This window comes from Alphaproteobacteria bacterium (assembly GCA_019746225.1).
In the GTDB taxonomy this organism is placed as follows: domain Bacteria; phylum Pseudomonadota; class Alphaproteobacteria; order Paracaedibacterales; family VGCI01; genus VGCI01.
Genome location: JAIESE010000013.1, coordinates 57,672 through 115,342 on the forward strand (window position 1 = coordinate 57,672; position 57,671 = coordinate 115,342).

Consider the following 57,671-nt stretch of genomic DNA (forward strand, 5'->3'; position numbering starts at 1 on the left):
AAAATACTGAACAACAGATGCAACGGCAAGAAAGTACATCAAGAGGTGCTAATTTCAACGTTTTTGAAAGAATAGGAGTGAAGGCATTAAATAGTATTTCTGTAAAAAATATAAAATGCCAAGCTCAAGAGACCATTCTAGATTCTCCAGAAGTTAAAATTTTGTTGGGGCGTAACGAAATGCAATCCGCATCAACAGAAAAGAGCTCCAATGTTTTATGGGTGCGAACCACACAATCCTCCGATGAAAAATTAGATCATCAGGCTTCTGAGTTTAAGGGAGCCGTTAAAATCAATGCTAAAAACGCAATGATAGAAAGAGTTGCAGGCCAAACTCTGGGTTTTATGAAGACCTTGTCGGGAGATATACAAAATCTATCCGAATCAGAAGTCGTTGATTACTATAATAGAAAATCGAAAACAGTCGAGGGGCCATCTCAAGCCTTCGCCATGGTAATTGCTCTAGCTGTCTCAATGACAGGTGTTGGCAGTGCTTTGGGTGCAGCGCTCGTTGGCACAACATTGTCAACTACTCTCGCGGGAACAATGGTATCCGCTGCTGTGACAACTCTATGTAGTCAAGCAGCGGTACAGCTTATAGCTGCCAAAGGCAATATCATACAAGCAGCAGAAGCCATGGCAAATACTAAGGTTCTTGAATCTATGGCGCTGAGTGCGATAACTGCAGGGATTACAAGTCAACTTTGTGACGTATTGCATCTTCAGTTAGACCCCATAAAAAAGAATTTATTTGACAATATAAAACAGAAAGGTGTTGAGAATGTAGTAAATCTAGGGGCTAATATTGTTCAAGGGGGAGATGCCGATATAGCCCTTCGCAATGCTGCAGTTTCGACAGTAGTTGGGGCTTTGAGTGCATCAGCCGCGTATGAAATTGGAAATGGGTATTCGCATAACCATGTTGATCCAGTAACTCATAAATTATTGCATGCTGCTTTGGGTGCAGCTTCAGGAGCTCTACAAGGAGATGACCCCGCTAAAGGAGCCCTAACTGGAGCCATAAGCGCTACGGTAGCTGTGACTGTTACAGATATTATTCAAAAGGACTCAAAATCAGTTGCCAAAAGGGCTCTAGATAGAGCTGAAAGAGAAAATATAGAAACAACGCCTGAGAATATGCGCGCTCTTATTCGTCAAGAAATACAAATGACCGGGGCTGGTGGAAAAATTACAAGCGCTATTACGGCAATGCTTTTAAAACAGGATATGAATATAGCGATCGGAGCCTCTACGAATGCAATAGAAAATAATTGTCTGGAATCAATGGCTGCGCTTGCACTCCACGAGGCCAATGTCATGGCTGAAGCTAGACAAAGTGAAGGTACTGGGAAAACGACTCTATTTGAGAAAGACCGAGAGGATACTGAATGGAGTGGAGAAATTCCTTCTAAAGCACATGTTGGCATTGAGGGGGAAAAGTCTTATGTCGCTCATTATATAGCGGGCAAAAAAGCGCAATATGAGCATGATGGAAAATCGTGGGGTGAAAAAGAAATAGCACAAGCCCGTAAGGAGGCAGAAACTGAATTAAAAGGCATTGAGCAAGTTACATGGCATGAAGATGTTTTGTTAGGAGGGGCAAATATTGCGCGCAAAGCCGGTGCACATGGTTTAAAAGCAGCGGGAACCTACACTGCAGAAAAAATTCGAGAATTTGCCAAAGGGAAAGTTCAAGAGAAGGTTCAGGAGATATTAGTAGGTGAAAGTTGCTTAGATGCTGGCCAGTTTGTTGAAAGGGAAGCCCACAACCTTGGTGCAAGTGATAAAATGGCTAAAGGGCTCGGGGCAGCGACAGAACAGGGTTGTGAGCTATTCGTTTCCAATGCAATAAGCAAAGCAGCTTCGGGAGCCCGCTCATCCTCATCAGATATCCCTCATATAGAGGCGATTTCATCAGATCATGATCAAGTTGCGCATAAAGGTTATTACGGACGAAAAGCAGATAGGGCTGAAAAACATAAATGGGATAAGGCGGTAAATGAGGCTCAACCAGCAGTATACAGCAAACATCAAAAAGCGACAACGCGAGAAGAAGCTGAAAGATTGGCACGTCCTGGAAAACCATCACAATATTTTCCAGGTCAAAATGTAGAAGATTTGGAAAGGGAAGCTTTAAAAAGGGGAGCAAAACTTCCTGATCTTAAAGACAAAGGAAGCACTTATGTTGAATATGCTTTTCCTTATGAGATTGGAGTTGCTAATGGAAAACCTACTAAGAGCATACGGGTTGAAATGACAAATTCTAGTGTTCCCGAGTTTCATGGACATCCCAGACCTGAAAAAAAATAAGGTTGCTATTCTAATTCATCCTAATGATAGAGATGATGAAACATAATGGATTAAGGCCATACATACTCTTCTTATTTCAACGGCTGAAAAGCTTCAGGCGCTCAATGCTCATGCTTTCTTTACCTCATCAAGCCAACACCTTATTATTTTGATAAACTTTATTAAGAGGACGCTCTACCTGCTTTATTACTTCTGGAACTGATTGCTTGCGCCTTATTTCCAAAAAACTCCGCAGCCTGTCTCAACGGTGCATCCGCTAGATGTGCATATCTTTGTGTCGTTGAGGCTTGGGTATGTCCTAGTAGTTTCCCAACAATACTCAAACTTAACCCACTGGAAACCAGGTGCGAAGCATGGGTGTGTCGTAAATCATGAAGACGAACGTTTTGTAGGCCGGCCTTTGTTTGAATAGTCTTCCAGGCTTTTTTAATATCTTGGAGGGACTTTCCATGAACTCTTCCAGGGAACAAATGGTCATCCCTGCTTATTTCTTTCATGCCCTTTAAGAGTGTAATAACTTGAGAAGAAAGGGGGAGATGTTCCATACGATTTTGTTTGGTTGTATGGGCCGGCTTCGTCCAAATGCCTTTCTCCAAATCGAATTGATCCCATGTAGCACTTAAGACTTCTCCGCGCCTGGAGCCTGTGAGCACAAGCAACCAAATGGCGTTAGCAACATTTTGATTGTGATAGGATTCAAGTGAGCCCCATAATTTTTCGAGCTCAACTTCATCAAGCCAGCGATTGCGTTTTTGTTCCTGGTATTTTTGAACACCATTCACAGGATTATCCGTGCGCCATTTCCATTGGATAGCGATATTGAGCATTTTGCTTAATAATGCCCGAACACGATTAGCCATGTAGGGGGTGTCCTTTAGCTCATGATGTAAATGTTGAATATCTTGTGCTGTGAGTTCCTCAACTTTTTTGTCAGCCCAACGTTTAAGAATAATTCCTTCAAGCATCTTTTCGTCTTCCCGATAGCTCTTTGGTCTTTTGTTGGTTTTGGCATAGAACTCTAAATATTCCTTGGCAAGATCCGCGAATGATGGTTTGATTCTCCTCGCCTGTACCTCTTGTGATGGATCGCCCCCTTTGGCTACATCACCTAAAAGTCCTTTGGCAATTTCACGAGCTTGCTCTGCGGTAACCGCTCCATGAACGCCGATCTTTTTGCGACGTGTCCGGAAAAATTCATTACGATATTGCACAAAATATGTCTTGCGACCTGTTGGGTAAACCCTTACACCAAACCCCCTGATCTCAGAATCCCAAACAAGCAGTTCCTCACTCTTATCTGGCTTAATGCTTTCAACAACCCACTTGGTTAGCTTCCTGCCGTCTTTCATGTCTGTCTCCTTCTCATTGGTAATAGAAATTATAAATCCGGAAGCAATCCGGAAGCAATTGAAATCGATTCAATGATATTTTGATGTATGATGCAAGATGTCAGTTTCGGCAAAAATCGTTTATTTATAGTTAGTTATAGACGCAGGGAGAACGTATGATATGATCAGTCCCACTGACTCTTAATCAGCGGGTCGCAGGTTCGATCCCTGCAGCGCCCACCATAGAAATCAAGGGTTTCAGGTCAAAGAAATCATAAAGATAGGCAACCAAGTTTTTCCAGGTCTAGATAAATGGTGTAAGCAAGTTCTAGACGTTAATTGGGGTGAAAATTTTATAAAAATGTACAAAGAGGGAAATCTTGATTATTATATGATTAACTTACAGAAAGTAGAATCAAGAGCTTACATAACGCCCAACCATATTCACTTTAATACCTGAAGCTATTCAGCTCCACTCTTGAATAAACCTTTCGTCTAAAATTTTAGTACTTTATTATATTTATGGGCAATTTTTGTTTATAATTTGCAAATACTTAAAAATATCATTATACAAGCTAATTAGAATTTAAATTACATGTAAATCATGTATTGAAATTGTATTTAAATTTTTGGAGATATTTTATGATACCTTGTTGTTTTCACCCAACCACAGTGTTGGTTATTGATGATCATTGTGAATTCCTAGAGGGACTCAACCTTGTCCTGTCGCCTGATCAAGCTATATATAAGTTTTTTACCAATCCTAAAAAAGCATTAGACGTTCTTGAATCTCACATCCCTAATCCCTTCTCCAACCGCTATATCCAAAATGTAGATGAGGAGCAATGGGAACATCGTCGGTTAGACGTCAATATATTCGATATCTATCAGGAAATTTACAGACCTCATCGTTTTGATGAGATCTCAACAATTGTTGTTGATTACTCAATGCCAGAAATGACCGGTCTTGAATTATGTAAGAAGATTGCCCATTTGCCCATACAGAAAATCCTTTTAACAGGAGAAGCAGATGAGCAAATTGCTATTCAAGCTTTTAACGAGGGGTTGATACAGCATTATATTCGTAAACATGATCGAAGCATGGCTGACCAATTAAACCAAGCCATTATGAAAGCGCAATGGCGGTATTTTCTGAACTTATCCGAGGTTGCTCTTCAAGCAATTGCTGGCGTTGATGTTGTCGATCATGCCGTTCTCGATTCAAACTTCCACATTTTTTTCAATAATTTGCTTAAAGAACATAAGCTTAAAGAAGCATATATATGTGAATCAATGGGAAGCTATTTGTTTTTAACAGAAGAGGCTAAAGCGTATGGACTTGTCGTGAGTATTGCTGAGGAATTAGATATTTGTGCTGATATAGGAGAAGCTCATAACATTTCCCCATCACTTGTAAGACAGCTCAGGGATCGTAAAATGATGATGTGTTATCATGATCGACAACGTTTATCGGAGCTTAATGCTGTGGATTGGGTTAAATATGCTTATCCAGTCAAAACTTTGGAAGGTGTCAATCGTACCTACTACCATGCATTTGCGCCCAATATATTTCAGATTGATCAATCCAAAGTTATCTCTGTAGAGAATATCCAAGATGGAAAGAACTTTGAAGTTCAATCGTAAAAATTACAATTATGCGCTAAGAAGAGATATATAAATTCAGATCATGGAATAAGTAAATAACTAGCGATTAAGCGCCTGCGACAATTTGGCAGTATAAAGGTAGGTTTATTACCGATAATTTTACAATATGTGATAAAAATAAAATGGAAAGCATATTGTGCATTATCAAAAGTGCCAAGAGGCAAATGTAACGTTTGCACCTATTTCTTTTAAATCTAGGAATGAAATAAATGAGAATAGATTAAACTGGCTTGAGAAGTATTCGAAAAAACTACCTGTGCCAAATTCATTTGGTAATTTCATATCAGAGCAACACCATTTAGATACCCTTGAGTTGTTTATTCAATCAACCCTGGAAACGCGCCATAGGGGGTTATTTTTTCTTCAAAAGATAATTCCTCAATTAACTAACAAGTCTGCCTTTTTAGACATAGGTCCTGGCAAAGGAAAATTAACCAAATGGATAGGTAGAAAGTTTAAGGCTATTACCGTAGTAGACCCATGTTCATTAGCATTAGATAATATTAGGTTACAGCATTTCAAAACGGGTACTTCTTTGGCTAAAATCCAAGATAATTTTATGAACACTGAATTTAACACCCAGAGTTTTGATCTCATCAATATGTCACATGTCATTTATTATATTGAGAAAGATCATTTAATTGAAAATATGAAAAGGGCCTATGATCTTCTAAGACCGAATGGAGTCCTTGTGATTGTTTTCAATGAAGGGTTGCACAGGGAGCAGCTAGCACAGGATTTTGGAGCACGACCAAATTCTTTTGAATTATTTTTAAGAGAATTTTCAATCTTCTATGATGTAAATATTCATTTATACTTATCAAAAGAAAGTTTTCTGGTAAGTAATTTAGCATCAATGCTGCATATATGCGGGTTACATCTGCATGATTATGGGCAAAAAGTTGACAATAATTCTTTAAAAGCATATATTAAGCACCATTATTTACTTCCTGAAGGCAAGTACAGCATGAGCATGTACCAGAAGTTTGCTATCATCAGGAAAAACTAGGATAGCTTGGTGCTAAATTTTTTAGGTCGAATTCATAATAAAATTGTTCATAAATCTCAAGAAGAAGATTATCCATACTTCACGTATGGTTTGTTTCAACTGATCAGCAATCCTATTTACTACATCCTCTGGTTTTTTGTTGATGAACAAAGTTATGAGAATATCTGGGTAAGAACGCTCATATCTCTTTCGTGCATACCACTGGTTTTTTTTAAACGTTGGCATCCAAACTATAAGAGGTTCTTACCACTATATTGGTATATTGTTTGTCTTTATACCCTCCCCTTCTTTTTTACCTTTATGCTCTTAAAGAATGACCTTTCTTATGGGTGGTCGCTCAACAGTCTCACTGGTGTTGTTTTATGTATTTTATTTCTTGATATAGAATCTTTAATGATTCTTGTGCCGATAGGTACTTTTCTAGGATGGCTTGCACATCATATAACAACACCGCTTCCATATTATGATTTTGCTACTATCAAAACCCTGATGATAACATACGGCTCGGCGTTTATCTTTGGAGGGTTGTTTGCTCAGCGGGCACGAAAGACTAATAGAGAAAAAATTCAAACAATGAAAATGTTAGCTGGCTCCATAGCACATGAGCTACGGACGCCTCTATCTGCCATAATGATGAACTCAGAAGCTTTATTACGTTATATGCCCTATTACCAAGATGCCTATCTCAAGGCTACAGATGCAAATTTGCTAACTAAGAAACTTCATCACAGTGAACATACCAATTTCAATAAAATACCTAGCAGTCTTCAGAAGCTCAGTGGTAATGCACAAACGATGATCAACATGCTTCTGACCAATTTAAGTGAAGGAAATGATGACAATAAAGAAGAGTTATGTTCGATGAATCAATGCATAAAAGAGGCCTTAACCGAATATCCGTTTGCTGCACCTGAAAAAACGATGGTTCATTGGGATGATAAAGATGATTTCTTGTTCCTTGGCCAAAAACAAATAATGAAGCACGTAATATTTAATTTATTGAAAAATTCTTTGTATGCCATTGCTGCTGTTGGAAAAGGGAAAATATTTATCAATCTGGTACCATCAAATTCTTTTGAAACGAAAAATATTTTAGTTTTTACAGATACGGGCTCTGGAATTGCTGCACAGCATCTTCCTCATATTTTTGAACGTTTTTATACCAAGACCCGACATGGTACAGGAATTGGCCTTGCGTTTTGCCAAACAGCTATTCAGGGATTTGGAGGAAAAATTTCTTGTTCATCTAAGTTTGGTGAAAATACAACTTTCACCATTACATTGCCTATTTTGAAGGATGGGAAACTGCGGGAAGTCGCCTTCTGAAAATAATCTCAGCAATGCTCGTAAGAGAGTCAAAAGAAAGCACAGGAAGCTCTTTATTTGCTGCAAGCAGGATGAATTTACTTCCTTCAATAATCATGTTACGAACCAGAAAATGGTGAGGTTTCGTCTCATCAAAAAGCTACTCCGTTTCATTGTGGACCCCCTAAGGCAAACGTAAGGATAGATTCTTGGGACCTATAACTCTTAAAGAGTTATTGAGAGGCTTCCAATTTAAGAGGGAAATTTTGCAAGTGGCCCCAAATCCCTCGAATCCTCACACTTGGACCTTAGCTAGCTTTTCTTTAATTTTTTTTATATGGGCAGAATCTTCTGGGAAATGAGCTTTTACAATATCATAGGCTTGTTTTAGGTAGTTATAGGCTTGATCTCTAAAGAGACCTTGAGTGTTTACAGTCAATGAAGCCTTTTTGAAATAGAGGTCGCCTAGGCTTTCAAGAGCTGCATATTTTTCAGGATGGTTGTTATTTTGATAAATCCCTAAAGCTTTAGATAGGAAATTATTAGCGTTATCCAATTCTCCTTCCATAAGATAGACTCGACCAAGATCCAATATAATATGCGCTAAGAATATATTGGATTCACCATGGAGACTTTGATATACAACTAAAGCTTCTTTAAGAAGGGTTTTTGCTGTTATATAATTCCCTATTTCTCCCTCAAAGATACCTAAATTCACCTTGGCATTCGCAATTCTCATCGTATTTTCAGGGCAATATGCCTTATACATTTCTAGGGCGTTTTTAAGCAGGGGTTTAGCTTTTTCAAACTTTCCCATTTTTCGGTAAATGTTTCCTAGATTTGTTAAAGCAAAAGCTACCGCCGAATTATTCTCATATTTATCCTTTTTATAGATTACAAGTGACTCTTCGAGTAATTTTGCAGCTTCCTCATAGTTGCCGAGGTCACCATGAGTTATCCCCAAAAGAACTAGAATATGAGCAACCTTGAAATGAACTTCAGAAAAATTTCGTTTGGAAATCTCAAGGCTTTGTTCTAACAGATCTCGTGCTTTCTTATGGTTTCCAAGATAAGAATGCACAATCGCTAAATGTGATAATGGTGTTAATGGTTCAGATAATAAGAAATCTTCTTTGGGAGATTGATGCTTGTTTATATCAATACACATTTCAAGTAGATTTTTGGCCTGACCATAATCGCCTAAATCTCTATAAACATTCCCCAAATAAAAGAGGGACCGACTATATTCTAATTGATTGTTGGGGAGATGGTGTTTATAAAGTGAAATGCTTTTCTCGAGGCTATCTTTAGCCGCTACATAATTACCTAAGGTCCGGTATGTATTTCCTAAAAAAGACAAGGTTCTGGCAAGAAGCATATCATCTTTATTTTTGAGAGAATTCAACGTAGCGATATTTTTTTCTAAATATATTCTAGAGTTTATATAATCGTTTAAAATAAAGTACATATATCCTAAATTTGTGGCCAACGTCGCCTTATTAGATTCATTTAATAAGTGATTATGGGTTAGAAATTTTTCTAAATGTTCTTTAAAGCGTCTTATCTTTATCGTATTTCCCTTTTCGATTATATCATTTGTATGTACTTCTAAAACATGAGAAATATTTTTCAAAATTTCATTGTTGCTATCCAGTCTAACTCTTCTTGAAATATAGGCTAAAATGATCTCTTGTATCGAACGGTGAAACGATAATGTGGCTTCACTAGAATCAGAAGATGTATCTGTAACAAGAGAGTACTTTTTTAAATTATAAATGAAATTATCAACAATCGTATGGTCTTTGTATTTTACTAACAAGTCTCTAGGTATATTTTGGGAATCAATAAGACTGACCAACAAGAGGAGATCTCTAAAATCGTTGTTTGTATCTATAAGTTTGTTAAGAGACAACGCAACGATCCCATATCGCGTCTTGGTGTAATCCCCTGCTTCCTTTAAAAGGGATTCTTGGACTATTGTGAAATCTTGATTATCGTGAGTTAGGTTATCAAGATATTCTGAGTAGGTAATATTTGTGGTTTTTAAATAATAAGCCGCAATGGATACATCAAGAGGAAATGGGGGAAGCTTTTCAAGGAATATCTTTGCTTCTTCTGTCTGTGCGTGTGAAAAAACGTTTTCCTTTCCCCCACTCATAATCTTAGAAAAAAGAGCCAGTTTTTGCTGAGGGGTAAGTTCTTCGATTTGGAGTGTGCTACCAATATGCTTATTGTTTTGAATGTTGCTGTCCCGTGTTGCAAGAATAACTTTCCCCTGGCCCCACGTGGCAGAATCTTGAGGAAAGTGTGTTTGAATATCTGAAAACTTTTCCACGTTGTCAAAGATAAGAACCCAATCTGAATGTGACCTCAAGCGCTCTTTTACGAATTGGGTGATCCTGTCTTCTCTTTTATTCATAGGCTTTATATTTTGAATCTCTTTTAGGAGTTTTTGATCTTCATCAGTCTGAGCGAGAGCTTGGGATAAGGCTTCAAATGATGAATTAAGCATCTCATGAGTTTCTGCATTGATTTCCCAAATAACATTAGCTTTTTGTGCATGGGCAAATTGCCTTGCTAGGGTCGTCTTTCCTGCTCCTCCCGGTGCTATGAGGGCGATGGTTTGTATGCCCTTTTGTTCCGTAAGCTTCTTCTCTATCTTGGCAAGAAGCTCTGGTCGTGAAAGAAAAGATGACTCTGATGGAATAGCTAAATCTGAACGAATAACCGTTTGTCTTTGAGCTGTATAATAGTAGCCCCATTTATAGATCAGTAAGCCAGTACATGATAACATTATCAGAACAAGCAACCCAAAGAGAGCAAGCCAACTTCTCCGTTTCGACAAACTCTTGATACTCTTCTCTTCTTTTGTAGGAGTTTGAAGAAAGGAAGTTTTACCTTTCTGATCAAGCTTTGTGATGAGATCATCGAAATTAAAACCTGGAAAGAGGACCTTTAAAATCTCAATCAATGAGGCTAAATATGTCTTTTGGTCCAAGGAGAGAAGAACTCTTTTCTTTTTATCAATCACAAACAAAAGGGCATTGGTTGAACTTTCATTTTGGTCTTGTGACTCCTGAGATGCCTTTATACCCTCATTTTTTTCAAGTTCTTCTCTAAGGATGTTTGGAATAACATAAAGAGCATACCTTGAAGTGAGAGATTGTATCTCTTTCATAAGAGAAGACATTGTACATGGAATACAACGAGTCTCAAGTGTAACAATCACCCCAGCAGCTTTGAGAGGCTGTTCCAGTTGAGAAATGTCAGAGCTTTCTGTCCAAAGAATTAGAGAACACGATGGTCCAACGTCACCAACTTTTTTAGAGACTTCTTTTAGCTTCTGCTCAAAGGCAAATTGACAAACAAGTTCTGAATAATGCTGTTTCAAAAGATGAACTTTATCTGAGGCTTCAAGAAAGTCAATGATGCTCTCACGAGAATTGCACTCAAGCTTTATAGAGATGTTATGAATATAGTTTTCAACGGTTTTGGGAGAAAGTGACAAAAAAGAGGCTATTTTTTTAGCCGTCCTACCACTCAAGATACAGGCAAGAATGTCAATTTCACGGGGTGTAAATTTAATTCCATTTATTGAGCCTGCTTCAAGGATAGTTTTATGATTCATGTCTGTCATATATAAATGATCTACTCAATATAATATAAATTAAAAGTTCCATTATGTTCCAAAGTGCCTTTATCCTGAATTATTAGCCAAAACCTTAGATAATATGTAAGAACATAGCCGGTTATTTTTAAGGGTATTTTATACCCTGAGGCCTCCTCAGAGGAGATATTCCGGATAAACTTCAGACAACTCCTCACATAGGTTTGTAATGCTTCTTGTGCTTCATTGCAACTCACTTGCTACCTTTGCATGAAAAACAAGTAGCTAAACTGACTTAACTTACATAGGAAAGGAAATGCTATGAAACGCTATTATTTATTATTATCAGCCCTTCTCACACAAACAACCCCCGTATTATCTTATGATTGGGAGAATGACGAAGCCCCACCTCAGCAAAATAGAAGAGTTGTTGAACAAAGACAACCTCGTCAGCCCGAGATTGCCGGTGGTCTTGATCTACCCAATCATCAAGGAAATGAAGTTGTTTACATAGAACCTTTTGCTATAGGAAATAACCCTCATCAACAAAGAGATGCCCATATAAGTTCATATCAATTTGAACGCCTCCTTGAGTCAACCGAATGTCTGCAAGGCAGAGACGGCGGTGGCCTAATCTACTGTAAGGGTGAACGTGTATATCTTCCTCATATCACTCAAGAAAGTTGGAAGAAAGAAGGTGTTAGTATAGGCTTCTATATAGCCTCTTATAAAGAAACCAGACGTCTTGATTTTATTCACCAAGCTCGCCTTAACAATCGTTTTGAAGAGGGCCTTTACCAATTAAGCTCTGTTCAAGAAACCGGAAATGGCCGTTTGGAAAAATGGACGAGACTCGGAGAAAATCCTCACATTGTAGAAGTTACTACTCCTATAGGTGTGTCCAGCATTCCAGGTATGGTTACCCATGCTCCCTATATTGTTCCAAATGAAAAAGCTGTTCCTGAATTCGCTCTTTTTCAGAACAGAATCGCAGAGACACTTCTATTAACACAAGGAGATGGAAGTTTATATAATGATATGGAACGACCACGAGTCATAGTTCTTGGTCGGACCGGGAGTGGGAAGAGTACATTAATGCATGCTCTTGCTGGGAAGGAACTTCGCGCCAAGAAAAAAGAAAGAGGGGGAATAGGTCTTGTTGCGGTTGATCCCCTTGCTAATATTCATATTGGTCAAGGCCTGAAGCGAGGAACTGATATAGCCACTCCTTGGCTTGATGAGAAAAATAATGTAGTGTATTGGGATTGCCTTGGATTTGGAGACCCTGGAGGGCCTGGAGAAGACCTTATCAATGGCGAAGTTCTTAAAGATCTCTTTAATCATCCACAAGTCAAAGTCATATTAGTTGAAGAATACTCTTCTCTCGAAGGGAATAGGAGTACGGAATTTATAAACCGTCTTAAACAATTAACAGATTTAGTTCCGGAAGAACAAATCCATAAACTCAATGAAAGCTTAGCAGTCGTTTTTACAAAACAATTCTTAGATCATCCCCTTGAGCTAATTGAAGGATTGTCCTCTGAAGAAGGTCAAGCTGAAACTAAAAATATAATATCTCCAAAGGTAAGTAATCTTATTCAAGATCTAGCCCGCCATGGAAATCGAGTATCTTTTCTTCCTAGAGCAACGCATGAAGGAGACTATCAATTTGATAGAGATGCCCTATTGAAGTGTGTTCACATCGAGGAAAATGCAACTTTAAATCGTCCTCATATCAACGTAGCGACTTCTCCTGCCACAAGAGAGTTAGCCGCTCAGTATGGAGAAGACTTAAATAGCTATATTTCAAGCTATCTTAGAACCGAGGGAACACGCCTCGTTCAAAACTTCTGCAGAACGATGATTGATAATCATAGCAACAGTTCTGTTGAATTACGCAAGAGATTTTCAGATATTGTAAGAAGTCTGAGTCAACTTCGAGATGCTTCAAATCCTCAAGATCCTGAACATTTTCTAACCACTTATAAAGAATGCTTTAGTCAATCCTTTGATACACAAGATCTAAGAACGGCTATTGATAGCCTCAACTTTTTAAAACGTATTCGAAAAGACATTCCTTTTCACGTTGGAGAATGGGCACAGGCACTCGGAGAAATGATTAATAAGGTTCAGGTCTTAACAAGGCCTCCCGAATTTATCGTTGAAGAAGGTGTTATGAGAGTTCAAGGACTATATGTGGGAATGACGGACGTTAACACTAAATTAGAGGAATTAAAAAAATCTTTCTCTCATATTTACGTGCACTCCCTAAATACATTTTTTGGGGACGCGAATCTCACAAGTCACGGAACATCCCTCAATATTATTGCACCAAAGTGGAACATCGTAAAAGGCATAACCTTCGATCTCAGTGGGCTTCCGGGAGCTCCTGGTGCAGATGGATCCAGTCCGGGAGCAGATGGACAACCCGGAAAGCCTGGGTTACCTGGAGGACATTTCTATGGAAAAATCTTCGGTGATGATCCTAACAACGCTGTTGGACTAAAACTTCTCTCTGTCAATTCGGATGGTGGACAAGGAGGGATTGGTGGAAATGGAGCTGATGGAGCTGATGGTACACCTGGCAAAGATGGAGATATAAAAAAAGTAACAGAAACAATTCATGCCGCGGAAGATAGAGGAAGAGCTAACTTTGAGTGGTGGCAGGATACACACTATGACTATAATGACGAAGGAAAGCCTGCAACGCCTGGACTAGATGGTGGTTATGCCGGAAAGGGAGGTGAAGGCGGACTTCGCGGAAGTGCTGTTTTAGTGGGAACGACTTGTAATTTTCCATCTCAAGATGGTGCAGTGGGGAGAAATGGAGAATCTGGTGAGGGCGGCAAAGAAGGGGGAGCTCATGGCCGGGATTGTCAAGGTAAACATGTTGTTTCGACACTAGTACATGAATGGCGAAGAGATGGTGGAGGTCCCGTCAAATACTCTTCAGTAGGAAAGAAGAATATCTCTACTCCTATTGAAAAAAAGCATAAGAACTCTACAGGAAGAGCAGGACCTGGACTGAAACCTCCTCCTCATCATTTAAACACAGTTGGTCACCAGAAACCTGCTGCTCAGATCCCTCTAAACACGGATCCACTCGTTCAGGACCATAACGCTCGTATTCAACAAAGAGCAGTCGATCCTGAGGAGGCACCCATTTTAAGGGTCTTTCCAGGACTACCACAGGGTCAATAAGGATTGAAAAATTCCGGCGCTCTTTTGTCAAGAGCGTCGGAGTTCGCTAGCACCTTAACCAACACTTTGATATTTGAAGAAAGGACACAACATGAAACGTCATTATATTTTATTACTTACGGCTCTTCTCACACAAACCTCACCCGTATGGGCATGGGGGGGAGATGACGATGGAGACAGAGATCAAAAGCCAGTTCAACATAAACAAATGCACATAAGAGTGGAACTTCGACCTGATTCTGGACGAGAGGATAAGTCATTTAAAGCAGAAGTGCCAAGATTACAATTACCAATTGTTACGCTTGTGCTTCATCCAAATCCTAACCCACATTCTGTAACCCAAGTAAATACACCAACACCACCTGCCCCTGTTAAACAGTTAGCCCCGTATTCCAATCCCCTTATTATGGATTATTGCGCCTACTATCAACAAGCAGCTGCCGACGCTGATCTCGCTCCTTTCATGCGGGCCTTTCCGAGCCTTCCTATAGATACAGCTGATAAAGCCACTACAAATTTTGGGACGCGCTTATTGCCACAAGCTAATGATGACAAAGGAAACGAGGAACCAAATGAACATCAAGTTCAAAAACCTGCCTTACGTTATTTCGTCTTCAAACAGGAGAAAATAAATCAGGACGGCTTAGAAAAAGGAGAGGAAGAGCAATATACACGCCTTGTATTAGAAGAAGTTGAAGAAGCTGACGCCATCCAAACCGCTATCCGTGAAACAGCCAAAGAGAAGGGAATACCTTTAGAAGTGATAACAAAGATCAACTCACTGGAACCTCAATAAGGAGACCTTCCAAAACAGTGTGGTCGGGTGCAAAACCAAGGCATAAATATTTTACTCCTGAAATATTTATGCCACCTGTTCATTAGCTGCTCTGTAAAACTCTCGAAAGTTCTCAACTAATATCTGGATCAGATCCGCATCAAAGACGATAACTTGAATTGGGGTCTCAATACCTACTGCATTATATGCAGGGCCTCCGTCTTGACCCAAAGGTGAGATAAGAAGTTTATTTGCGTTCATTGGTCGACCCCTTCAAGGGCAAAATCTTCGTTTTAGATATACCTCTAAGATCAATCTGGTTTAAAATACTCAAAATCCTAATGATAAGAGTCTTCTTTCATATCTTGCAGGTATCGTTGCTTTTTTCTGGCCAAGAGGAATTCACTTTCCCTTTTGCTAACCTCGAGATACAGTATTAGAAGGGCAACTTTTTCTTGAAACTCGCCTAATTCCTCATACAACTTCATACACGTCGCAGCAAAAATTAAGTATCTGCCACCCGTGATCTTTGTAGTTATTTTCTCGAAACTCTCTTCAAAAGCAGTTGATTTGCCATAAATCCTTTTGCAGATATTTGTTTGTTGCGTCTCATCAATCTGTCTTAAGAAGGCAAGCTGTCCTTTAATTTCCTCGGAAGAGAGTGGAATAGCCTCTTTACGCATAGATTCATACAATCTATCAGCAATTGGCTTTAAGGCAGTGGTATCACAGAGCCACTGGCATTTTATGGGAACGGAAGCAGCCTTCTCAGAGTGAGGTTTGGTGTCAGCTTTCAATCCAAAGAATGCATTCAATGATCCATCAGAAGAAATCCCACGCTCGTGAGTCTCCCAAAACTCATTATGATAGGCCCTTTCCCATTCAAAGTCATATTCATGAATTTTGTGTTCTTTACGCCTTTGTAATCGGCCATACATCTCCCAAAACTGTTGACTAACATGCTTAAGAATCTCAAAGACCTTAACTCTGTCATTTTCATCACTACTATCGTAAATAGACTTACAAAGATTGGCAAAATACAAAAAGGATCCGTGATGTATCTTAATGCATTGTGTATCAAATAGCTTCTTGAAGGATTCAGGAGCAAAAGAGGCTTTGATGCTATCAAAATCTTTTCTCAAATATAAATCGCCCATAATCTCCTTTATTCTGGATTCGGGAACTATTTTTTTTTGCCATATTGTATTTACAATGCCACAGGTATGATGATCGACAAGTTTTCCATCACACCCTAATGAGGGGTACATAATCAAATGAGATATAAAGAGAATGGATATGGTTGCTTTTAACATACTTTTTGCTCCTAATAAAATCATGCCATATTTGGAACTGAATCTGGTAACCACGAAAATATATTTTCCTTTATAAATTTACATTGTTTACCACTAAATATTTTAATGTTTAAGCTACAACTCAACTCTCTCAAACCTTTGAAGGTATCTACGTAAGTATATAAGCCGTTTAATGCATTATAAACTCATTTCGTAGAAGTTATATCATCTTTTTGTACTCTCATAAATTCCCTCGCTTTTTCCAACCATTTGGGAGTAGACTTAGGTGCTTCTATGTATCCGTACTCTGGTATATTAATCTAATACCAAGGAGAGAAAAATGAAGAAAAGACTCTTAATTCTATTGAGTGTTCTATTGTCACTCGGTGCCAGTCTAGCAATAGAAACTTTGCCAGAAGTTATTCAAAAGGATGTCAACCTTAGACCATATGTAAAAGGTCTCCTTACGAGTGCAACTTTTGTAAAGAGCCCAAGCCTCTATAGTCAGATCGAATCACCTAGTGACTACAAACTTCTTGATTTTGAAATGTTGAGAAAGGGAATTTTTGGAGAAGCAGCATGGGTGCCACAAACCCATGAATTTAAAAGTGCAGTAGTAAATGAATTATTTCGCCCCTATTTTCCTAAATCTGCAACCTTGGATTCACAAATGGTCTTTCTCGCCAATGTTCTTTATTCAGCAGGTAAATCCATATTTCAAAAATTCCAAGATTTCACGCATATAGAACATGCAGCATCTATTGGCCATGCTGGTGCTCAACTTGAAATGTATTTAATTTCCACAAGGGCACGTAAACAACAAGATGCAAGAGATTATCTCTATAGTTCAGCCGCTCAAGGCAACGTAAATGCGCTCCTTAAATTGAGCTCAGCCTATCATGGATTGAGAAATGTTGGGATTCCTAAAGATGTTGAGGTGGCTAAATTACTTTGCCAAGAAGCTTCAGATCTTGGGAGTCCCGAAGCTCGATTTAGAATTGAAGTTGCTCCTTTAACAGAAGGATTCTTTGGTTCAAAAAAGAATTTTCAACAAGGTGTCCGAAAGGCAAAAGAACTAGCAGATGGGGGCAATCGGCGGGCCAAATCGTACATTGAAGCTATGATGAACCGTTCTACAGCTGCATTTCTAGAAGCAGATGATGAAACTACAGATGCCGATCTTGACTTTCTGGAACAATTCCTTGGATGGAAAGACGACATGCGTTATTAGCGTACATAATGTTCCTTTTTGTAGAGTAAGCAATAAAACCACTGAATTTTTGAGCAAATTTGAAAAGACAAAAGGATATGCATTTTTTACATTATGGCAAGAAGAGAAAGCATCATGAAATATAAGAACATCCCTCTGTTAGTACTAATTCTTTCTCTATGCCCATGTTTTTATTCGGTCTCTAATAGTGCAGCTGAAACCATTGTAAGAACAAAGGCTGAAGAGGAATCTTCAAGTATTCCACCCTCTACCCAGCCCTATAGTCTCACTATTAATAGATCCACTGCAATTAAGACAACAGAAGATCCTGTTAATGATTATCTCCAAAGGGGTGCCAGAGCCTACCCACTGCCAGATGATAAGGATGTCATTCTCGAAGAACTAGATTGGCATGATGATTTTGAAACATTAAAAACAAAATCAACCGAGGCTTTACAACACAAACCAGCCGCAATGTCCTATATCGGGTCTATCTATGTTGGAATTGATGAGTATGAAAAAGCTAAGCCTTGGCTTTTCGCTGCAGCTGTACAAAACAACTCTGACGCATTTTGGCTTCTTGCTTCTCTCTTGAACAATGATAATAGAGTTCTCAAATCTAGAGATTTGAAATGCATGGAGGATAATCTTCTTCAAAGATCAGCCTCATTAGGGCACCTTTTTGCAATGGATGCATTAAAATTCACCAATAACACAAAGTAACAATTAATGCTTTAGGTTGCACTAATAAAAGAAATTGCATTATGTCCTTCACAAATGAGAATGATAATAGTCCACATGACGTTTGAACACGCTCGCCCTCGTACTACTCTTAAGAAATTCGAGGCGCCCTTTGGGCAAATAAATAATTTTGTTGCAGAATCTTTCAACAACACTTTCACGATCTTCTGAGACATAGAAAGCAAGCTCTGGAGGAAGTTCGGGAATTATTGCTCTTAAGGCTTCTCGAATATCTTCACGACCATCCAAGCTTCCGGCATCTGTACGGACTAACACGAGATGCTCGAACTTTGGATGCAGTAACAAAGGGGCAAAGATAGTTCCTGCATTGCTACTAAGGGGATTAGAGGATAGATTTAATTCCTTAAAATGACGAGATAGTCCAAACTCTTCTAAACGATTTAAATGCTCCAAAATCCACTGAACGAGTATTTTAGCCCCCTCATCTCCAATTCGATTTTCAGACAAATCAATCCCAGTAAATGATGACAAGTCATCTTCGTGTAACCCATCAATCCATTCTTGAACAGTCACTGACTTGTCGTCATCTGAAACACGCTTATCGACAAGGTAGCGTTTATCTATCCCAGAACCTCGGACTTTTTGAATTGCTTCGCTACAATATTGAGTTATTATAACTGAAGGATAGACACTTTCATGAGACTCAAAGGCCCTTCCCGATGAAAGAACTATTTTGTTGCAGAATCTATCAACGATACTTTCACGGCTTTCCATCAAGTAATAACAAAGGCCTGCAGGAAGCTCTGGGATTTTAGCTTTTAATGCCTCTCGAATAGCAATTTGTCCATCCAAGCACCCTGCATTTGTGCCTTTTAATACAAGACGTTCAAATTTTGGGTGGAGCAACAAGGGAACAAAAACGGCGCTCACCTTTTCACTGATGGGATTATGGGATAAATTCAACTCTCTAAAATGGCTAGATAACCCAAATTCTTTTACCCTATTTAGGTGTTCTAAAATCCACTCAACGAGAATTTTAGCCCCCTTATCCCCTATTTGATTGCGGGACAAATCAACCACAGTAGCTGATGACAAATCATCTTCATGCAACCCATCAATCCATTCTTGGACAGTTACTGACTTGTCGTCATCTGAAACACGCTGGTCTACAAGGTAACGTTTAGGGTACATAAATGTATTATTGTATCTCAGTACGGTTTCCGTTCCATATCCGCTACCCTGCCCCAAAACCAGCAAACTTATAAAAACGATCTTCGATATAAATTTCATGGGTATCTCCTTATAAAAATTCACTATGGAAGGAGTAAACCTTTTGTATTCTTTCTCAGCAGGATATTAAAAAACAACTATCTGTAAAAATTATCAAATTTTCCATCTTCATACTCAAGTTCTCTGTAGAATCTACCAATCTTGTATTTTTACAAATTTAATAGCATCGTCATCTGGTCCCCACGGATAGCTTGGTTTTGATGGTCTATATACAATGTGAAATTCAAAAGTTGTTCTTTCTGTCCTATCTTTCACACCAGTATCTTTTGTATATACTGCTACTTCTGAATATGGCACACCATATTTTCCACTAATGCTTGGTAATTCTCTGATGCTCCCCAAGTGAGGACTCGTTGCAATGCTGGAAATAGCCTCATCCGTGATATCGGTTCCACTCAATATTAGGATCTTTATTCTGGAAAAAGTTGGATTTTTTGAGAGTCGAGCTATAAAATCGTCATTAACGAGAGGCTGATTTCTCAAGTTAAGCCTTCTCAAGCTTATTAATGAAGTTGATGTTATCAAATCCTCAATTTCCTTATGGTTTAGGTTTCTGCCACCCGGGTCCAAATCTGTGACGTCCCTTAAACTTGGTGAACTAAATCCACCTTCTTCTCGAACCCCTTCGAAAGTATTGTATATATCTTCTGAAGCAAATGACTGCACAATTGTGAAAATACAGATACCTATAAACAAAAATATATTTTTCATTTCCGCTCACTCTTACATTTTGAATTGTTTGCTCATTCACTAGTGTTCCTATGAAGCTTTTTTCAGTATTTTTGATCTTCTTCTTCACTTTCTCCTGGGATTGGGGGCTTCATTCCAAATAGAGCATTAAATTTCTCAAGACATTTTTTGGAATCTTCAGGGAATGAATCTTCTTTCCCTTCTTCCTTATCTCTACGTTCTTTACGTAATCTCAGATAATCTTTCTCTTTTTCAGTAACTTTATCGAACAGCAGAAAAAGAGCCAATTTATATTCGAATTCTCTCATTTCTTCATACATTTGTTTACATGTCGTTGCAAAGGATAAGAATCTTTCTCCCTTAATTTCAGCTGTTGTTGCTTCAAAAAATTCTTGAAAAGTTATTGGATGTACGTAGAATTTTGGGTCGATATTGGGTTTATGATATTCACCAACTGCCCGTAAAAAATCTAAATTGTTCTTAATTTCTTCTGGAGGGATTGGTTTATGACTCATTCTTATATCATGATGTAATTTATCGGCATCGTCATTAAGGATCCTAAGGTCAGCCGACCACTCAGAACCTAAAACATGAGTTGTCAGGTATAGAGACAGAATCAAAATAGGATAGATATGCTTTAACATGTATTAGGCTCCTTCCTTCGCAAGGGCTAATGATAGGCGAATATACCTTAAGAAGGTTCAGAAATCAATTAACAGAAGATTATTAGGAACAATAATCTCTGCCGAGACTCGTTCAAAAAGATTAGAAAACATTTTCTGTTAGAAATATGGGGGGTCAATAGCGATTAAAATGTTCTCTTATGAGAACCTGTTTACACCATATAGCTATATAAAAGGGCTCAAAACTGTCATTGCTTTCAAAAATCTACTTTTTATCGTCATACAGAGGCTTTGGTTCATGCCCCTGTCTTGGCCCACAAAACCCCCCAAACGGCCATAGAGGGTTAATTATGGAGATCTACGAACTATTGTGCGGGGGGATTAGCCTTCATTTTTTCTTTCTTATCAATCTTGATAAAGGAGGCATTAAAAAATCATTGTTCTTTTGGGGGGTCAAACATATGCCGAGCATCGTCCCACCATCCAAGATATTCCTCCAAGAAATCTAGATCCTCTTCTGTTATGTCATCATCAGCTTCCTGAAATCCATCTGCAGGAATCCTCATGATCGCTTCAAGATTGGATTGAGCACACTTATTACCCCTATCAGCTAATTCTTTTGTTTTTCGGATACCCTGCTGAAAGTTCTTTTGAGAATTAAAATACCCTTCCCGTAAAGTTGCAACCTCCAATTTGAATTCTGCCTCTTGTGATCCTAAAATAGCGGCTTCCTCACAAAGTAATTTTGCAATAGGGATACTCACGGTCATTTTTAGCCCCCAACCCCCTTGATAAAGCTGACTGAGCTCCAACAAGGCTTTTACATGCCCTTGAGCAGCTGAGCGAAACATAAATTCTTGTGAATTATCTTTACGTAATCTAAAGGCGACAAGAAACATTTTGTATTGAGCGCCAGCATGTCCCAATGAGGCTGCGTGTTGGAGGTGTGCGTAGTTGCGATTTTGAGCATAGAGGCCTTTTCCAGCAGCATAAAGAATATTAGCCAAAAGAATAACTTCTGGATCAGTAGATATTTCTTTCAAGGAGTAAGGGTGTAATAGTTCTTGTAAAGATGCGTTTCTAAATTGATGAACACGAGGCTTCCATGCTTTATCTCCAAACATGTGTTTTAGGAGGTCCCCAAAATCATTTTGTTTATATGATTCATTAGATCCCATACTATTTAGAACCAAGTCTTTATTTAGGGAGTCACAACGGCTTACGAGATCTTTCACATATGGCGTAAGGGAAGGGTCTTTTGATAAAATATCAGGCAAAGAATTTTCAGCGGCAAAAATAGAGTATGAAATTAATAAAGCACTACAGAATTTTAACATAAAGGATAATTTTGTATATTGAGTTTTCATTTGTAACCCCTTCTGCGTGGTATTGAATGAGTGCACGGAATTAGCAGCTCTATATAATCATAACATTCATTTGGAGGCAATGAATATATAGACCCAACGCTGGAACATAGCAGTTGTCATTGAATGATCATAATTATTATGAATATGTATTTATTAGATTGTCTGACCTAAAATTTACGGTAGGTAAATTCATATGATCAATTAGTAGCTTTCTTTGTTAACTCTTGTGCTTAATAATCTCTTGGTGTTTTGTCTGTAATACTTGTAAAACGAGCATCTATCTTTATTTGTGGATTCACAGTAATAAATTTCTCACCAGCATCCGTGATGCCTTTATTCCTAGTTACATCTAAGAATCTAAGGGAAGGCATTTGCACAAGCTGTTCTAATCCCACATTACTCACCTTTGTAACAGCTATAGACAATGATTCAAGGCCCTCTATGCCTGTTATATAAGGGATGCAACCATCGCCAATCCTGTTCCCATCTAAATTAACCTTTCTCAATTTCTTGAATCGTGAAATACCTTCAAGATCGGCGTCAGATAAACCACAACCAGATAAAGAAAGAATTTCTACATCAGGGTTAATAGTTTCTGGAGAAATTGTTAGAGAGGATTTCGGTAAAGGGACGAATCCCTCACTTGTTCTATGCCCTACATAAATACCTGTTAAATATATTTGCGTATAATCACTATCCAAGAGTTGTTCTAGCTCATGGGCTTGGAAGGGGGTATCTCTTTTAAAAACCTTAGTTTGCCTTGAAACTTTCGATGGAGATGATCTTAAGGGGGATTGATGAGGGAAATTATTATGAATAGATGATAGCTTGTTTGGACTTCTTAACGTTGTTATCGGCGATTCGTCTTCAGCAGCATTTATGCATAAGACAGTGCAGACTGTTAAGATAAGAAAGAAACAATATATTCTTATTAAGCTCATTTTTCTAATCCTTTCTAGCTTTCTCGATAGATATCTGTACTGTATCAGCATCTATTTCTGTGGGTTGCTTTTGCGGAGAAGATGAATTGTGAGGTTTTTTTATTTCTTCTCTATTATAATAATCGCGGCGAAAATAAAGAGATCTTATTGGGTCAAAGAACCACTCATCTGTGACATTAGATTTATGCTGCTTTACATGCTTAATAGGTGAGCAAGAGTCTTGTTTATCTTGATCGAACAAAAGAACCGGGGAGAAAGTTTCTTTTGGTTCTTGTTTGTTAAAACTACCATTTGGCACGTAGCCTTTGTTCCACGCTGCGGTTAGAGCAATATCGGGATTAGGATTTACTGCTGATGAATAAAACCGCCGATGCATTCGAGTGCCATGAAATGACCGGATAAAGAGTTTCGATGAGCCTATGAAAACTTGTTCTAAACGGTCCACAGCAAATGCTTTTGGAGTTACAACACTTGCCGTTGCGATTCCTATGAGTCCAAAACAAAATTGAATTTTAAGTTGTTTAATCACGCCATTTCTCCCCTAGAATCAGATGTTACTATTTAGTATGCTTATCTTGAAATCAAAGACCTAGAAAAGCTCCCCTCCCCCAACCAAATTCCATAGTTACTCGGTTAAAAATCCTATTCTTAATAAATATATCCTTTAACAGAAGGGTCTACTAAATAAGGCGTCCTTTGAAGAAACGAATAACATGTATCTAAAACAATTCTTGGATTATTTTTGTATATCGTCATATCCACCTTATTTTGGTAAGGAGACCTTTTCCTCAGAAATTTTACACATATAGTAAGGTTCTTGTTTGAAGAAAGAAGGCCTTCTAAAATCTGCGACATTTCTTCGCAAGAATGTATATAAGATATATCTAACACTCGTAAAGAAGAGATTCGGCTAAGTTGGGTTAAGAGAGCCGTATCCATAATGTCTGCTCCGTTAATGTCTAATACCTCAAGATACGGAGTTTTTTCAGGTAAATCTGGCAATAGCTCTTCAAAATCAAATTTCATTCCTAAAAATCGCAGATCTGGCATTGGTTTTAGAAACAAGGCCAATGGGTTCTCAAGACCTGTAGCGTATGTCAAATTGAGGCCTACTATCCTCTGTTCAGGATCGCTTATAATTTCTTTAAGTTTACTGTCTCGTGCTCCAGAAGTGCAGCAAAGGTGATACTTAACTTTATGATCCAGTGCCTCCATATTGGCTGCAAAGCCATTAGAATATATAGAGAACACTATAACAAAAAATATGAATACCGTCCTCATTGTGCGAGACATCATTCTTATCTCCTTAAAGCAATAATCTATGAGCATAGAAGTACTTTACGCCTTTTTCTTGTGAAAGCACTTAAAAAACCTCTTTACTTAAGTTTTAATCGTCGTTTTTACAATAATTTGTTACAGTCAGGGAAACTCGTGTAGAGAGGAGTTAAGGAGAAAGTCAATGAAAATTTCAATATACCTTATTTGTGCTACAGTTGTTTTATCTCCTTTATGCCATTCAATGGAAGATTCTGAGACAGAGGGAACGGCTGATGGTGTTCTTCTCACACACCCTAGAGAAATTAAAAGAGAAAGAGAGCACCTTCCAAACAGCCTCATTACTCATAACAAACAAGTCATTAGCAAAGACATTGCAACATATTCCAATTTGTTGAAAGGTGTAGAAAATGATAATGGAGCGGCAGGTTTAATGTTAAAATATCATTATAAAATATATATAGAAGGGCTTCAAAGTCTTCTTGCTCAATCTGAAACAATCACCGATATCGAGAGTAGGCTGCGTAAATTCAGCTCAGAGAACGGCCTTTTCGCAAGATATTATTGATTTGACGAATAAATTTAAGAAATATAATAAACCTATTAGGGAAAAGCATTTCATGAAATATAAATTATTTTTCGGGTTAATTGTTTCCCTTCAACCTACGTGTATTTCTGCCATGGATAGTTGTTGTGATCATAAATATCTCGAATCAACTGCTAAAAAATATGCGATATGTTCAGAAAATTCTCAAGAAATTAACCCTAAAGGCATCGTTAAGGATTTGCATTTTTTATCTCCGGAAGCTGTAAGAAGCGCAAGTTTTTCAAAATATATGCAGGAGAACTCGTTTGAGGTTATAGCAAGGTACGCATACACCCAACATCAGCAAGCTATCGTAATGATATTTACGCAAGCATTTCAATTTGTAAAAGCCGACGTTTTATTGAACGCACAATTATGCATGTTATTGGATAAAGTTCTTATAAACCTAAGGCCATCTATCAATATTGATCTATCCGCACATCCAGCCCTAAAAAGTTTTGCAGACAGTCCTTCATTTAAATGTCAAAAGATGTTATTGCCATCTTTAGATTGTGGGCCGTGGTAGATGAGCCTATCATACAATAGCTAAATAACTTACCTCACTGCTTATCAGCTGCCTCTTTTAGCTTAAAGAATTAAAGCAATAGATACTCTGGACCATTGGGGGGGAATATACGCTCATGATATAGCAAGGCCTCAACGAATAACTTATTGTCGTCAACATTGCAGTTTGAGAGAGCTTCAAATCATATACTTAGATTGTCGTTCCAAGTTGGCTGCTATTCTTGTAATAACCTCTTCAATCTTCGCCGAATCTTTATCTTGTATATATCTAAGGGCTTGAGCATCCATTTTAAGAAGAAAATCCATTTCTTCTGAAAGACCGCCCATAGCTGCCCCAATCAGATACACCGCAGATTCTCGGAATTTTTCTAATTTAAATAATCTCTGATGTTCTTCTTCTAAAGCATAAGGATCATTTTCCCGAAAATCATCAAAGTTAACAACTGCTGGGCAAGGTGCTGTTTCAGCTTCATTGAAAAGCATAACTGTACCATCCCTTTCTTTGGTAATGACTGTTAGCCCCTCCTCACTCATTTTGTCACAAGCATTTATTTGTATTATTGTTAGAAAACTTAAGACTGTATAGATTTTGAACATCATTTTCTCCGAGCCTTTTTATATTTTCATCGGCTGCTGAGCAGCTCTCATTCTATCAAATCTGTGTTAAATATATTGCCTTTTTTTCCAACCCTTAACTCCGGTATTCTTTATAAGCGATTAGTTGTTTTGTCAAGGAGATCACAGGAATACAATCTTAATGCATAACAAGTAAAGGCGCAATTCGGAATTCTTAGAAAATATAATACGACGTATTGGCGCTAATATACGAACTTTGCAAGCTACCTCACTTCCCTCAGAAGCTCGGCTAATGGCTGACGCGTTCCACCCTCAAGGGGGTTTAAATCCAATTTTTGTTTCCTGTATTCAGCAACAAACCGGGAATACTTTTCTTTCTTCAAACCAGAAAATAAGAGCCTGCTAGTCTCAAGGCCATAAGCTATTAACACGGAAAGACTTTTCCTAGGATTAGTTTTGAATTTCGCTCGAGCGCGATAAATACTCTTCACATTAATCAAAGGGAGCAATCTGGCAAGAATTACGAGTTGGTATTCACTTTGATAATTTGCTAATCCTTGGATAAATCCCTGAAAGACTATATTTCTTGCTTCATGAATTTCTCTTAAGAGTTCATGGGATACATCTAACAAAACAAGATGCCCATGAACATAGTAATACCGTGTTGCATAAGCTTTAAGAGGTAGATAGGTATCTAAATATACCTGGAGTGTCTTAACAATTTGTGATGTATCTCTATGATGAATGCTGCTTAATATATTGAACATTTCATTTGGAGTTATCGACGCAGATACTTGATTCAATGGTAAGTATGTTTCTATATAGCCGAAGAGATAAGACCCAGTACAAGCACCAGAGCTTTGAAGAGTCTCTAAGAAGGCGACAATATCTGGCTTATCAAACACTAGTCTGAAAAAATAGGCAATAGCTTCGGGTTGTGTGGCTATAAAGTAATTACCGTAAAGGCTATCCCTAAATTTCCCATAAAATATCTTTAGGGCAATTAAGCGTTCTTCTAAACTCATCATTCCATAATTATCTTGAGGCTGCGCATGTACCTTTTCCCAAACTTTAATAAAATTCCGATGCTTACAAAAATAACGAGTAGTGAGAAAGGGATCTATTATCTGCAAATGCCTTACTTTCATAAATGTATCGATAAGAAATCCATAATCGGGGATATCGAGCTTTCTCGTTGTGATACCTCTTTCTTTCATTAATTCCTTAGTTTTACTTGGCATTTTGCGCTCAGTCGAACTCATCACGAGGCGTTTCACATTAACAAAAATATGGGAGAGAAGTATGCTAGGAACATCGGATGATTCCCATCTTTCCTCCACAAACCCCATCTTTTCCAGGTCTCCGACGTACAGCTGATACAAATGCAATTCTTCTATTTGAGTAGCATCAGGGAATGGGTTTCTACCGGCCTTTACTTCCCGCCAAGTTGCTGTGCGACAGAAATTAAATGGAAAAGATTTTACAACTCCATAACCAAAATCATGTAAAAACCAGCATGTTTCTCTCAAGTTAACGATATTCCCTGATTCTCTAGCGATTATTTTTATCAAGTCCTTCGGTAGATCTAAAAATAAACTTCTATTTGGGACGGGATCTTCTGGATTCAACTTTTCAGGAAATGCAGTCTTCTGATAATGGTCCAAGCTCATCTCCACAACTTGTGGAAGTTGAGTTGATGAGGTAGCCCCAGATTTAGAATCATTCGAAGAAATCTCAATAGGTACTGAACCATGGTGGATAACTTTGACAGGAGCAGGACAATAGCTGACAATCGTTCGGGCTTGTGTTTCATGAACATTTTCACTCGCATATGTGTCTAATGTGGTCAATCCTATGAAAATTAAACAAACAACTAAATTCCCACGACTGATCATATTTTATCCATTCTTATATACCATTAAGAATAATGCTGCATTTGAGTTTTACAAATAGTGCAAACTTTTCTGTTATTTTTATATGTAATTTATTTTATAACACAAATTTAAGATTATTAGTCGTTTGATAGCATGTAAATGGTGTAATCATTTTTTGCATTTTTCTTGAGGGGCTATAGAACCTAATGGCGAGTTTCTTCAAAATTCATCTCATTTTTGTAAATCATGCCCTTTATTTCAAAAGCCATCAAATCATTGACATTTATGGTATCTCCGAAAAGACACGTTGAATTGTAGGAATTGATAACAAACATCCCCAGTGGTGTTACTTGAGGTCTTTGTTTTTGGGCAGGTGAGCTATGAGTACGGTCGTTATATGGAAAGAAGACCCCAATCCTCTTCCAAAAGGGTTGAGGATCATTCTCTTCACGGTACAGGACTATATCGACAGTTGGATCAGGATGAGGACCAACATATATCAGACGCTTAGGAGTATAAGGTTGCTCTGGATATTTACAAGCTGGTGGAGAAAGTGTATCCGTGGGGTTTTCTTCCTTTTCAACAGTAAATGCACTCACAGACAGCGCTAACCAAACAATCCAAGTTTTTAAGAGTTTACGTTCAGTTTTATACATAGTTCGCCCCCAATATTTGAATTTTTTTCAATAAAACAACATAATTTTAGGGGTGTTTAGAGGGTTAAAATGACCCATTATCAAAACACGAACTATCTCCTGCAAAAGGTAAATAAGTGAAATAGAACCCTTAATTGTAAAAATTCCCCGCTGGAGAGTGCATTAAAACAAACCACAATAACTCAGCTTCAGCATCCATAGTTGGATCTCCTTTGGCTTGATTATCTAATTTCATTAGGTCAGCCAACTGATCTATATATTTTTGTATTGTCGACTTAGGGACCTTGTCCTTTTGTTCTTCAAGCCAATCTAGGTGAGCTTTTGTTTCCAAGATAAAATTTTTGATAACGGTGCTGTTATCTTTAATTATCTCACTTTCCTTGCGGGCACTTTGCTCTGCAGCTTGGGATGCACTTATAGCTAAAGATATGATAATAATCAAATATTTTAAAAGAATCTTTTCTCTTCCTTTAAGGTTTTTTGCTATGATTATATACCAAAATATAGGCAAAGTATTCTACTTATTTCCTCTTCAAAATGTGTTAAACTCCCTTAATAGCATACCCTGCTTAGGAGCCTCACTATGAAGATTCTTTCAAACCTTTTCTGTTTAAATTTTGTTTTGTTACTCTCTTGTCATTCTGCAGATGACAAGCCTGATACTCTTGAACAATCATTAAGTAGCCGCTCAAGTCTTAAGGGGCTTAAATCAATAGACTCTATTGCTTCCCCTGAAGAACCAGCGGAAACAGAAAAAAGAAGAAAAGTGGATACAAAGATTGATTGGGATGACAATGAAATTACCCGAGAAAAGATAGAAGCCCGTCTAGAATATAAGGCACTTATTCTAACAAGTGAACTTCCGAAGGTTCGAGAAGGTCTCACAAAAATCATCCCCGATCTAACAACAATAATTCGAGACTTAGCGAAAAGTGATTTCACACGCGCAACAGACTTAAGCGCTACTGCCACTGGTGTAATGGCAGTGATTTGTTCGACGAACACAATTCTTCGTAATTTAGAGAAAAGAAATTATGCAAACGAGAATTCAATGGTACATGTTGGTTTAGCTATTGCTGCCTCCGGCGCTTTGAAGAACCAGTTTGATCAGCTCATTGCAGCTTTGGGGGTGTTTGAGGAAGTTAATGGAATCAACCTTAACTTCCTAAAAGCAGCAAGCGCATCAATCCATGGTATTACAAAAGATATTGCAAACCCCTTACTTTCTGAAGGGGATGAGTAAATGGTCGTCTCTTTTAACATCATCCTATCCCTCAAAAACAAAGATGACTCAACTGTTTAATATAGAGTACAGCTCAAAGATTGCATGTGAGGAACTTACAGGGAGGAAAAAATGAAAATTTCAAAATGGCTATATGTTTTTTGCTTTTTAAGCCTAATTTTAACACACTGTCCTTTTTCATACTCAAGTGAATTTGGCCCAGTGGATAGGCAAATAAAACCAAATCTTTTGCTAGGCAATACCCAAGCTACCCCTTGCCCTACAAATGTCCCTTATATACCAAAGCTTATTTCACAAGGAATTTTGAGATGGTATAACTCAGACTCCGAACGAGATGAAGTTGAAATTGAATTTGATTTATCTAATGTTTCAGCCGTATATGCAACTTTGGAAAAGTTAAAAGAAACCCCTTATAGTTTAGGGTTGGTAGAGCAAACGTTTAGTCAAAATGATCTCCAAGAGCTTATCCCGTTTGCATCTACCTTATTTCGGTTGAACCTCATTGAAACCATGCTAGACAACGACCTATTGAGTAATTTGACATTATTTCCTCATATTCAGCAACTTGATATTTCAGACAACCGATTTGATGATGAGGGGTTGGAACATATTTCTTCTCTATCTCAGCTGCTTAGTTTACGAATGGTTTATAATAAAATCACATGTAAGGGTATCAAACACTTAGGTAGCTTAAAAAAGTTACGGTTTTTAGATTTAGGCTGTACATATCTAAAAAACGAAGGGATAGAGATTTTATCCTCTGTGTGCAACCAACTAACAACCTTAGATGTGAGAGCCTGCAATTTCGATGATACTGCTTTAAGATTTTTTCATAATATGCCTAATCTTCAGTATTTGAACGTGTCGAGTAATATAGGTTTAACAACAACAGGCATTCAAAATTTCCTTTCTGAAAAGCGAAATGATCTCGTTGTGAAATTCGATCCATAGCGACCATTTTGTGCCGCTTCAAATGTGAAATTACCTGTTCCTGACGCCTTTTGACAAAAAAGAGGAGCAGTGAGCATATTAAAAGGAGAGACAAGATGAAAAATAAAATATTATCTTTTTTATTCATAATTCTAGCCCTAGCAAGGATTGAAGCAGCCGAAATAGTCAACTCTAATAAGGATGGTATACAGCCCCTATCGTCTGGGTTGCCTAAATCAGGAAATTCATTAAGTAATCAACAAGAGTGGGACAACGGACTGAACGTTCCTTGCACTTGTCCATTCGAACTTCAAGAAAGGAGTGAAGATTTTTTTGGTAACCGCCAATTTGAAGCTTCTGCACGGTCCACTATTGCTGCTGCTATTCATGGAAATTATGATTATATAGCTTTTCTATATGATATAGATCCCGAGTCTCACAAATACTTAATTTCTCGAACACCTCAATCACCTGAAGCCTTGACATATTATGGTAAAATTCTTCTCCCCAAAGTTATTAAACACGGAGAACTTGAATTTATAAAACTACAAAGACATCAAAATATGCCAATTATCTTATATTATGGCCAGACGACACAGGGGAAAATGTTAACCTAATTGAAATTTTTTCTCAAAGGTTCAACAAAGTGTTTGTTTATGTTGATAGATTTTTGTTTAAGGCCCATCTTTTATTGAATATTCTAGGAAACACCTATTTCACTAGCTAAACATTTACCTTGAATACTAAAGAGAAGTACAATCAAGGAACCTAAAATTATTTTTGTGTTCATGATATTACTCCAACAATTCTGCGGTCGAGATTTTCAGGGGGTATTCCCGACCCTGTGTCCTTAAAAATCAATAGACCGTTATTATTAGTTGTTTCATCGAGTTCAAAGGAGATAAAAATTTCTCCCTTTCCTGCATATGAATCTCTTCGTTGAGTTTTCTGAGCTCAGCTCCCCATAGATGAATAATGGCCTCAAATATTCCGTATGACTGAGACTCTCACAAACAGGACAGAGAGGGATTACAATTGGCTTGTCAAGGAGTGGCCCATCTAACGTCTTCCATTATGCTTTTTTCAAATATTCTTCTTTGTTCTTTTTGTTCGAGCTTTGCTTCCTTTTTCTTGCTCCTTCGTATCCAAAGATACGGGAGCAGAATTTCTAGAATAAATACGTGCCAATATGTCTTTAGATTCTTGATCGCCAAGTTCTGCTGCTTTTCTCAAATAAGCGACATATCCATTTAGGTTCCCTTCTTTTTTATAGAGAGCTGAAAGAACGATACATGACGCTATAACGCCTTTATCTGCAGCCATTTTAAGGTATTTTTTGGCAAGCTCAAACTCTTCTTTCTGATAATAAATGATACCAAGTGTATCTTGAACATCCGTATCGCCCCCTTCAGCTAAGAGAGAGTAATATTTTATAGCAAAATCCACTCGGCCTTCTTTGTAGAAGATATCTGCAATTCTTCTTCGAGCGAGACTAATTCCAGCATCTGCAGCCTCTTTGTATAACAATTTGTATTTATTTTTGTCGGCTTTTTCTAATTCATGGATACAGGCAAGACGAAATTTTGCTTCTGGATCATTATTTTTGACTCCTCGTAAAAGCCATGGTTTAGCTTCTTCAAATTTCTTTTGAGAAAAAAGAAGTACACATAGATTATGAATAGCTTCGCCATTGTCCGCTTTCGCGGCACGCTCGAAGTATTTTTCAGCTTCCTCTTTATTACCCTCACTTAGAAAAAGAGCGCCCATATTATTATACGAGCTGAAATGACCCAAATCTGCTGACTTTTGATAGAGTCGTTTTGCTTCTACATTGTTTCCTTCTGCAGTAGCGATAATGGCCAGATTATGAGGGGCAAGTTTAGAACCTACTATGTCTGCTCTTTCATAATAAGGTTTAGCTTTTTGTGGATTCTTACAATTCTCAAGCTCAATACTCCCAAGAGCACACAAAGCACTTTGTGTAATTTCGTCTTCATCCCCACCATAAAGTGTCTTGCCTAAAATATCTTCAAAATATCCTTTTGCTTGTTCAACCTTACCTACTCTCAAAAACCAATGACCCAAGCGTAACATTGCTTCTACACTACCGTGATTTGCAGCTTCTGCGAGACGCTCTATTTCTGCAGTGTCTATGGGCTGATTTTCTCTTACTTCTTTTAAGTCACTTACATTAAGAACTTGTTCAATCTGATATTCTGGTGCATGCCCAGCTCCCTCATTGAAGGGTTTATCCATTGCCTCTGATGTTGCATGTATAACGAAACAGGAAAGGATAGAAATGATATATCTCTGCATTTATAGTTAACTCCTTTGAATAATTTGAATTGATTGACGAAATATACAATTCTATTGTCATAGTGTCAATTGTTGTGAAATTTTATTTATCATAACAGTAAGTTTTTAATGGATATTATTAACTATAGGATTCGTAAGGAGCTTAAAAATATAACAAAATCAGTCTGTCTCTCCAAAAACATCTATATCGCGGGCCGAAAAGGATCTCCTCCGGTTGGAAACGCCTATTTTGGTGAAGTAATTTATACAGACCCAGAAAGCACAGAATACTACCCAATTAACCTTTACTGTAAAAAGGTATATTTAACCGATAAAAAAAATTTTAGACACAGACATCGGCTTAGAAATACCCTTCTACAATAATTCCAAATTTGCCCATGAAAATGAAGTCCTCTCCCTTGATGAAATTTTACTTGTTAGTCGCTCATATTATGGAGATGAAGGGCTACTGTCCCTATTCGGCAAAAAACCTAAATCGTTTTATAACATGGGTATTTGAATCCTAGGGAGGAATCTAGTTGGAAATGATCCCACATATTGAAGCTTGACTCAAAAAATATACTTTGTTGTTCAAACCGTCCCACTCGATAAAATTCTTTCATATAATAATCAACCAAATGACACGTAGGATTTGATTCCGCTGTAATCCAAAAATGTTGATCATTAGCAAAGCATCGATGAAAACAAATGAGTTGTAGTTCAGCATGACTTCGCAGAGGTTTTTGCAAATCATTAAGAAGGTAATCGTATGAAAAGAAAAGAAGTTTCGATAATTATATTATGATCTCATTATATGTTTAACTTTAATATTACATAGCGATTATCTGCCGCAATCAGAACATATCAATATGACGAAACCAAATCAACATTATTCATTTGATTTCCAAAATTCTATATTTAATATTTGTATGTATTAATGACAACCCCGTGTTTTTACGGGATTGTCATAAGAACAGAATTAAATTTAAAATACCTTGAATTTATAAATATTTGGATGCCCTTACCATCAGCGACGAATTTGTGCTATGATCTGGTTGCTTTATTCTATTTAAACGATACATTCGAGAAGATATTATGGATATTAGTCGTTTTCCCTATTTTTCATACCAAGATCTACTTGATCCTCTTCTAAAGCCTATTAATTCAAGTGCAAATATAAAATTTGTAGGCTTTAAAAGGGGTTATCCGAATAGGGAACAATTTATCATTACTGGTAAACAATATTATCTAATTAACTTTTATTCCAAAGAGTTATATCGCTATGGTTATTTTGAAAATGACACAAGAGATTATGAGTCAGGATTTCATTTGTGGGATCATCTTCCCTATGATCGTTCGCGTTATGTCTATCAATATATCCGAAACAACTATAATTTTGCCCACGGTTTGACGATCACTCAGCAACACGAAGCTTACTGTGACTTCTTCATTTTTACAACTGACTCTAGCAATGGAGAAATCAATAACTTTTATATCAACAAAAAAAACCTATTTGAAGATTTCATAAAGAACTTCTATCAAAATTTTCATCAAGTCTTTGATCAACTTGATCACCATAAATTCATTTTACCTAGCGACAGTAGAATAAATAAAAATATTATTGATCCTCTAACACCCCGACAACGCGAGTGTGGAATATTAATGATAGAAGGTCGCACAACGAAAGAGATTGCCAAAACCCTAAACATTTCTCACCGTACGGTAGAAGAGTATATAAATATACTTAAATCAAAATTTGATGCAAAAACGCGCGCCCAACTTTCCTATGATTTGCGTCAATACCTTTAATAAATTCTTCACAAACTATATTAAGTCTAAAAAGTCTTCTGGTATCAAGCTACGAATGACAGAGCGTTATTGTTATTTCTAGCCGTTGTTAACAAAGCCGGAAGGCCTATGATTTTTGGGCGCGATATCGATACTGCTGCTGAGCCTACTCATTATCCTCCTTCATCTCATCCCCTTAGATATGCTAGAGGTACTTCATGAATATCGTCACGATCTATAATGACCCAGAATGCGCCTTGGGAACAAAGGCGGCGCCCATCGAAATGACTAAAGAAGGCTTAGGCATTGCCAAAATAATTGTGGAAGATTTGAGGAAAACTCTTTTGCCTTTGATACCCGCAGCAGGGCTTGCAGCCCCGCAGATGGGGATAAAACGCCGTGTGATCATTTTTTCATGGGATCGGACTTTTGATCATTTAAGAGCGGCTATAAATCCGTCATATGAACCCCTGGATCAAGAAACTGTTTTCGGTTGGGAAGCATGTTTTTCGTCAGCCCCAAAAGAAGGCCCCTGTCGTGCAACTCATTTGCCTCGTTTTCAAAAAATTCTCGCAACCTACTATGATTTGGACGGAAACAAACTTCAGTTTGTTATGGAAGGGTTTGCGGCAAAAGTCTTCCAACATGAATGCGATCATCTCGATGGCATGGTCAATGTACATGTCGAAACCGCAGAGATTAAGGAATTTCCATCTTACGAAGCGTTTACTGACTTTATGATAACTGTGAAACAAAATGACAGTGTCTCTTATCTTGAGCCTTTTAGATATTAAGCTGATAACCTAGGCCAAGGAAAAGTATACGTGGCGTAACTCTCTTGATCTCAAATAAACACCATGGTTATATGAGCTACTTTGATTTTTAAAAAAAGGAGCCGTTTAATGAGCACCGACAATTTAATGTGGTTTGAAAATGTTGAGGCCCGACCACACCCATGGCCAGGGTTAATTTGGGTAACTTCCGTCATTAATCTCCCCGACGTTAAAAAAGCTCGAGACCTTTATATCAAGGCCTTTAATTTTGTTTCGATTTTTGATTTTCCGGATCCCCAAGATGCTTCCAATTTTGTCATGACCCGCCTGCGATATCGCGGGGCAAACTTTGTCATCAACAAAGTGGGCTCTGACTATGAAGGACAAGCACCTGCCACCAGCAATACTCCTTCACCCTTCTTATTTTACGTTTATTTTGATGATGTCGATGCCATTTACAAACAAGCAGTTGAAGCCGGCATGACCTCTGTGATGAAACCGGATGATACTTTCTGGGGGGACCGCAGGGCGCGCCTCACATGCCCCTTTGGCTATGTTTGGGATATCGCCCAACGAGTCAAATAGGGGATCTTCCTAAAAACGCATTTTTTGCCCACTCTTGCCGCAAAGCCTTATCCAATTCAGCCATCGTGACGGGAAGGCCAAGGTCTTCACAAGACGTCACTCCATAGTCGGCAAGGCCGCACGGGACGATGCCTTTGAAGTGGGAAAGATCCGGATTTACATTGATGGCGATGCCATGAAAGCTGACCCATCGGCGCAACCGCACGCCGAGCGCCGCGATTTTCTGGTCTTGCCCCTGGTGGTCGACCCATATCCCGATGCGCCCACAACGGCGCTCTGCGGTGATATCAAAGACCTGAAGGGTGTCGATAATCCATTGCTCCAAGGCCTTCACAAACGCACGTACATCACGATTCCGATTCGTTAAGTCGATCATGACATAGGCAACTCGTTGGCCAGGTCCATGATAGGTATATTGGCCCCCGCGGCCGGTTGTGTAGACAGGTAAGGTGTTGGCATCAAGAAGATCTGCCTTCTTGGCGCTGGATCCGGCGGTGTAAAGGGGAGGATGCTCGAGCAGCCATACCATCTCTTGAGCTGCGCCTCGAGAGATGGCCGCCACACGTTCCTCCATGAAAGTGACCGCCTCATCATAAGGGACCACCTCCGGAGAAACGCGCCATTCCATTGGACTATCCAAGGACTTTAAGGCCAGCAGTGATCATCAATACACCCCAAAACATCGTACGTGTATAGATGAGGGAGTTCTTATAGCCGGGCACCAATCGATCAATCAGATTCATGAGCGCAAGAGCAATAAGTGCCGGATAGGCAATATCCAAAACCGCTCCCAAGATGGTCACAAGGTTCTTGAACCCAAGCAACGAAACAACGAAAGTGATCGTCATTGTAATGAAGATAGCATGGGAACGCTTCAAGCGATCCTTTGAGACATCTGTTATCAAGAAATCTGCAAAGAGGGTCGATAAAATGACCGCTGTTGCCAAACATCCGACCGCAAGAACGATTGCGGTAACTGGTTTTGCAAAGTAGCCCAAAGCATGACCACCAATCGCAACCAACAATTGTTCCGGATGGGCATCTTGCAAATAAGGGGCATATTTTGCGCCCAATGCGACAAACCCAATGTAAACCAAAGACAGCAACAAGGCCCCAATGAGTGAGGCGCCAATGCTCATTTTAATAAGAGTTTTGGGGCCATCCTGTGGCGTTAAGTGCGTGCGCAAATAATACACAATGGTGCTTGAGAAGAAAAATCCCGCCATCAAATCCATCATTTGATACCCCGTGAAAAGAGCATTTTTAAAGGATTCCGGAGAGGACATTCCCCCTTCAACGGGCTGATCCGCAAAATACAGACCAAACAGAATTAGGATAACGATCCCGCCCAATTTGAAAGGCGTCAAGAACAACCCAATAATGTCGACAATGCGGTTCTTGGACCATATGAGGCCTATGATCGTTAAGCAAAACAAGAGGCTGAACGGGGTGATGGATAAGCTTGGGTAAATCAAGCTAAAGCCGCCATAAGCCACGGTGATACACCGTGGAACAACGCCAAAAGGCCCAATCAGCATGAGGATAATGGCAATCAACAGAAAGGCGGGGATTTTGCCCAACCTCTCAAAATAGGTGCGATAATTCCCATCAAACAAGATGATGCTTATCAGACCCAAGAAAGGGACGAGGACTGCGCTCACCAATAATCCTAAGATAGCCATAGGGTATTGGTGCAAGGCTTCCTTGCCAATTAATAAAGGAAAAACAAGATTGCCGGAGCCAAAGAACATGGAGAACATGGCAAAGCCGGCGGTTAATACAGTTTTACGGTGTGTCATCATACATCTCAATTTATTACATGGGTTCTAATAATTATAGCCCTAATTTAAGCAGTGTTCTTTTCTGCTAGAATCTTTAGGGACAACGGGGGGTGTAATTTGGGGGTATCGTTTATATGGCCTGGGTGGCCACAACATTCACAGACACAAAAAGAGGAGCGGCCACAACTTGAGAGAAGTGGGTTTTAGCGAAATTAATAGGGTATACGCTCTGCTTCATACTTTTTTTATATATAAAAGCAACTCTTTTGTCAATATTTTCAGGGGCCTTTTCGCTTTCCTGCTCTCAGGAAAGCGAAAAGGAGTTGATTCCAACAGCGTTTTTAGTTGGGTTATGGTGATAAAATTGCTTTACACCATCATTTAGTTTCAATCGCCAACTTCTGTGTATTCCTTAAGTTTATGCTCAACGCATAGACGATGAAAGAACCAGAGATTGCGCACACGGGGATGACACTAAGAGCGTATTTATACACCTCCAAGTCATAGTGCCTCAAGGCATCAGCACCCAGTGCTCCGGTCCAAAATAAATCCATGACCCACCCGATTGTGGTATGGAAAAATGAACCACCCAGCATGTTGATGCAGTTGAGAAACGCAATGGTGACGCCTAACTGTTGCGGCATCACAAGGTCGGATCCTGCTGCAAACACAATGACTTGGTAACAACACATAATGCCAACACAAAAAAACAACCCGGCGAGCACCCACCAATTATAGGTTTCTGTCATCAGCAATAAGGCAAAAGCCAACGCCATACCTGTTCCACAAGTAGTAATAACAGGATAGTTCCCAAATCTCCTACTCGCAAAGGCGAGAAGGGGTCCACCAAAGAGCATGCCAAAAAAGACAAAAGATACAAGCTCAGCAGCATTACTTTTATCTAAGTTGTAGGCTGTTATGAGATATTGCACACCCCAAACATCCGCAAACCCTTCCAAGGAACCAACCATGAGCAAGTTTGAAAGAGCCAAAATCCAGATGACTGGAGAAGATAGCAACGCTTTGAGGTTCCTAACTCTAAAGGGCTGTGACACCACTTTAACGTCTTTGCGGGAACGAAATGCCAAGAATGTGCCACAACCAATTAAGATTGAGAAAGCTGCAAGAGTCACCGCAACTGTCTGCCAACTATAGGTTTCAATGAGCAAACTGACGGGCTTACCGCCAAAGATGGCTCCCATCAAGCCAAAGGTAAATGAATACCCGATCATCCGAGCATACTGGTCTTTTGGAAACCATTCTGAAACTACCTTTGAGACACCGAGAAAACCGACCGCAGAGCCGGCTCCTACCAAGAACCTGCTGAAGATGGCGACATAAAAATTGTCTGTATAAGTGAACGCCAATGTGGCCAAACCGCAGGTAACGGCAAAGGCAAAGATGACGTAACGGGGATTAAATCGATCCAGCAATATTCCAACGGGGATTTGCATTCCCGCATAGCCGTAATAGTAAAACGCAGCCAACACCCCAAAGTGACTGGCATCAATGGAGAATTGCTCCATGATGGGTTGCATCATTAATCCAGGCCAAAGCCGAAGGACAAATTGGTAGGCAAAGAACAACAGTGGAAAAAGCCACATAAAATAGGGCTTCAATTTATAATTATAAGTAAGCATTAGTAACCTCTTTGATTCAAGAATTAGTATAAAAATATTTGTAATGTATGGGTGAGAGTAGTATGTATCGGCCTTAGCCGATAATAATCAAAGAGATAATAATGGATGATATAACGATAGAAGCAACCACAGCTCGGGAGAGCTGGTTTCTTTCGAAATAATTATGGTATACGCTATGCTTCATATTTTCTTTATAACGTGAGGTTGAATAATCTGTCAATATTTACATAGGTAGTACCCTGCCGAAATACAAATAAAAATTATATGTATTTCATTAATACCAATAAAAATCTTGTCGAAACCGTGATAGTTGAGTAATCTCACATCAATCCTGTTAGGAGGGGTGGCCGAGTGGTCGAAGGCGCACGATTGGAAATCGTGTATACGGCAACGTATCGAGGGTTCGAATCCCTCTCCCTCCGCCATTTTTAAATTGGGGCTTGCCCCCGATTTAAAAATGGTGAATGAAAGATTCGAACCCTCGATCACTTAAAATTTGGGTTCGGGCCTGAGCGCCAGCGAAGGCAACGCGCGTAAGCGCGATAATCCCTCTCCCTCCGCCATCCGTCTTCGCTATGTCGCCATCGCGCGTAAGCGCGACGGGGGATTAGCTACGACGTGATTTATCACGTGTAGCGTGCGAAGGCAACGTGCGCAAGCACGGTAATCCCTCTCCCTATTTTCGATAGAGACATCTTCATTATGTAAACAATCATGTCATTGCGAGGAGTTACGCCGGAGCCAAAGGCATAGGCGAACGACGTGGCAATCCATGTATTCAAGAGCGTTTGCAGAATAAATGGCTTTCAAATAATCAAATACATGGATTGCCGCGTCACTTAAGCACTCCGCGCTTAAGTGACACGCAATGACTTGATTTATTTGCATTTTACGTATTTTTTGCCTCCCTCGCTCGCTGCTTCGTGTCGACCTCTCCCCTTGCCAAGTGGTGGGCGGAGAGGTCGTGACACGATGAGGCGACTCGCCACGGTGTAGCCGAGAGTCGAGGCGTTGAGCGTGTGAGGGGTGCAAAAAATCAACGCACACCAAGACAAAAACAAATTACTTTTCACTTAATACTTGAAATCTGCTACAAAGTACTTATATTCATTATAACTTTAAAAAACATTGATTAATGTAAATGCAAATAACGTAATAAGGAACTTTAAATATGAAACAACTTTCTTTAGCAACTCTTTTCGTGACAACTTTCTTTGTTGCTGAAACCATGGCGACAGATAAGATTGGACAAAACGATTCTAACAAGGGATCCGTTCAGTTTCGGCCAGATTCCGTTCAACCTGCAGTGAGTCCTCCCACATTTGCACTCGAGGAAAATCGTTTCAACTTTCCTCTGTACGGGGAAGCAATCGTGAGTGCTAAAGAAGGTTTCGCCCTCAAACCCCTTGGATTTAATTTGAATGATCCCGTGAGACCTCATTTGAACGCAATCATCACAGCTTTTAATGAGGCCAATCAAGATTTATTAAAAGAATTCTATCAAGTCATTGCATCCCAAGATGGCAAAATATCTCGATTAGATGAAAAATTTATGCAAACCGTCGTTGCACATTTAAAGAAAGATGCCATGGCTTTGGCTGAAAAGAAAATTATTTCAGGTCAAATGGCTTCCCATTGTAGGAGTATCGTAGAAGCTCTTATGGAAATTTATTTAAAAAAGATGGTGTTTTTTATTAAAGAAGAACAAGAACGTCTTCAAATGACTTTTGCCACCCATGAGAATCGTTTCGATTTTCCACTTTGTGGAGAGGCGATTGGAAATGAAAAGGATGGTTTCGAACTCCATCCCCTTCCTTTTAATTTGAATGATCCCGCAAGAAGGCCTGTCAATGACATTATTAAGGTTTGGAATGAACAGAACAGAGAGATGTTAAAGGACTTCTATTATAAAATAAGCCAGCAAAAAGGGGGCTTTACCCTTGATGATGAACAGATCATGCTCAGCATGGTTTCAGTTTTAGAAGGCGTGGCCCGAGCCAAGAATAAAGCAGGCGTATTATCTGATGACATGTATTACCGTGCGGCGGAGAAACTAGACAGTCTCTTTGAGGTATACTTCATGAAACTGAGATATATGATCCAAAGAGAACCTGAAAAAAAGGCAATTGATAATCCAGTATAGTCAGGTTATTGGGCTTTAAGGCCCTCGTAAAAACCGACCACAAGTCCTCAGTTGGGCTGTTTAATCTCTCCTCTCGTGGAAGAGATCAAACAGCCCTTTCTTTTTTCCTATCCATTCGCGGCCCCTTTCTGTAAATTAACCCCATGACTGATATCCCATTCAAAATTGAGTGCCCCTTTGTTCCCGCAGGCGATCAACCGAAAGCGATTGAGGCCATTGTTTCCAACATACAAGAGGGCGCAAAGGATCAGGTGCTTTTGGGCGTAACGGGCTCCGGCAAGACGTTCACGATGGCGCACGCGATACAATCTGTGCAGCGCCCCGCGCTTATTCTGGCACCCAATAAAATTCTGGCCGCGCAATTGTATGGGGAGATGAAATCCTTCTTTCCCAACAATGCAGTCGAGTACTTCGTTTCCTATTATGATTATTACCAGCCCGAGGCATATGTCGCCCGCACAGACACCTTTATCGAAAAAGAGTCCTCCATCAATGAACAGATCGATCGCATGCGTCACTCGGCAACACGATCCTTGTTGGAACGTCCGGATGTCATTATCGTGGCTTCTGTTTCATGTATATATGGCATTGGAGGCGTCGAGACTTACAGCGAGATGATCCTGCCCTTGAATGTGGGTCAATTCATTGAACGGGGCGACTTTATTCGACGTCTGGTGGCCCTCCATTACAAACGCAACGACCTCTCCTTTGTGCGCGGAACCTTTCGTGTGCGCGGCGATGTGGTGGAACTTTTTCCCGCCCACTATGAGGATCGCGCGTGGCGCATCAGTTTCTTTGGGGATGAGGTTGAGTCCATTCAAGAAATGGATTCTTTGACTGGCGAACGGTATGAAATACTTGAGACCATTCGCATCTTTGCCAACAGTCACTACGTCACGCCCGGGCCAACCATGCAGCAAGCTATCAAACAAATTCAAGCGGACTTAGTTGTGCGCCTCGAGGAATTTCGTCAAGCGAACAAGCTCTTGGAAGCGCAACGCCTGGAACAACGGGTGAAATTTGATGTGGAAATGATGGCCGCGACCGGCTCGTGCGCTGGCATCGAGAACTACTCCCGCTATTTGACAGGGCGCGCCCCCGGCGAGCCGCCACCGACGTTGTTTGAATATCTTCCCAAAAATGCCCTTTTGATTGTGGACGAAAGTCACGTCACCATCCCTCAGCTCAATGGCATGTATAAGGGGGACCGCTCCCGTAAAGAGACATTGAGTGAGTACGGATTTCGCTTGCCTTCTTGCAAAGATAATCGCCCCTTAAAGTTTGAGGAGTGGGAGAGTTTACGTCCCCAAACCGTATTCGTCTCGGCCACGCCCGGCCCCTGGGAACTCCAACAAACCCACGGCGAATTTATTGAACAGATCATCCGCCCCACGGGGTTGATCGATCCGATTTGTGTGATTCGACCTTGTGATCATCAAGTGGATGATCTCATTGCAGAATGTCGGGATACGGTCGAGAAAGGCATGCGTGTTTTGGTGACGACCCTGACGAAGAAAATGGCCGAAGCCTTAACGGAATATTTGGCGGAAGCCGGCTTTAAAGTTCGCTACATGCATTCCGATGTAGAGACACTAGACCGTATTGAAATCATTCGCAATTTGCGCCTTGGGGTGTGCGATATTTTGATTGGGATCAACCTCCTTCGAGAAGGCCTCGATATCCCGGAGTGTGGTCTTGTGGCCATTCTGGATGCGGATAAAGAGGGGTATTTACGCTCCAAAACCTCCCTCATTCAAACGATTGGACGGGCAGCGCGTAACGTGGATGGCCGGGTGATTCTTTATGCGGATAAAATGACGCGCTCCATGGAAGAAGCTTTGGGTGAAACGAACCGTCGTCGCGAACGTCAGCAGGCTTATAACATTACCCATGGCATTACGCCGGAGACGATCAAACGCGGCATTACGGATATTCTGGGAAGCGTTTATGAAGCGGATCACTTGACAGTGCCCGTGTCAGATACCCCTCACCTGGTTGGAAAATCTTTGAAGACCCATATGGCCGATTTAGAGCGTCGCATGCACGATGCCGCCGCGAACCTTGAATTTGAAGAAGCCGCCCGTTTGCGTGATGAGATCCGCCGCCTGGAGTCACAAGAATTGGGGCTTGGGTAGAGTCGATAGATTGATTGCAATAAAGTCGTCATTGCGAGGAGCGAATGCGAGTCAGAGAGGTCAATACCAGCTTATTTCCGTTGAGGGTGAGTGGTTTCCCACCGAGAGGTAGTCTTTGATGCAGCAAGCCCCTCACCCCCCAATTCGCTAAGCTCATTGGGGACCTCTCCCACAAGGGGAGAGGTGATAATGCACGTATTACAACACAAAATGTTCTTTTTATCTGAGAAACAGGGCTGTACTTACCTCTCCCCTTGTGGGAGAGGCCGACGCGAAGCGTCGGGTGAGGGGTATTTCAAATAGGCATGAGCAATAAAAAAGAGGCAGGACTGAATCCTGCCTCTTTCGAGATTACGTTTCTAAACCAGAGTTTAGAAGGAAATCTTTGTACCCACGATAGCAAGAGTACCGGAGTTGTTTGCAATTGGTTTTACCCATGGCCTGCTAGAAATTGCAATAGCTTGTCTATCTCTGTCAACGGCTTCATCATTTGTTCTACTGCGGATATAATCAACTTCCGTGTAGAATTTCAAACCTTGCAACGGCGTTACATCCACGGTTGCGGAGTAGAAATCGCTCTGGGCTTTTTTCAGATTCCCCGTATTCCGCGTTGTCCGTTGGTAGGATGCAGCAAATTGGTAAGCGCCCATGGTATAACCTGCACCCAAATTGAAGGCTCTTCCGGCATCGCCATTATGCATCGACCCAAGATTGACGGAACCTGCAGCATTTGGAGTGCCATTTACTGTAAAGTTCTGAACTTGGGGGAGGTGAGACCTTCCATTGTCTAGATAACCCCCTCCAAAGCGGAAGTCACCATAACCGAGAATTGCTCCAAGCTGATAAGCTTTTGTATTTTTCATCGGGACGCGTCCTGAGCCCGGCACGCCATTAACAGTAACGCCTGCGTTGTTAAAGAAGTAAGACTTTGCCGTAATGCCAGCACCACTCAAGGTGATGTTCCATTTGCCCATTTCTTTTTTATAGGTAAGACCAATGGCAACGTTTCTCAAGTCAAAAGGCTGCGCACCTACTGTAGAAGTCCCACGAAATTCATACAATCCTCTGTTTCCAGGAACAGACGGAGTGCGGGTTGGTGTTAACGTATCTAACTTGCCGTCCCCTTGATGTGCTGTTGTTGGGGTGAAGGAAACACCAAGCTGGAACCCTTTAAAATCAGGGGAGTAGTAAACGAATTTTGTTGAGCTTCCCGTATCTCCAATGTTGTCGTTCCCGCGCATGACGCCAGCAGACATGTTGTAGACATTGTTATAGGCACCGTCAAAACCACCTGTACCGCCGATAATTTTACCAGCATCATAAATCATCGTGTCTTCTGGACCGACAACGTTACCAATTTGAAGTGTTCCAGCCCCTGACTTGAACTGAACGTAGCTTTGGTCAATGACGGACTCTGTATTTTTAATGGTCTCTAACGTGATTCGATACATGTACTCGATGCCAGAAGCAGATTTGCCCATCACGGTGAAGAACAAGTTAGACGCATCCACACCGATGTGTGCACCAGCGGGTGTTCTGCCGCCTTCACGACGTTGTTGGTTCACAAAATAGGTGTTCACAGCTGTGAATCCATCAATTTTGAGAGAGGGAGCGACCGCCCCTGTTGACATCGTTTCACCATAAGAAGCTGTGCCTACCAAAGCATATAATGCCAATGCACCCACTGCAGATTTTCCGACCAATTTTCTAACCATTTGTTATTCCTCCATTATTTAAGGGATTTGCGCAAAATCAACCTAAAAGTTTATATTCTACCTCCTATAAAAACCCGAAAATGGCGCTCCGATCAACCTCAAATATTTACAAATGGTAAATGACCAGGGGGTTGTGTCTTTGTGAACACACTTTGAAAAACTAGCGGGTAGTATATGCTTTCAGGAGAATATCGCGTAAAATCAACGCCGGATCTTGAGACGTTTTCTTCACACTTATTTCGGCGCGTAACGTTTGAAGAAATGCCCTTTTAAAAGGAGAAGGGCCAGCCCCCATGGATTTTCGCAAAATCTGCCCCAAAACACCGCGCAACAAATAGACCGCATTTGCTTTAGCATCCGCGCTATCAATCGCGCCTAAGAGCGACCCGGGAGGCGCGTTGGGCGCGCGCGCAGCCGATATCACCTCGTGATTATGCTTTTCAACCCACTTTTGAATTTCTTGGGCCTCAAGATTGGGAGTTTGCGCGAAATCAAAGCTGCTTTGTGTCATTCCGAAATTATCCAGTGAAACGGCGGTGAAAATAACGATTCTCATATATTATAATGAAGAATCATCAAAAATAAAATGGTGCCTGCAGCCGGACTCGAACCGGCACGCCTTTTGGGCGACAGATTTTAAGTCTGTTGTGTCTACCAAATTCCACCATGCAGGCCCCAGGGCAACTTTAATCATTTCCCGCTCACCTTTCAACAAAAACTATACAACGAGACAGATATATTGTGTTAGTTTATGCCTCGAGCGAGGAGGAGTGCCAGAGTGGTCGATCGGGGCGGTCTCGAAAACCGTTGTGCGCGCGAGCGTACCGTGGGTTCGAATCCCACCTCCTCCGCCATTTTATCTATGCAGCCCCCCAAGGGGGCTTCATAGATAAAAATAGAGAAAAGTGAAATCGAACCCACGGTAAACCAAAATTTGGGTTCGGGCCGACCAACGGGAGGCAACGCGCGTAAGCGCGGTAATCGCACCTCCTCCGCACCCCCAATTTTTCATAAAAACTTTTTATTAAACATTATCTGAGAAAATGAGTGAATGACCTAATAAATTGGAGATAATTATGAATAAGTCCCAAACCGTTATTATTATAGCCAGTGTTTTCTTAGCTTTCACATATGTCTCTTTTGCTGCTGATAAACCTCATATTATACTTGAGCCACACCCAAATACTGCAGTCAAAAGTTATATGAATTCACAAAAAGTGAACATGACTAACACCATTGTAGAGTATATAAAGGCGGTTAAACAGCTACCAGAATCTTGCCATGCACGGCAATTCCTTGAAAAAGCAAACCAGATTGATAAAATCCCAGGAAACAACCAAGACATAGCCTTGGTTCTAATACAATCCTTATCCTTGGACATAGATCAGTTGATAGATTCGCTTGGTCCTAATGATCCAAATCCAGTATTAAAAATGAAGGGTATAATGCTTGCAGCTACTGCATATGATAATCTTCTGGAAGGTCTTAAGGCCAGAGAGAAAATATTAGATAAGTTTAGCGGTTTCTAAAATTCATTATTATTTTTAAAATACGCTCTTTAAGTTTATGTGTTTCGATATTATTTCTGTAGAACTTTGGGGCAAGGAAAAGCCTCTCTGATTGCATTATCAACCCCTGTTATAGCATTTTCATGGAGTTTTTCAGGGTGATTATCTGACCACTTTAGAAATATCTTTCGTAGTTGGTCCACTGTTACTCCTTCTGGCGTACAATCAGGGAGTTTATTGTTGGCTATAACTTCGATATTCAAATTCTCTGGTAACTAGTGAGCCCATTAAAAACCCTATACACTTACTTCCCCGGAAACCTTTTCCAAAAGGTTCTACTGGATTATCAGATGAGTATTTGCAAATCTCTGTGAGTTTCTGATTTGAAAGTGATTCTTTTGAAACAAAAACATAGGATGAAAATCCTGATTGCCGATTTGATTGAGGACATGGGAATGCCTCTATGAGTGATGAGGTAAATCCATAGAAGGAAGTTTCATGAAGATCTTTAGGATGATTTTCGATCCATTGTAAGAATACCTTACGTATCTGTTCTAGTGTTGTTTTCTGAGGAATACAAAATATGGGTGTTTCCACAATGCCCTGAACAAACGTCACAGATTCCAATATCGCAATTAAAAACCCATTTGTCATAGAATGTTCCCGCAGCGCCTCAACCTTCTGTTCTAGAAAATTTCTTAAAGCCTTGATTTGTCAATAGAGGGGATGGTGCTTCCGTTCCTTCAATTATAAATGTCATAGAAATAAACACACATACCTTTACGAAATATCTACAAATCATGTTCAAACCCCACAAAACTATTATATTTCTATTATTTTACAATCAATTGACTAAATAAGGGTTAAAACAGCCAATATTGCTCATAGATTTAAAGAAATCTTAAGCTATCTCCTCATATGATTAAGGTTGCAACTTTATTTTATTTAAGTAAAAAAGGGGACTTATCATGCATAAATCATTGGGATATCTCGCAGCTCTAGGTTCTGTTCTCTTCATTGATTCTGCTCATGCTAATTGTGCAACGTCGTGTGAAAGCGCCTTATCAACGACAACTATAAAAAAAATAACCGAGGCTCATCGTGGATCAACAGTGGAATGGAAAGGTCAACAATGGAATGTAGAAGATCCGACTGGCTTTCCTACTCTTCCAACAAGAAATCGACTTTTTCTTGGAGAAAATAAGAATGATAGACTTGTATGTTACTACGATGTTTCTTATAAGGAAAAACGTGAAGCATTAAGACTTGCAATATCGATTAAATTCTGTGAGGATTCAAAAGAAATTGCCGGTCATCCACCCTTAGCGATTGAAGCAGCTCCTCCACCTAAAGGCCTACCCCAAATTACTGGGGGTAAATGATTGAGTCAAGATAAAACACTAAACTACCCTGCAGATTTAATAAAAGAAATGACAGATGAAAACATTAACAACCTTTTGATTGGTAATGGATTTTGTTTGTCTCATCCTGATTTAAAGGACTGTTTTGAGTGGGACATGGAAAAAGCTCTCATCCCATTTTGGAAAGATATGGTTCCAACTGATTTCGAAGACTGTCCCGAAAAAGATTTGAATACTATACGAATCAATATCACAAAGAGAATTTTGCAATATTATATTGATAACTTAAAAGAAAAATTATCACTCGAATCTGAAAATCTCTATGATCTGCGTTACAGTTATCAATCGCAAATAAAATATAAGTGCTCTGATTTTTTAAATGCACCTACTCTGAAAAGTGGTAATATATTCACCCTAAACTATGATCCACTTTTGTATTTTGAAATCTTGGAAGTCCTTGAGAATTTATCAGCTGACTACTTTGATGGTTTTATTGGTAAAAATAATGGATTTTTAGACCAGAATTACATTGCTTGCAACTTGTGCAGAGAAAGCAAGTCAAGTTCTTCTAACATTAAGGTACACTACCTCCACGGATCTTGGTTCATTCAAGCTAATGCAGAGGAAAAATTAAGAAAATTAAGTTTTAGAAAGGGCAGTGACGATACCATTGACTCACTCTTTGAGAATGAACGGAGGCCCTTTTTAATCCTTGAAGATAGGTGGCAAACCAAAGAAGCTATTCTTAGTGCTGATCCATATCTAAAATTCTGTCATGATCAGTTAAAAACAATAGAGGGTAATTTACTTATATTTGGATGTTCATTTAAAAACGATGAACATATTCTTAGGGCTATAAAAGGTAACTCATCTTTAAAAAAAATCTTTGTAACATATATAATTGATAAGGACAAAGATAACCTAGCAGGAAAGTTTAATGGATCGAGCAAAAATATTCAATTTTTACAAATTAGTGAAAATGTAATTTGGAAACTACCGCAAATACCTTTGGCATTTTAGCTGTTTCACCCCCCCCACACAAACACTCTCCCGCCCCACTATGAACGTAACCTCCCTCTAAACCCTCCTCCACGATCTCATCTGAACAGATCTAAAATCAGGGTCATAAAAACAACCGTGAGGATAATTTGAACGATCATCACGCGATTAAATGCCCCCCAATAACTTCTCAACCGTTTAGGGTTTTCAACCTTTATAGAAGCATCAAGGGATTGAAGTTCTTCATAGAAATTTTCAAACTCCCGGTAATATTGCTCGAAGGGCTGATCATCTGAAAATGACATGGTAAGGAGATAATACAACTGAGGATTTTGTTGAAATTTATGCGCTTCACTTAAAGCATCTTTCACGATAGCTTTGGCTAATTTTAAATTTCCCACTTGCTTAAAATAAGCAGCGTGATGCGCTAAAAGAATGGCGTTAAGATGGGGGGGCCGAATGCCGCCTAAAAGATTGGTGAAAAGAGACTGTAGAGACTTAAACACACCCCAGGGGAATTGGCCCCACCACCCAAATAGCCAGGTTGTTATACTGGCTTTTAAAGAAACGATAGAAGCGCATTTTAAACAGAAGGTGCCCTCAACGCGCTGTTGCTCGCTAAAGGTTAGAAAGCTTCGAACGACATAAAAAATAAGATAGCGGGGTTGTGCGGAAATAGCGCCACAGTTCGTACATTTGATAGGAGCATCTTTCGGAATGGCATCAGATTGACGGGTTTGATAGGTTTGAGACTGACTTGAATGGGGGTGTGACCTTCGCGTTTGATGACTATAGGAAGAATGGGAAGAGCTCGATTGGAGCGAATCATACTGAGCTCTTAATTTCGGATCTTTCAAAACATTAAAGGCTTCTTGCAAGAGTTGAAAACTGCGCGTGGTATCTTTGTTACGATTTTTATCCGGATGAAGTTCTTTGGCCTTGAGACGATACGCCTTCTTAATCTCAACAGATGAGGCAGAAGGCGATACTCCTAAAATCTCATAATACTTCTTGCTATCATTTTTTTTCATGGCACATTCTCGACTCATTTACTGAGTTTTCTTAAGGAACTCATTTGGAATTGTTCATTTTATACAGGATGTCTGGCCTTCGCGCAAATGACGTGTCTTGTAAGCTGTAGGAGGCAGATATTTCTAATTAAGCACATAACCCAACGAATCTTCAACACACCCTCCCCAATATATATGTTGACTTCCTCATGAATTAGGCGGTTATATGATTGGTTCCTCTTCATTAATAAACAAGTCAATTTTCAGGGAACACAATAGACCACAAACTTTTACTTTACAGATTGGATAAATATCATGATTCATCATAATACATTTACAAAGCGAACCCCCCTCACCCATTCAAACCATAATTTAAAATCCAATAATTCCAAAGCCTCCCTCTTGAAGCGTCCTTTAGCGTTGTTGAGTGTTGCAGTTTTGGTATCTGCTTGCGCTGCTTTTTCGGGTCGGGAAACCGCCGGGGAATATGTGGACGATGCCTCCATTACAACCTCTGTCAAAAGCAACATTCTTCAAGATTCTTCCTTAAAAATGTTCCAAATTCATGTTGAGACATTCAAGAATCAAGTTCAATTAAGTGGTTTTGTTGATTCTGCTGCCGAAATAAGCCGTGCAGGACAGATTGCAAAAAGTGTAGATGGCGTTCAAGGCGTAAAGAATAACTTAGTGTTACGCAAAAAAGGCCACACCGTAAAGTAGAGCCTTTATATAGGCCCTTCTGAATCACCTTCTCCCCTTGCTCAATGGTAAGGGGAGAAGGGGGGTGCGGACTAACTTAGGCTACAAACATACCCACTTCCTTGCAAATGTCCCCTTTGCATATGAATTTTACGGTTTCTTATCTATTATGAGAGTAGAATTTAGATGCAGCTTAAGACAAATGGGGCGAGGAAAATGTTTAACCTTTTGAATAAATTTAAAAATTATGTGACTCGCCATCCAAAAGATGTCTTGCTCATTCTGGCAAGTATAACGATCGTCGGTGGCGGTCTGTTTTACTATTTTAAAACATCGAATGCGAATGTCTGGGAAATTAAGATGCAAGATGACGCCATTAAAATAACCATTCCTGAGAATTTGCTTCCGCCCCGTCAACAATAATTCCCCGGCATCGATACATTTCCCCCTCACCCATTACCCCGTGCGCATGCATGTCGCGAGGCGCACGGCTCTTTGCCCCACCTCATTGGCCCACTCGCTATTCAACATGGCATCGGCCGCCCCGTTCCAATCTTGCGCTTCTATGGCGCTCCACATCTCTTTAAATTCCATGACGCCGCTACGGCCCATATTAAATGTCATTTCGATGAGGACACGCTGGCGAATATCAGATAACTGAGGAAAATATTGGACAGAAGCCAACTCTGTTTCTACCCGTTGAATATCATTATTTAACAGATAAAGCGCCTCCGCCTCAGTGATGCCTTCATCATCCAAATTGCGCCCCACACCAATGGTTAGTTTTCCAACAGAATCCCGATAGGGTTTCAATTTGAGTCCCTCATCGTTGATCAAATCTTGTTTCAAGATGTCATTATCCATTTTTTAATCTCCCTTAAAAATTGAATTTCTTTACCCATCCAACAGCTGCGCAATTTGCGTCAATTCACTTTGAGAATTTTGGATGAGATTCTTGGCATATAATTCCAAAGCCTTGATATTTAACGGGCTCACGTCATCGAAGGCCGTGTGTTGTGCATCGAGCGTCACTTGGAATCGGTGGTAATCTTTTTTGCCATCATCGCCTTTGAAAACTTCTTCCATTTGATAATCGACAACTTCATTGGTTGCATTCATCAACACGGAAACAATATCCGGTGCCCACTCCAACTTGCCGCCAGATTTGATTACCTTCCCCTCAAATGACAATTTTCCAGGAGCCACGGGATTGTTCGTTCCTGTGCCAATCGAAACCACCAGAAAATCATTGTCTCGGCCAAACAATTTAAGCGCATGCACGCATGCGGACATCGTGGGATTATTGACAGCCACACCGCCATCAATCAATGTATGATGTTTTTGCAAAGCAATATCTCGAACGTGGGCGGGCCTAAAGAAGGTCGGTGCCGCACTCGTCGCCCGGGCAACGTCCGTGAAGAAATAATCTCGAGATAAATCGCGCTTTGCTTTGTCGCTTTTGAAAAAGATGGTGTCGTCCTGACTGATATCGTAGGAAGGAATAATAATATTGGTGAGCGCATCCCGCAAACGGCAGTCCCCAAAAAATTTCTGGAGGGTCAATTCCAAGTTGGCGGATGAATATTTTTCCCCAATCCACCCATTCAAACTGGTCAAATATTTCCCCCACGATTGGTGAAAAACCGTAGCTCCTAGATTCTGATACAAGGTCACCACATCGGCCGTTCGATATTTTGGCTTATGTTGAGAGTCAGGGGTGTTCAAAAGAAGCACAATGATCCCACCCGTAGAAGTCCCCGACATCAAATCAAAACATTCCGATAAATGGCTTTTACGTGTCAATTTCTTCTCAATTTCTTGTAAAATGAGCGCAGGGATAATGCCCCGAATCCCGCCCCCATCAAGGGAAAGAATTTTAATAAGCCTTCTCTTGGGCGCCTTTGGTGCCTTCTTCTTGGGTGTCTTTGCCATCGATCTCTCCTTAAACATCTTCCAAATGGGGCGTTTATGTATACCTCAAGTTTACGCCAAAAAGATAAATAGGATATTAAGAAGGCACGTCGAACGGGCCCTTTTGCTTGCGTCTTGTCTCCACCTTCTATCTCATTTACTATGGCCCTTAGATCTTCACTAAACTTGTTTTAAAAAGAAACTTGTCCTATGAAAAAAAACCACATCATTCTGATTGTCCTTGGAACGCTCCTGGCTCTTCTCTTCGGCTACCTGATCTGGCGCTTTCCCCACGTTATGGAGTCGGAAGATCACTTTGGACATTTTTTCTACTCGATCCTTCTTCTATGCCTTCTGGTGCCTTCCTTTTTTTTACATCGGGAATTTCCCCATGCGCTGAAATCCGCCGCCGCTTGGGTTGGCATTTTCTTGGTTTTGTTCGTCGGCTATAGTTATCACGAGGATTTGGGGAGTGTTTGGGAGCGTCTGAAGAGCAACCTCTTGCCCTTTGCTGGCACACAACACAGCGATGGATCCATCACCTTCACCCGCGCGGAAGGGGGACACTTTTATGTGGAAGCGCTTGTGAATGGCACCCCCATACACTTTATGGTGGATACGGGGGCCACGCGCATCGCGTTGACGCAAGAAGACGCCAAGCGGGCAGGATTTGATGTGGATAATTTACCCTACTCCGAGCTCATTCACACGGCCAATGGCGACACCATGGCGGCCCCCGTTTATCTCAATGAATTTAAGATTGGGCCGATCGTCATGACCGATCTTTCGGCTTCCGTGAATAAGAATCTTTCTACACACTCCTTGCTGGGCATGAATTTCTTGAAGAAACTCAAAGGCTTTAAGATCGAGGGCAACCGCTTGACCTTTGAAATTCCTCAGTCTTGATGGGTTGATAAGTAACATAATTCCACCCCTGTCATCCTGGCACTTAGATTTTGTTCGTCTTTTTCGAAGAAAACAATCACGTCCTTGCGAGGACGGCGAAGGGAGCGAAACAGGACGCGGCAATCCATGTATTCAAAATCCTTCAAACAACCATGACGTTGAAATCGTCAAATACATGGATTGCCGCGTCGCTAGCGCCCCTCGCAATGACAGAATGCTTTTGATCATAAAATCTATTCTGCAATCACCCCCCCATCTTAACGAATTCTTAAACCTTCTTGGCCGACTCTAGACTCAAAGACTGTCGGTGAGGAGCTTCCATGAAACGCGTCAAAAAACTGAAAATACCGTCTTCGGTTTTGTTTATCGTCCTGATCATGATTGGCTTTGGAGCTGGATATGGCGCCCACGAATATGGAGATACTCCGCAAGTCGCCCCGCTGTTAGACAATTCAATTTCCGTGTGTTTTACCCCCAACAAACAGTGCCAATCTCAAATTTTAGGACAAATTGAAAAAGCAAAGAAATCGATCTTTGTTCAAGCTTATTCTTTTACGGATAAGGACATTGCGAGTGCGCTTGTAAACGCGGCGCGGCGCGGTGTTGCAGTCAAGGTTTTGTTGGATCGAAGCAACCGAAAAGATGATCGCTCCGCCAAAGATATTCTCGAGGGAAACCACTTACCGTTGCGGTTTGATGCGCCCAGTGGTATTGCCCACAACAAGATCATTATTATTGATGAAGCTACGATCATCAGCGGAAGTTATAATTTTTCAGCCGCCGCCTATAAGCGCAATACAGAGAATCTCCTCGTGATCACGAACCCTTCCCTTGCCCATCAATATATCCAAAATTGGCAGGCACGGTGGCAGGTTTCGGAGTAGAGATTTTTCGCAGAATTAATCTTAGACATTAATTCATCTTACTCCCAATATTATAAACAACATCCAACATTTTCCAAAGATTTCCTAAAAATTTTCGATCAAAACCATCAAATGTTTGTCCATGATTCCTGTGGGTGCCGCACGTTCCGTTTCGTTTCGTAATCCGATTGACCGCGCTTATATAAAACCCAGATTTTGTTTTGAAAATCTGTATCTGACTCATAAAAAAAGGATCCGAAAACAGTCTTTCAAGATCGCTGTGATCTACACTTTTGTCTTTGATTTTGTCGAGAATACGGAAAGATGTATCCGTAAGCTTAGATTCACCTTCCTCTTCTTGATTATGAAGATCGATCCCCTTGGCCAATCTAACAAGCTGAGCTCCTTTCTTGCGAATAACCGGTAAGGGCTCGGACAACTCCTCCTGGATTTCTACGTCTGAAAACGTATCCGTCTCCTCTTCAGCTACTTCTGACAAAACATGAATGGGCTCTCTTTTCCCCATGATAGCGTAAATCGTTCTAATGGTTCGTGATGCAACCAGTTTTGGAGATTCAAGTTTTCCGGGCGTGGTTATTGCTTGATCTCTTAAAGCGTCAATTTCTGTATCCGTCATGTCATCAACGTGATCCCCTTTATCCCCATCCCCTCCCGATTCATGGAGTTTTCTCAAAGCGAGGTCTTCGAGGTCTCTTGTCACTGAAGGATCTGTCTGTCGCGCTATTTCAAACCAATGTTCTGCTTTAATGAGATCATCAAATTCAAACAGATATACTTTGCATAAGGCCATCATCGCTGGAGCATATCCTTTATGAGCTGCCATCGTGAAATGAGAAACGGCCTGGTGTATAGACTTCCGATCTTTGAGTCCCATCAAAGTAACGCCCGCATTATAACAACACGTTATATCACCAAGGGCGGCACCCTTTTTGAAATAACTTAAAGCCTTATTTACATCAGGCTCCTGGCCATTAAACCCCTTTAACCAAACAATTCCTGCCATTCCCATTGAACGGACATCCTTTTGAGCTGCTCCCTCTTCAAAATACTTTAAGGCGGATCTTGTAGCTGAAAATTGTAAAAGACTTACACCAGCGTGGTGCATCGACAGAGAATCACCAAGAGCCGCAGATCTTTTGTAACAGTCTAATGCAGCAGCTTCATCCGGTTCCTGACCTTCAAACCCTTTTGAGAGCATGCACCCCTTATTACAAATCGCTTTGACATGGCTTGCTTGCGCCGCATTGGTGAAAAGTCGGAAGGCTTCTTTTAAATCGGGAGATTGCCCCTCAAATCCATCCCTCAATAAACATGCCGCATTGTAAGTGGCTTCCAAATGTCCATACTCAGCAGCAATTCTAAGATATTTCAAAGCAGCTTTTAAGTCTCCTTTCACTTTGTGAGATCCAAGTAATAAATCACCTGCATGGTAATGGGCGTCTCTATACACCTCAGAACCTGCTTCTGCATGCGCGGCCGCTCGTTTGAAATAATCCAAAGCTTGATCATCATCCTCAACAAAACCAAATAGGAGCATGGCATAGTGAAGCATGGCCTGAAGATGTCCATGATCCGCTGCTTGCCGAAGATAATTTAAGGCTTTTGCCCAAAGTTTTTGAATGTTTGGTTCTTTTAATTTCCGTCTAAATTCCCCATCCTCAAAATCATTGCCACTGATGGTTTTGAAAATCATCAAACCGGTATCAAACATCGCTTCTACATGACCATTTTCGGCTGCTTGTTCAAAATAAACCAAAGCTGCTTTATGATCTGGCTTGCGTCGTTTAAATCCCTTTAAGAGATTAAGGCCAGCATGGTACATCCCCTCTCTACTTCCCCTAGACGCCGCTTTTTTGAAATACTCTAGAGCCCTATTCCCATCAGGTTCTAGACCCTCACAGCCATTGCTACAAATCACAGCGACGTTCATTATGGAATCGACATCCCCTCCTGCAGCAGCCTGTTCGAATAACCCCAAGGCTCTTATCTTATTTACTGCTTGACCATAAGTACCTTTCACAAGTGCAAATCCTGCATTAAAAGCGGAATCCACATGACCTTGAGCGGCAGCCATGAGAATATAATGGAAAGCTTCCTGTTCATTAGGCTCTCGGCCTTTAAACCCAGTTTTCAGAGCATGTGCGGCTTGAAGCATCGCAGGAACATTTTTGAGCCGTGCTGCTTTGATATAACATTGCAGCGCTTCTTCTTCATTGGGCTCTAATCCCCCATAACCAGAGATATAGATGGCCGCCGCATTCATATAAGCTTCAGCATCCCCCCGTTCTCCCGCCATTAAGTAGTATTTCAAAGCCATTGCAAAATTGGGCTCTTGACCTTTAAACCCGGTATGAAAGAGACACCCTACATTAAATAGAGATCCGACATCTCCATGACGAACTGCCTCGAGGAGTAAATCCAACGCTTGTTTGTCATCTGGTTCATGACCGTCAAAGCACTTGCGCGCAACGGTTGCCCCATTGACCATCGCTTTGACATGCCCAGCTCTAGCTGCCGCTAAAAAGTATTCGAGAGCTTTTGCGTAATTTGGCTTTTGAT

At 40.1% G+C, this 57,671-nt stretch carries 53 protein-coding genes and 3 tRNA genes (2 of these 56 cut by a window edge); 27 read left to right on the forward strand and 29 right to left on the reverse strand.

Annotated features, from left to right (window positions below; translation table 11 throughout):
• On the forward strand, positions 1-2,309 hold the 3' end of the coding sequence (locus tag K2Y18_02205) for a DUF637 domain-containing protein (GenBank protein ID MBX9804549.1). It extends 3,670 nt beyond the left edge of the window; only the last 2,309 of its 5,979 coding nucleotides appear in the window; its start codon lies off the left edge, out of view; the stop codon is at positions 2,307-2,309.
• 161 nt (positions 2,310-2,470) lie between these two features.
• Here the strand turns inward: K2Y18_02205 and K2Y18_02210 are convergent, their stop codons facing one another.
• Positions 2,471-3,658: a site-specific integrase gene (locus K2Y18_02210; protein MBX9804550.1), complete on the reverse strand. Its 1,188-nt coding sequence runs from the start codon at positions 3,656-3,658 to the stop codon at positions 2,471-2,473.
• 621 nt (positions 3,659-4,279) lie between these two features.
• Here K2Y18_02210 and K2Y18_02215 point away from each other — a divergent pair.
• The 3 genes from K2Y18_02215 (at position 4,280) to K2Y18_02225 (ending at position 7,637) form a co-directional block, all read left to right on the forward strand.
• Positions 4,280-5,281, forward strand: a complete 1,002-nt coding sequence (locus K2Y18_02215; GenBank protein ID MBX9804551.1) for a response regulator — start codon at positions 4,280-4,282, stop codon at positions 5,279-5,281.
• 157 nt (positions 5,282-5,438) lie between these two features.
• On the forward strand, positions 5,439-6,311 hold the full coding sequence (locus K2Y18_02220) for a class I SAM-dependent methyltransferase (GenBank protein MBX9804552.1): 873 nt from the start codon (positions 5,439-5,441) through the stop codon (positions 6,309-6,311).
• A 9-nt stretch (positions 6,312-6,320) separates the two neighbouring features.
• Positions 6,321-7,637 carry a HAMP domain-containing histidine kinase gene (locus K2Y18_02225; GenBank protein MBX9804553.1) on the forward strand — a complete coding sequence of 439 codons (1,317 nt, stop codon included), beginning with the start codon at positions 6,321-6,323 and terminating at the stop codon, positions 7,635-7,637.
• Positions 7,638-7,911: 274 nt separating this feature from the next.
• On the opposite strand, the gene K2Y18_02230 is transcribed toward K2Y18_02225, so the two are convergent.
• A complete protein-coding gene (locus tag K2Y18_02230) occupies positions 7,912-11,253 on the reverse strand; it encodes a tetratricopeptide repeat protein (GenBank protein ID MBX9804554.1) in 3,342 nt (1,113 codons plus the stop codon).
• Positions 11,254-11,544: 291 nt separating this feature from the next.
• Between K2Y18_02230 and K2Y18_02235 the strand changes: the two genes are divergently transcribed.
• The gene (locus tag K2Y18_02235) at positions 11,545-14,424 is read left to right on the forward strand and encodes a hypothetical protein (GenBank protein ID MBX9804555.1); all 2,880 of its coding nucleotides are present in this window, start codon (positions 11,545-11,547) and stop codon (positions 14,422-14,424) included.
• Between the two features lie 91 nt (positions 14,425-14,515).
• Complete coding sequence (locus K2Y18_02240) at positions 14,516-15,220, forward strand: hypothetical protein (GenBank protein MBX9804556.1); 705 nt, start codon at positions 14,516-14,518, stop codon at positions 15,218-15,220.
• A gap of 66 nt (positions 15,221-15,286) precedes the next feature.
• Here the strand turns inward: K2Y18_02240 and K2Y18_02245 are convergent, their stop codons facing one another.
• Both K2Y18_02245 and K2Y18_02250 read right to left on the reverse strand, forming a co-directional pair.
• On the reverse strand, positions 15,287-15,460 hold the full coding sequence (locus K2Y18_02245; GenBank protein ID MBX9804557.1) for a hypothetical protein: 174 nt from the start codon (positions 15,458-15,460) through the stop codon (positions 15,287-15,289).
• Between the two features lie 77 nt (positions 15,461-15,537).
• Positions 15,538-16,512 carry a hypothetical protein gene (locus K2Y18_02250; GenBank protein ID MBX9804558.1) on the reverse strand — a complete coding sequence of 325 codons (975 nt, stop codon included), beginning with the start codon at positions 16,510-16,512 and terminating at the stop codon, positions 15,538-15,540.
• Between the two features lie 319 nt (positions 16,513-16,831).
• Here K2Y18_02250 and K2Y18_02255 point away from each other — a divergent pair, with 319 nt between their 5' ends.
• Together K2Y18_02255 and K2Y18_02260 are read left to right on the forward strand one after the other, a co-directional pair.
• Positions 16,832-17,722, forward strand: coding sequence for a hypothetical protein (locus K2Y18_02255; GenBank protein ID MBX9804559.1), 891 nt, complete (start codon positions 16,832-16,834; stop codon positions 17,720-17,722).
• Positions 17,723-17,836: 114 nt separating this feature from the next.
• Positions 17,837-18,424 carry a hypothetical protein gene (locus K2Y18_02260; protein MBX9804560.1) on the forward strand — a complete coding sequence of 196 codons (588 nt, stop codon included), beginning with the start codon at positions 17,837-17,839 and terminating at the stop codon, positions 18,422-18,424.
• A 48-nt stretch (positions 18,425-18,472) separates the two neighbouring features.
• Here the strand turns inward: K2Y18_02260 and K2Y18_02265 are convergent, their stop codons facing one another.
• The 7 genes from K2Y18_02265 to K2Y18_02295 form a co-directional block, all read right to left on the reverse strand.
• On the reverse strand, positions 18,473-19,693 hold the full coding sequence (locus K2Y18_02265; GenBank protein MBX9804561.1) for a hypothetical protein: 1,221 nt from the start codon (positions 19,691-19,693) through the stop codon (positions 18,473-18,475).
• Between the two features lie 132 nt (positions 19,694-19,825).
• Positions 19,826-20,404 carry a hypothetical protein gene (locus K2Y18_02270; protein MBX9804562.1) on the reverse strand — a complete coding sequence of 193 codons (579 nt, stop codon included), beginning with the start codon at positions 20,402-20,404 and terminating at the stop codon, positions 19,826-19,828.
• A 62-nt stretch (positions 20,405-20,466) separates the two neighbouring features.
• A complete protein-coding gene (locus K2Y18_02275) occupies positions 20,467-21,027 on the reverse strand; it encodes a hypothetical protein (protein ID MBX9804563.1) in 561 nt (186 codons plus the stop codon).
• Between the two features lie 413 nt (positions 21,028-21,440).
• Positions 21,441-22,373: a hypothetical protein gene (locus K2Y18_02280; GenBank protein ID MBX9804564.1), complete on the reverse strand. Its 933-nt coding sequence runs from the start codon at positions 22,371-22,373 to the stop codon at positions 21,441-21,443.
• A gap of 230 nt (positions 22,374-22,603) precedes the next feature.
• Positions 22,604-23,314, reverse strand: a complete 711-nt coding sequence (locus tag K2Y18_02285) for a hypothetical protein (protein MBX9804565.1) — start codon at positions 23,312-23,314, stop codon at positions 22,604-22,606.
• Between the two features lie 4 nt (positions 23,315-23,318).
• The gene (locus K2Y18_02290; GenBank protein ID MBX9804566.1) at positions 23,319-23,843 is read right to left on the reverse strand and encodes a hypothetical protein; all 525 of its coding nucleotides are present in this window, start codon (positions 23,841-23,843) and stop codon (positions 23,319-23,321) included.
• Positions 23,844-23,962: 119 nt separating this feature from the next.
• The gene (locus tag K2Y18_02295; GenBank protein ID MBX9804567.1) at positions 23,963-24,610 is read right to left on the reverse strand and encodes a hypothetical protein; all 648 of its coding nucleotides are present in this window, start codon (positions 24,608-24,610) and stop codon (positions 23,963-23,965) included.
• 163 nt (positions 24,611-24,773) lie between these two features.
• Between K2Y18_02295 and K2Y18_02300 the strand changes: the two genes are divergently transcribed.
• Together K2Y18_02300 and K2Y18_02305 are read left to right on the forward strand one after the other, a co-directional pair.
• Complete coding sequence (locus K2Y18_02300; GenBank protein MBX9804568.1) at positions 24,774-25,157, forward strand: hypothetical protein; 384 nt, start codon at positions 24,774-24,776, stop codon at positions 25,155-25,157.
• Between the two features lie 52 nt (positions 25,158-25,209).
• The gene (locus tag K2Y18_02305) at positions 25,210-25,701 is read left to right on the forward strand and encodes a hypothetical protein (GenBank protein MBX9804569.1); all 492 of its coding nucleotides are present in this window, start codon (positions 25,210-25,212) and stop codon (positions 25,699-25,701) included.
• 176 nt (positions 25,702-25,877) lie between these two features.
• Here the strand turns inward: K2Y18_02305 and K2Y18_02310 are convergent, their stop codons facing one another.
• The 4 genes from K2Y18_02310 to K2Y18_02325 all read right to left on the reverse strand — a co-directional run bounded on the left by K2Y18_02310 (position 25,878) and on the right by K2Y18_02325 (position 29,317).
• Positions 25,878-26,300, reverse strand: coding sequence for a hypothetical protein (locus K2Y18_02310; protein ID MBX9804570.1), 423 nt, complete (start codon positions 26,298-26,300; stop codon positions 25,878-25,880).
• Between the two features lie 239 nt (positions 26,301-26,539).
• Positions 26,540-28,171: a hypothetical protein gene (locus K2Y18_02315; GenBank protein MBX9804571.1), complete on the reverse strand. Its 1,632-nt coding sequence runs from the start codon at positions 28,169-28,171 to the stop codon at positions 26,540-26,542.
• Between the two features lie 182 nt (positions 28,172-28,353).
• On the reverse strand, positions 28,354-28,806 hold the full coding sequence (locus K2Y18_02320; protein MBX9804572.1) for a hypothetical protein: 453 nt from the start codon (positions 28,804-28,806) through the stop codon (positions 28,354-28,356).
• A gap of 130 nt (positions 28,807-28,936) precedes the next feature.
• Positions 28,937-29,317 (reverse strand): hypothetical protein, encoded by a 381-nt coding sequence (locus K2Y18_02325; protein MBX9804573.1) that lies wholly within the window; start codon positions 29,315-29,317, stop codon positions 28,937-28,939.
• Positions 29,318-29,389: 72 nt separating this feature from the next.
• Here K2Y18_02325 and K2Y18_02330 point away from each other — a divergent pair, with 72 nt between their 5' ends.
• From K2Y18_02330 to K2Y18_02340, 3 genes are all read left to right on the forward strand, one after another.
• The gene (locus K2Y18_02330; protein ID MBX9804574.1) at positions 29,390-30,049 is read left to right on the forward strand and encodes a hypothetical protein; all 660 of its coding nucleotides are present in this window, start codon (positions 29,390-29,392) and stop codon (positions 30,047-30,049) included.
• 111 nt (positions 30,050-30,160) lie between these two features.
• Positions 30,161-31,000: a hypothetical protein gene (locus K2Y18_02335; GenBank protein ID MBX9804575.1), complete on the forward strand. Its 840-nt coding sequence runs from the start codon at positions 30,161-30,163 to the stop codon at positions 30,998-31,000.
• A gap of 95 nt (positions 31,001-31,095) precedes the next feature.
• Positions 31,096-31,596 (forward strand): hypothetical protein, encoded by a 501-nt coding sequence (locus tag K2Y18_02340; protein MBX9804576.1) that lies wholly within the window; start codon positions 31,096-31,098, stop codon positions 31,594-31,596.
• 466 nt (positions 31,597-32,062) lie between these two features.
• Here K2Y18_02340 and K2Y18_02345 read toward each other — a convergent pair whose 3' ends face one another.
• Positions 32,063-33,295 carry a sel1 repeat family protein gene (locus K2Y18_02345; GenBank protein MBX9804577.1) on the reverse strand — a complete coding sequence of 411 codons (1,233 nt, stop codon included), beginning with the start codon at positions 33,293-33,295 and terminating at the stop codon, positions 32,063-32,065.
• A gap of 1,074 nt (positions 33,296-34,369) precedes the next feature.
• Here K2Y18_02345 and K2Y18_02350 point away from each other — a divergent pair.
• The 3 genes from K2Y18_02350 (at position 34,370) to K2Y18_02360 (ending at position 36,420) form a co-directional block, all read left to right on the forward strand.
• The gene (locus tag K2Y18_02350) at positions 34,370-35,083 is read left to right on the forward strand and encodes a LuxR C-terminal-related transcriptional regulator (protein MBX9804578.1); all 714 of its coding nucleotides are present in this window, start codon (positions 34,370-34,372) and stop codon (positions 35,081-35,083) included.
• Between the two features lie 197 nt (positions 35,084-35,280).
• Entirely contained in the window at positions 35,281-35,856 is a 576-nt protein-coding gene (locus tag K2Y18_02355) for a peptide deformylase (GenBank protein MBX9804579.1), read from the forward strand.
• Between the two features lie 108 nt (positions 35,857-35,964).
• Entirely contained in the window at positions 35,965-36,420 is a 456-nt protein-coding gene (locus K2Y18_02360) for a VOC family protein (protein ID MBX9804580.1), read from the forward strand.
• Here K2Y18_02360 and lipB read toward each other — a convergent pair.
• The 3 genes from lipB to K2Y18_02375 form a co-directional block, all read right to left on the reverse strand.
• Complete coding sequence (gene lipB / locus K2Y18_02365; GenBank protein ID MBX9804581.1) at positions 36,413-37,048, reverse strand: lipoyl(octanoyl) transferase LipB; 636 nt, start codon at positions 37,046-37,048, stop codon at positions 36,413-36,415. The two genes, K2Y18_02360 and lipB, sit on opposite strands and share 8 nt — an antisense overlap.
• 4 nt (positions 37,049-37,052) lie before the next feature.
• A complete protein-coding gene (locus tag K2Y18_02370; protein ID MBX9804582.1) occupies positions 37,053-38,222 on the reverse strand; it encodes a branched-chain amino acid transport system II carrier protein in 1,170 nt (389 codons plus the stop codon).
• 356 nt (positions 38,223-38,578) lie between these two features.
• The gene (locus K2Y18_02375) at positions 38,579-39,841 is read right to left on the reverse strand and encodes an MFS transporter (protein MBX9804583.1); all 1,263 of its coding nucleotides are present in this window, start codon (positions 39,839-39,841) and stop codon (positions 38,579-38,581) included.
• Positions 39,842-40,178: 337 nt separating this feature from the next.
• Between K2Y18_02375 and K2Y18_02380 the strand changes: the two genes are divergently transcribed.
• The 3 genes from K2Y18_02380 to uvrB all read left to right on the forward strand — a co-directional run bounded on the left by K2Y18_02380 (position 40,179) and on the right by uvrB (position 44,119).
• A tRNA-Ser gene (locus K2Y18_02380) sits at positions 40,179-40,266 on the forward strand.
• A 746-nt stretch (positions 40,267-41,012) separates the two neighbouring features.
• Positions 41,013-41,984 carry a hypothetical protein gene (locus K2Y18_02385; GenBank protein MBX9804584.1) on the forward strand — a complete coding sequence of 324 codons (972 nt, stop codon included), beginning with the start codon at positions 41,013-41,015 and terminating at the stop codon, positions 41,982-41,984.
• Positions 41,985-42,127: 143 nt separating this feature from the next.
• Entirely contained in the window at positions 42,128-44,119 is a 1,992-nt protein-coding gene (gene uvrB, locus K2Y18_02390) for an excinuclease ABC subunit UvrB (GenBank protein MBX9804585.1), read from the forward strand.
• A 371-nt stretch (positions 44,120-44,490) separates the two neighbouring features.
• Here the strand turns inward: uvrB and K2Y18_02395 are convergent, their stop codons facing one another.
• The 3 genes from K2Y18_02395 to K2Y18_02405 form a co-directional block, all read right to left on the reverse strand.
• Positions 44,491-45,834: a porin gene (locus tag K2Y18_02395; protein MBX9804586.1), complete on the reverse strand. Its 1,344-nt coding sequence runs from the start codon at positions 45,832-45,834 to the stop codon at positions 44,491-44,493.
• 160 nt (positions 45,835-45,994) lie between these two features.
• Complete coding sequence (locus tag K2Y18_02400; protein ID MBX9804587.1) at positions 45,995-46,345, reverse strand: hypothetical protein; 351 nt, start codon at positions 46,343-46,345, stop codon at positions 45,995-45,997.
• A gap of 76 nt (positions 46,346-46,421) precedes the next feature.
• A tRNA-Leu gene (locus K2Y18_02405) sits at positions 46,422-46,508 on the reverse strand.
• Between the two features lie 90 nt (positions 46,509-46,598).
• On the opposite strand from K2Y18_02405, the gene K2Y18_02410 reads away from it, so the two are divergent.
• Together K2Y18_02410 and K2Y18_02415 are read left to right on the forward strand one after the other, a co-directional pair.
• Positions 46,599-46,688, forward strand: a tRNA-Ser gene (locus tag K2Y18_02410).
• 222 nt (positions 46,689-46,910) lie between these two features.
• Complete coding sequence (locus K2Y18_02415; protein MBX9804588.1) at positions 46,911-47,363, forward strand: hypothetical protein; 453 nt, start codon at positions 46,911-46,913, stop codon at positions 47,361-47,363.
• A gap of 50 nt (positions 47,364-47,413) precedes the next feature.
• On the opposite strand, the gene K2Y18_02420 is transcribed toward K2Y18_02415, so the two are convergent.
• Positions 47,414-47,545: a hypothetical protein gene (locus tag K2Y18_02420; GenBank protein MBX9804589.1), complete on the reverse strand. Its 132-nt coding sequence runs from the start codon at positions 47,543-47,545 to the stop codon at positions 47,414-47,416.
• Between the two features lie 31 nt (positions 47,546-47,576).
• Positions 47,577-47,996: a hypothetical protein gene (locus K2Y18_02425; protein ID MBX9804590.1), complete on the reverse strand. Its 420-nt coding sequence runs from the start codon at positions 47,994-47,996 to the stop codon at positions 47,577-47,579.
• 314 nt (positions 47,997-48,310) lie between these two features.
• Between K2Y18_02425 and K2Y18_02430 the strand changes: the two genes are divergently transcribed.
• Both K2Y18_02430 and K2Y18_02435 read left to right on the forward strand, forming a co-directional pair.
• Positions 48,311-48,724 carry a hypothetical protein gene (locus K2Y18_02430; protein ID MBX9804591.1) on the forward strand — a complete coding sequence of 138 codons (414 nt, stop codon included), beginning with the start codon at positions 48,311-48,313 and terminating at the stop codon, positions 48,722-48,724.
• Positions 48,725-49,723, forward strand: a complete 999-nt coding sequence (locus K2Y18_02435; GenBank protein ID MBX9804592.1) for a DUF4917 family protein — start codon at positions 48,725-48,727, stop codon at positions 49,721-49,723. It abuts the gene before it with no gap.
• A 77-nt stretch (positions 49,724-49,800) separates the two neighbouring features.
• Here the strand turns inward: K2Y18_02435 and K2Y18_02440 are convergent, their stop codons facing one another.
• Positions 49,801-50,733: a J domain-containing protein gene (locus tag K2Y18_02440; GenBank protein MBX9804593.1), complete on the reverse strand. Its 933-nt coding sequence runs from the start codon at positions 50,731-50,733 to the stop codon at positions 49,801-49,803.
• 294 nt (positions 50,734-51,027) lie between these two features.
• On the opposite strand from K2Y18_02440, the gene K2Y18_02445 reads away from it, so the two are divergent.
• Both K2Y18_02445 and K2Y18_02450 read left to right on the forward strand, forming a co-directional pair.
• The gene (locus K2Y18_02445) at positions 51,028-51,432 is read left to right on the forward strand and encodes a BON domain-containing protein (protein ID MBX9804594.1); all 405 of its coding nucleotides are present in this window, start codon (positions 51,028-51,030) and stop codon (positions 51,430-51,432) included.
• Between the two features lie 195 nt (positions 51,433-51,627).
• Complete coding sequence (locus K2Y18_02450; GenBank protein MBX9804595.1) at positions 51,628-51,834, forward strand: hypothetical protein; 207 nt, start codon at positions 51,628-51,630, stop codon at positions 51,832-51,834.
• Positions 51,835-51,867: 33 nt separating this feature from the next.
• Here the strand turns inward: K2Y18_02450 and K2Y18_02455 are convergent, their stop codons facing one another.
• Together K2Y18_02455 and K2Y18_02460 are read right to left on the reverse strand one after the other, a co-directional pair.
• Positions 51,868-52,275 (reverse strand): glycoside hydrolase family protein, encoded by a 408-nt coding sequence (locus tag K2Y18_02455; protein ID MBX9804596.1) that lies wholly within the window; start codon positions 52,273-52,275, stop codon positions 51,868-51,870.
• A gap of 30 nt (positions 52,276-52,305) precedes the next feature.
• Complete coding sequence (locus tag K2Y18_02460) at positions 52,306-53,343, reverse strand: patatin-like phospholipase family protein (GenBank protein MBX9804597.1); 1,038 nt, start codon at positions 53,341-53,343, stop codon at positions 52,306-52,308.
• Positions 53,344-53,532: 189 nt separating this feature from the next.
• Here K2Y18_02460 and K2Y18_02465 point away from each other — a divergent pair, with 189 nt between their 5' ends.
• Positions 53,533-54,228: a TIGR02281 family clan AA aspartic protease gene (locus tag K2Y18_02465; GenBank protein ID MBX9804598.1), complete on the forward strand. Its 696-nt coding sequence runs from the start codon at positions 53,533-53,535 to the stop codon at positions 54,226-54,228.
• On the opposite strand, the gene K2Y18_02470 is transcribed toward K2Y18_02465, so the two are convergent.
• Positions 54,219-54,356, reverse strand: coding sequence for a hypothetical protein (locus K2Y18_02470; GenBank protein MBX9804599.1), 138 nt, complete (start codon positions 54,354-54,356; stop codon positions 54,219-54,221). The two genes, K2Y18_02465 and K2Y18_02470, sit on opposite strands and share 10 nt — an antisense overlap.
• 192 nt (positions 54,357-54,548) lie before the next feature.
• On the opposite strand from K2Y18_02470, the gene K2Y18_02475 reads away from it, so the two are divergent.
• Positions 54,549-55,112, forward strand: coding sequence for a phospholipase D family protein (locus K2Y18_02475; GenBank protein ID MBX9804600.1), 564 nt, complete (start codon positions 54,549-54,551; stop codon positions 55,110-55,112).
• A gap of 28 nt (positions 55,113-55,140) precedes the next feature.
• Here the strand turns inward: K2Y18_02475 and K2Y18_02480 are convergent, their stop codons facing one another.
• On the reverse strand, positions 55,141-57,671 hold the 3' portion of the coding sequence (locus tag K2Y18_02480) for a sel1 repeat family protein (protein ID MBX9804601.1). The gene runs 1,387 nt beyond the window's last position; 2,531 of the gene's 3,918 nt are visible here — the last part of the coding sequence; its start codon lies beyond the right edge, outside the window; the stop codon is at positions 55,141-55,143.

Coding starts and splice junctions, on each gene's coding strand:
- K2Y18_02400 (MBX9804587.1), bottom strand. CDS start 46,345: ATGACACAAAGCAGCTTTGATTTCGCGCAAACTCCCAATCTTGAGGCC.
- K2Y18_02335 (MBX9804575.1), top strand. CDS start 30,161: ATGAAAATTTCAAAATGGCTATATGTTTTTTGCTTTTTAAGCCTAATT.
- K2Y18_02275 (MBX9804563.1), bottom strand. CDS start 21,027: ATGTTAAAGCATATCTATCCTATTTTGATTCTGTCTCTATACCTGACA.
- K2Y18_02300 (MBX9804568.1), top strand. CDS start 24,774: ATGAAAATTTCAATATACCTTATTTGTGCTACAGTTGTTTTATCTCCT.
- K2Y18_02470 (MBX9804599.1), bottom strand. CDS start 54,356: ATGGATTGCCGCGTCCTGTTTCGCTCCCTTCGCCGTCCTCGCAAGGAC.
- K2Y18_02280 (MBX9804564.1), bottom strand. CDS start 22,373: ATGAAAACTCAATATACAAAATTATCCTTTATGTTAAAATTCTGTAGT.
- K2Y18_02240 (MBX9804556.1), top strand. CDS start 14,516: ATGAAACGTCATTATATTTTATTACTTACGGCTCTTCTCACACAAACC.
- K2Y18_02465 (MBX9804598.1), top strand. CDS start 53,533: ATGAAAAAAAACCACATCATTCTGATTGTCCTTGGAACGCTCCTGGCT.
- K2Y18_02440 (MBX9804593.1), bottom strand. CDS start 50,733: ATGAAAAAAAATGATAGCAAGAAGTATTATGAGATTTTAGGAGTATCG.
- K2Y18_02295 (MBX9804567.1), bottom strand. CDS start 24,610: ATGATGTCTCGCACAATGAGGACGGTATTCATATTTTTTGTTATAGTG.
- K2Y18_02230 (MBX9804554.1), bottom strand. CDS start 11,253: ATGACAGACATGAATCATAAAACTATCCTTGAAGCAGGCTCAATAAAT.
- K2Y18_02235 (MBX9804555.1), top strand. CDS start 11,545: ATGAAACGCTATTATTTATTATTATCAGCCCTTCTCACACAAACAACC.
- K2Y18_02370 (MBX9804582.1), bottom strand. CDS start 38,222: ATGATGACACACCGTAAAACTGTATTAACCGCCGGCTTTGCCATGTTC.
- K2Y18_02305 (MBX9804569.1), top strand. CDS start 25,210: ATGAAATATAAATTATTTTTCGGGTTAATTGTTTCCCTTCAACCTACG.
- K2Y18_02255 (MBX9804559.1), top strand. CDS start 16,832: ATGAAGAAAAGACTCTTAATTCTATTGAGTGTTCTATTGTCACTCGGT.
- K2Y18_02460 (MBX9804597.1), bottom strand. CDS start 53,343: ATGGCAAAGACACCCAAGAAGAAGGCACCAAAGGCGCCCAAGAGAAGG.
- K2Y18_02360 (MBX9804580.1), top strand. CDS start 35,965: ATGAGCACCGACAATTTAATGTGGTTTGAAAATGTTGAGGCCCGACCA.
- K2Y18_02310 (MBX9804570.1), bottom strand. CDS start 26,300: ATGATGTTCAAAATCTATACAGTCTTAAGTTTTCTAACAATAATACAA.
- K2Y18_02385 (MBX9804584.1), top strand. CDS start 41,013: ATGAAACAACTTTCTTTAGCAACTCTTTTCGTGACAACTTTCTTTGTT.
- K2Y18_02210 (MBX9804550.1), bottom strand. CDS start 3,658: ATGAAAGACGGCAGGAAGCTAACCAAGTGGGTTGTTGAAAGCATTAAG.
- K2Y18_02450 (MBX9804595.1), top strand. CDS start 51,628: ATGTTTAACCTTTTGAATAAATTTAAAAATTATGTGACTCGCCATCCA.
- K2Y18_02430 (MBX9804591.1), top strand. CDS start 48,311: ATGCATAAATCATTGGGATATCTCGCAGCTCTAGGTTCTGTTCTCTTC.
- K2Y18_02425 (MBX9804590.1), bottom strand. CDS start 47,996: ATGACAAATGGGTTTTTAATTGCGATATTGGAATCTGTGACGTTTGTT.
- K2Y18_02260 (MBX9804560.1), top strand. CDS start 17,837: ATGAAATATAAGAACATCCCTCTGTTAGTACTAATTCTTTCTCTATGC.
- K2Y18_02395 (MBX9804586.1), bottom strand. CDS start 45,834: ATGGTTAGAAAATTGGTCGGAAAATCTGCAGTGGGTGCATTGGCATTA.
- K2Y18_02315 (MBX9804571.1), bottom strand. CDS start 28,171: ATGATCAGTCGTGGGAATTTAGTTGTTTGTTTAATTTTCATAGGATTG.
- K2Y18_02415 (MBX9804588.1), top strand. CDS start 46,911: ATGAATAAGTCCCAAACCGTTATTATTATAGCCAGTGTTTTCTTAGCT.
- K2Y18_02350 (MBX9804578.1), top strand. CDS start 34,370: ATGGATATTAGTCGTTTTCCCTATTTTTCATACCAAGATCTACTTGAT.
- K2Y18_02340 (MBX9804576.1), top strand. CDS start 31,096: ATGAAAAATAAAATATTATCTTTTTTATTCATAATTCTAGCCCTAGCA.
- K2Y18_02320 (MBX9804572.1), bottom strand. CDS start 28,806: ATGTATAAAACTGAACGTAAACTCTTAAAAACTTGGATTGTTTGGTTA.
- K2Y18_02375 (MBX9804583.1), bottom strand. CDS start 39,841: ATGCTTACTTATAATTATAAATTGAAGCCCTATTTTATGTGGCTTTTT.
- K2Y18_02215 (MBX9804551.1), top strand. CDS start 4,280: ATGATACCTTGTTGTTTTCACCCAACCACAGTGTTGGTTATTGATGAT.
- K2Y18_02455 (MBX9804596.1), bottom strand. CDS start 52,275: ATGGATAATGACATCTTGAAACAAGATTTGATCAACGATGAGGGACTC.
- K2Y18_02270 (MBX9804562.1), bottom strand. CDS start 20,404: ATGAAAAATATATTTTTGTTTATAGGTATCTGTATTTTCACAATTGTG.
- K2Y18_02330 (MBX9804574.1), top strand. CDS start 29,390: ATGAAGATTCTTTCAAACCTTTTCTGTTTAAATTTTGTTTTGTTACTC.
- K2Y18_02265 (MBX9804561.1), bottom strand. CDS start 19,693: ATGAAATTTATATCGAAGATCGTTTTTATAAGTTTGCTGGTTTTGGGG.
- K2Y18_02475 (MBX9804600.1), top strand. CDS start 54,549: ATGAAACGCGTCAAAAAACTGAAAATACCGTCTTCGGTTTTGTTTATC.
- K2Y18_02285 (MBX9804565.1), bottom strand. CDS start 23,314: ATGAGCTTAATAAGAATATATTGTTTCTTTCTTATCTTAACAGTCTGC.
- uvrB (MBX9804585.1), top strand. CDS start 42,128: ATGACTGATATCCCATTCAAAATTGAGTGCCCCTTTGTTCCCGCAGGC.
- lipB (MBX9804581.1), bottom strand. CDS start 37,048: ATGGAATGGCGCGTTTCTCCGGAGGTGGTCCCTTATGATGAGGCGGTC.
- K2Y18_02345 (MBX9804577.1), bottom strand. CDS start 33,295: ATGCAGAGATATATCATTTCTATCCTTTCCTGTTTCGTTATACATGCA.
- K2Y18_02445 (MBX9804594.1), top strand. CDS start 51,028: ATGATTCATCATAATACATTTACAAAGCGAACCCCCCTCACCCATTCA.
- K2Y18_02355 (MBX9804579.1), top strand. CDS start 35,281: ATGAATATCGTCACGATCTATAATGACCCAGAATGCGCCTTGGGAACA.
- K2Y18_02245 (MBX9804557.1), bottom strand. CDS start 15,460: ATGAACGCAAATAAACTTCTTATCTCACCTTTGGGTCAAGACGGAGGC.
- K2Y18_02250 (MBX9804558.1), bottom strand. CDS start 16,512: ATGTTAAAAGCAACCATATCCATTCTCTTTATATCTCATTTGATTATG.